The organism is Streptomyces sp. NPDC029122, assembly GCF_055569445.1.
This window is the reverse complement of the sequence record NZ_JBVHWK010000009.1, coordinates 100,569-155,726: the sequence shown is the minus strand read 5'-3', so window position 1 is coordinate 155,726 and position 55,158 is coordinate 100,569. Positions and strand designations below refer to the sequence as shown.

The following is a 55,158-nucleotide window of genomic DNA, read 5'->3' as shown; positions in this document are numbered from 1 at the left end:
CATGAGGAACACATACCGGCCCGTCGCGCCTGACCGCGTCCTGCACCGCTCTGATCACCATGTCGTGCGGGTATCAGCCCCGGGCGCTCGGTGGACGCCATGCCGAGAGGAGCGCGTAGCGCTCTGATGCGCCTGTCGGCTCCTGGCGGGCTTCTCGTCACCGTCTGGTGCGGGGATCAGCCCCCGAGGCCTGCTGTCGCTGAGCCGGGAGGAGCGCGTAGCGATCTGTCGCGCCCCCTGGCTCCGGGTGAGGTGGAGAGGGGCCCGGATGCCCGGTGGGGCGGGGTCCGGTCCCTCGACTGGTCTGTGACGGACCCGTCCCTTCTCCTCTGGACCGTCCCGTTTCTTTGGGGGGTTCCCGGCAGTCCTTGTCTTTCCGGGGCGGGACGGTCGGTCAAGGGTGGAGCGAAGCGACATCGCGTAGCGACGCGAACGAAGTGAGCGCCCTTGAGGGACCGGCACGCACCGGAAGGACGATGGGACTGACGGGAAACCCCCAAACCCTCCCCGACCCGGCCCCACCAGGGCTCCGTCCCCGTGTCCCGCCCCTCATCCGGTCTGCCCGCGCCGCGACGAACGCCGGGGGCAGCGCCCGCCTCCGTCGGGATTCGGCCAGGCTGGTTCCCGCCAACCCCGGTCCGCCCGGCCCTCCGGCCTTGCCCTTCGGTGCGCCCCCAAGGCATGCTCGCCACGGGCGAAGCGGGAGGGATCATGGCGGTGGACAAGCGGTCCGTGGTGACGGCGGTGCTGTGTGCGTTGGCGGCGCTGGGTGCCTCCGCGGCGGTGGCCGAGTTGGCTCCGCCTCCTGAGGGGGCCGCTCCCGTGCGGGCCAAGTCGGCCCTGCCCTCGGCGTCACCGACCGGGCCGTCACGGCCGCAGGTGTCCAAGCCGCAGCTCGCCACGCCGCCGCCGGCCGCCACGTCGCCCGCCGCCGCGAACCCCCGCCCCGGCGGGACCGCCGCGTTCACCGGCGCCCTCTTCACCGGGGGCCTCGACGGTGAGCACTTCTGCACCGCGACCGTGGTGCGCAGCCCCGGCAAGAACCTGATCGTCACCGCCGGCCACTGCCTGCTGGAGGGCAAGCAGACCGGTGGCGCCGGAGCCGTCTTCGCTCCCGGGTACGTGAACGGAACGGCCCCCTACGGCGTGTGGAAGCTCGAGGAGGTCTACGAGGACGAGCGCTGGGCCGAGGGCACCGACGACGACTACGACCTCGCCTTCGCCCGCCTCGCCCCCGACGACAAGGGCCGCGCCATCGAGGACGTCACCGGCGGCGCGCCGCTGGACACCTCCGGCCGCGCGGGCGAGGAGGTCACGGTGACGGGCTACCCCGCCGACCGCAAGGTTCCGCGTACCTGCACGGCGGTCGCCGTCCGCACCGGCGAGCGGGAGCAGCGCTTCGACTGCGCCGATTTCCCCGGCGGCACCAGCGGCAGCGCCTGGATCGGCCGCGACGGGAAGATCATCGGCATCCTGACGGGCGGGGACACGGACGACGTCTCCACGAGCACGGTCCTCGGCGACTACGCGGCCAGGCTCTACGCGCGGGCCACCGCCCAGCGCTGACCCGGTCGGCCCGGTGGGTCACCGGGCCGACCGGGCCGTCGGACATCCGCACATCCGCAGACGAACCGCCGGGCCGGCCGTCGTCCGCTCAGACACCGCCTTCGATGAGGGTCCAGCCCGAGGAGACCTGGGCGAGCGGGCCCACGTTGGCGTAGTTGCCGTTCGAGAGGGTCGAGGTCCAGGCCGTGCCGTCGTTCTTGTAGAAGAACAGGCTGTCGGAGGTCCGGCCCACCTTGTCCCAGATGCCGGAGGTGCCGATCTTGCGGAAGGAGATGCCGCCGCCGTCGGTGGCCTTGGACACCCGGAACTCCAGCTGGCCGCCGGCCCGCGCCCAGGACAGCACCGAGTCCTTCGTCGCGGTCAGCTCCCCGAGGAAGTCGTCCCTCGGGATGCTGCCCTTGTCCGTGTAGACGCCGCCCGAGAGCGTCCCGTAACCGACGTTGCTCCAGGGGAATTCGGTCCCCCCGTGCCGGGCCGCCGCGACCAGCGTGTCGCAGGAGGCGGCCATGGTGCCCCAGTTGGAGCTGAAGTTGTCGTAGACGCGGCCCTCTCGGTACAGGCCGTTCTTGAGGGTGCCTGTGACGCCGTTGCCGTCGCTCTTGTAGAAGATCACGGAGTCGCCGGAGGCCTCGACGAAGGTCCAGCCCGTGGAGAAGTTGTCGTAGGACTCGGTGCGGCTGTACCGCCCGTCCTTGAAGGTGCCGGTTTCCCCGGCGCCGGTGTCCTTGTTGTAGAGCACCAGCGAGTCGCGGCTCGCGGCGGCGTGCGTGTACCCGGCCGCGAGGCGCAGCGTCGACACGGCCTGCCAGCGGCCTCCGGAGAGGGTGCCGGTACCGGCTTCGCCGGTGCTCGCCTTGTAGAACAGGATCGAGTTGTTCGGCGGCGTTTCGTTGCAGTACGCGGATACGGCACCGGCGGGCGTGGCCGGGCCGGCCAGCAGGACGGCCGTCGCGGAAGTGACAGTGGCAAGTGCCGCCGCCAGGGATTTCCTCATGGATGCTCCCCTTTCCTCGCACTCGGACGCGTGCGGCCGGCCCGTCGGGGGGCGCGCGCGTACCGCAGCAGTGCGGTCTGAAGGAGGACGTTCGTACGCACGGCCTGGCCGGCCCCCTCGGCGGCATCGGCCGCCGCCGCTCGAGCGTCCTCGTCCATCCTGCGCCGCCCGTGGCCGCCCCGCATCTCGGTGCGGTTCAGGCGAGCAGCCCCAGGTGCACCGGCTCGGCGGGGGTGCGGGCGAGGAGCTCGGGCAGGCGCGGGGGCCAGAGCGGTTCGCCGAGGCCGGCGAGGCGTTCGGGGGAGAGCCACTGCCAGTGGATGCCGGGGGCTTCGAGCACCGGCTCGCGGCGGGGGCCCGTGGTGACGTAGATGTGCTCGTGCTGGCGGACCCGGACGCCCTGGTGGGTGAAGTCGTGCTCCCAGGTGCACAGCAGCCGCTGCGGCTCCAGGTCGGTCCACCCGGTCTCCTCGCGCAGCTCGCGCCGCACGCATTCCTCCGGGGTCTCTCCCGGGTCCATCCCGCCGCCCGGGGGCAGCCAGTGGATGCCGACTTCGATGTTGTTCTCGCGGAACAGGAACACCGATCCGCTGGGGGAGAGGACGACAATGCGGGCTGCCTGGCGCGGAGTTCTCATCAGATCAGGGTAAGTCGGGCGGTACCGGGGCGGGAGGGGTCGGAGGAGTGCGGGCGTGCCGGAGTGCCGGGCGCGGCCCGCCGCTCCACCGGCCCCCGCGACGCTTCCGCTTCCGCTCCCGGAGCCGACCCCGGGCCCGGGCCGGGCCGGCGCCGCGCCGACGGTGTCCGGCACCGGCCCGCTGACGGAGCCCGGCGGCGTCCCGGGCCCGACGGCGGGCCGGGCGGCGGCGTCCGTTTTCCGGCGCCGCACGGTGCGCGGCGCACCGCCGTTCGCGGGGAACGATGATCACCTGATGTACCTTCGGGTGGATGAGCAAGCACGCCCGAGCCGGCTCCCGCTTCCGGACCGGTGGCCGCACGCCGTCCCGTACGGGCCCCCGCGCGGCCGAACGCCGACGTTCCGCTTCGGCCGCCCGTCCGCCGAAGGCCCTGATCGCCGTGGCCGTCCTCGGCCTGCTGACCTTCGCCGCCGGCTGGGTGCACGCCCTGCACGAGCAGCCCGGCGCGCCCGTCCCGGCGGCCCGTTCGGACGCCCGCCCGCAGGCCGCCCCCGCGCAGGGCGCCCCCGCCCACGCCACCCGCGGCACGCCCCGCGCGGACGCGCTCCACGGCCTCCCGGCCTCCCTCAGTGCGGCGACCCGTGCCCGGATCCCGGCGATCGCCCGCCAGCTGGTGCTGGTCACCGGCAGGGCGAAGGACTCCTCGGACTCCACCGTCACCTTCTTCCAGCGGACCGCCGCGGGCGCCGACTGGACCGCCGCCGGGCACTGGCCGGCCCGCAACGGCGCCAAGGGCTGGTCGACCGAGCGCCAGTACGGGGACCTGACCTCCCCGCAGGGCGTGTTCTCCCTGACCGACGCGGGCGGGCTGCTGCCGGCCCCGCCCGGCACGAAACTCCCGTACGACCAGGACCAGGGTTTCGTCCCCTCGGGCCGGGGCGTGAACGGCGAGTCCCTGGACGGTTCCTTCGACTACGTCGTGGCCATCGACTACAACCGCCGCAAGGGGGTCTCCCCGCTCGACCCGGGCATGCCGGAGGGTGAGGACAAGGGCGGCAACATCTGGCTCCACGTGGACCACGACGGCCCCTCCCAGGGCTGCGTCGGCCTCCCCAGGGAGGCGATGAGGCAGCTGCTGCGGACCCTGGACCCGGCGGCGAAGCCGGTCATCGCCATGGGTCCCGCCGGGTTCTGAGCCCGCCCGCGCCCGAAGCCGCACACCCCTTGCCTGACGGGCCGTCAGCTACGACGATGGCCCGGCACCGCACGACGAATCGGCGGCACACGAAGGCGAGGCGGGCCCGGCATGGCACGCGTGTTTCCGGAAGGCCGGCTGGCGTACGGGATGCAGCTCCCGGTCCAGTCGCAGAGCACCCTCTACGCCGAGCCCTGGGAGGCCTCGGCCGGCGCGGCCGACCTCGCCGAGGTGGCCCGCGCCGCCGACCGGGCGGGCTTCGGGTACGTGGCCACCTGCGACCACGTGGCCGTTCCGCGTCGCCTCGCCGGCCCCATGGGCACCGTCTGGTACGACCCGGTGGCCACCCTCGCCTTCCTCGCGGGGATCACCCGGCGGGTGCGGCTGCTGAGCCACGTCGCGATCGTCGGCCTGCGCCACCCCCTGGTCACCGCCAAGCAGTACGCCACCCTCGACCACCTCTCCGGGGGCCGGCTGGTCCTCGGGGTGGGGGCCGGGCACGTGCAGGAGGAGTTCGAGGTGCTCGGCGTCGGCTTCGAGCGCCGGGGGGCGCTCCTCGACGAGAGCCTGGACGCCCTGCGCGCGGCGCTGGGCCCCGAGGAGTACCCGGAGTTCGAGGGGGAGCGGTTCTCCTTCCGCGACCTCGGGCAGCTGCCCCGGCCCGCACAGGCGCGGATCCCCGTCTGGGTCGGCGGCTCCTCGCCCGCCGCCGTCCGGCGGGCCGCCGTGCGCGGCGACGGCTGGCTCCCGCAGGGGGACCCGCGCGAGCGGATCCCGGGGCAGGTCGCCCGGATCCGCGAGCTGCGGGAGGCGGCCGGGGCCGAGGGGCCCTTCGAGGTCGGCGCGATCACCGAGCCGCTGTACGTGGGCGAGCCGGGCTGGGACACCGGCCGCCGGACCCTGACCGGCAAGGCGGAGGCGCTCGCGGAGTCCCTCCGGGAGTACCGGGCGCTGGGCGCGGACCAGGTCCAGGTCCGCTTCCGCAGCCGTGACCGCGCCGAACTCGTGGACCAGATCGCCGCTTTCGGGGCCCAGGTGGCCCCGCTCCTCAACGACTAGCGACCAGGGGGACCCATGGGCAAGCTGGACGGGCGCGTCGTCGTCATCACCGGTGCGGCGCGCGGCCAGGGGGAGCAGGAGGCCCGTCTCTTCGCCGCCGAGGGCGCGCGGGTGCTGCTGGGCGACGTGCTGGACGAGCGGGGTGCCGCCGTCGCCGAGGAGATCGCCGCGGAGGCGGGCGGCGACCGGGTGCGGTACGTACGGCTGGACGTGAGCCGGGAGGAGGACTGGGCGGCCGCCGTGGCCGTGGCGAAGGACGCCTTCGGCCGGGTGGACGGGCTGGTGAACAACGCGGGCATCCTGCGGTTCAACGAGCTGACCTCGACCCCGCTGGAGGAGTTCCGCCAGGTGGTCGAGGTCAACCAGATCGGGGCCTTCCTCGGCATCAGGGCGCTCGCCCCGGAGATCGCGGCGGCCGGCGGCGGGACCATCGTCAACACCTCCTCCTACACCGGCCTGACGGGCATGGCGTACGTGGGCGCGTACGCGGCGACCAAGGCCGCGGTCCTCGGTCTGACGCGGGTGGCCGCGCTGGAGCTGGCCGCGAAGAACATCCGGGTCAACGCCATGTGCCCGGGCGCGGTGGACACCCCGATGGCGAACCCGGGGCTGCTGGACCCGGCCGGGACGACGGACGAGGCCAGGGAGGCGATGGCCGGGCTGTACGAGCGGGTGGTCCCGCTGGGCCGGGTGGGGCGGCCGGAGGAGATCGCGAAGCTGGCCCTCTTCCTGACCGGCGAGGACTCCTCCTACATCACTGGCCAGCCGTTCGTGGTGGACGGCGGCTGGACGGCCGGGGTGAGCGTCCTCTGAGGTGGTCTGACGGCATGTCAGATCGAAGGTTACGGCTCTCTTGACGGTCGCGCCCCGGCGGTGGAACAGTCGGACCATCAAATCTGACGAGACGTCAGAAACCTAAGGACGGTGACCCCCTTGGAATTCGGGCTCTTCGTGCAGGGATACGTGCCTGAGGCGCGGTCCAAGGTCGACCCCGAGGCGGAGCACAAGGCGCTGCTCGAGGAGACCCAGTACGTCATCCAGGCCGACAAGTCCGGCTTCAAGTACGCCTGGGCCTCGGAACACCACTTCCTGGAGGAGTACTCCCACCTCTCCGCCAACGAGGTCTTCCTCGGCTACCTCGCCGCCGCCACCGAACGCATCCACCTCGGCTCCGGCATCTTCAACCCGCTCGCCCCGGTCAACCACCCGGTGAAGGTGGCCGAGAAGGTCACCATGCTCGACCACCTCTCCAAGGGCCGCTTCGAGTTCGGCACCGGCCGCGGCGCGGGCAGCCACGAGATCCTCGGCTTCCTGCCCGGCATCACGGACATGAACCACACCAAGGAGATCTGGGAGGAGACCATCGCGGAGTTCCCCAAGATGTTCCTCCAGGAGGAGTACGAGGGCTTCCAGGGCAAGCACTGGTCACTGCCGCCGCGCAAGATACTCCCCAAGCCGTACGGCAAGGCCCACCCGGCCATGTGGTACGCCGCCGGCTCCCCCTCCTCGTACGCGATGGCGGCGAAGAAGGGCCTCGGGGTGCTGGGCTTCAGCGTCCAGAAGGTCTCCGACATGGAGTGGGTCCTGGAGCAGTACAAGACGGCGATCCAGGAGGCGAAGGCGATCGGGGCCTTCGTGAACGACAACGTGATGGTCACCTCGACCGCGATCTGCGCCGAAACGCACGACAAGGCGGTGGAGATCGCGGTCAACGCGAACATGAACCGCTTCCAGTCGCTGGTCTTCCGCTACCACGACACCTTCCCGCGGCCGGAAGCGATCCCGCAGTGGCCCGAGACCCTGCCGGCGTACAACGCGGAGATCATCGAGCTGCTCATCGCGGAGGAGCTGCTGATCTGCGGCGACCCGTCGGAGGTGCGGGCCCAGTGCGAGCGCTGGGAGCGGGCGGGCGCGGACCAGCTGTCCTTCGGACTGCCGACGGGGGTCTCGTACGAGGACACGATGACGACGATCAAGCTGATCGGCGAACACGTCATCCCGCACATCGACACCGACCCCGTCCACCGCACGACCCGCTTCCGCGAGTCCGCCCCCCCGATTTCCTGACGGACCCGCCCGGCGGGACAGGGAGCACGTCACACCAGGAGGGGAACCGTCATGCTCGACCACCTCATCCGCGGAGCGACCGTCGTCGACGGCACCGGCGCCCCCGCGTACACCGCGGACGTCGGCATCCAGGGCGGCCGGATCGCCCTCATCGCGGCACCCGGCACCGCGGCGCAGGCCCGTACCACCGAGGACGCCACCGGCCTCGTCCTCACGCCCGGCTTCATCGACCCGCACACCCACTACGACGCCCAGCTCTTCTGGGACCCCTACGCCACCCCCTCCATGAACCACGGCGTCACCACCGTCGCCGGCGGCAACTGCGGTTTCACCCTCGCCCCCCTCAACCCCGCCCGCCCCGAGGACGCCGACTACACCCGCCGCATGATGAGCAAGGTCGAGGGCATGGCCCTCGCGGCCCTCGAGGAGGGCGTCGACTGGACCTGGTCCACCTTCGGCGAATACCTCGACGCCCTCGAAGGCCGCATCGCCGTCAACGTCGGCTTCATGGTCGGCCACTGCGCCCTGCGCCGCCACGTCATGGGCGAGGACGCCGTCGGCGGACAGCCCACCCCCGAGCAGCTGCGGCAGATGACCGACCTCCTCCACGAGGCCATGGCCGCCGGCGCCTGGGGGCTGTCCACCACCCAGTCCTCCACCCACTCCGACGGCGCCGGCGCCCCCGTGGCCTCCCGGCACGCGGAACCCGCGGAGCTCCTCGCACTCTCCCGCGCCGTCGGCGAACACGAGGGCACCCAGCTCGAGGCCATCGTCGCCGGCTGCCTCGACCAGTTCTCCGACGAAGAGATCGACCTCTTCGTCGCCATGAGCGCCGCCGCCGGGCGGCCCCTCAACTGGAACGTCCTCACCATCGACGCCGCCGTCCCCGAACGCGTACCGCGCCAGCTGGTCCCCAGCGAGCGCGCCCGCAGGTCCGGCGGCAGGATCGTCGCGCTGACCATGCCGATCCTCACCCCCATGAACATGTCCCTCGGCACGTTCTGCGCCCTCAACCTCATCCCCGGCTGGGGAGAGGTCCTCGCACGGCCCGTCCCCGAGCGGATCACGGAGCTGCGCGACCCCGCCGTCCGCGCCGCGATGCTGCGCCGCGCCGACAGCAAGGAGGCGGGCGTCTTCCGGCGCCTGGCCGACTTCGGCCGCTACGTCATCGGTGACACGTACAGCAAGGAGAACGCGGGCCTGTCCGGACGGGTCGTCGGCGACATCGCCGCCGAGCGCGGACAGGACCCCTTCCAGTGCCTCGTCGAGATCTGCGCCAACGACGACCTGCGCACCGTCCTGTGGCCCATGCCCACCGACAACGACCCCGCCAGCTGGGCCCTGCGCGCCGAGACCTGGCAGCACGAGGACGTCATGCTCGGCGGCTCGGACGCCGGCGCGCACCTGGACCGCATGTGCGGGGCCCCGTACACGACCCGCTTCCTCGGCGACTGCCTGCGCGGCCGCAGGCTGGTGCCGCTGGAGCAGGCGGTACGGATGCTCACCGACGACCCGGCCCGGCTGTTCGGGCTGCGCGGACGCGGCCGGATCGCCGAGGGCTTCCACGCGGACCTGGTCCTCTTCGACCCCGAGCGGATCGACGCGGGCCCGGCGACCCTCGTCCACGACCTGCCCGGGGACAGCCCGCGGCTGGACGCGCGGGCCGTCGGCGTGGTCTCCGTACGCGTCAACGGCGTGGAGACCATCCGCGACGACCGGGTGACGGGCGCGGTCCCCGGGACCGTGCTCCGGTCCGGCCGCGACACGAGGACGGTGAGCACCCGATGACGCGCCTCTACATCGGCGGCGAGTGGGTCGAGCCCGACGGCGGCCACTACGAGGTGGTCGACCCGGCCGACGAGTCCGTGGTGGGCCTGGCCCCCGAGGCCTCGCGCGCCCAGGTCGAGGAGGCGGCCCGCGCCGCCGCCGGGGCCTTCGGCACGTGGTCCCGTACGCCCCCCGAGGAGCGCGCGGCGGTCCTCGACCGCGCGGCGGACGTCATGCGGCGCGAGTTCGAACCGTGGGCGGCCCTGGCGCGGGCGGAGACGGGCGCCCCGACGGGCATCGCACGCGGGATGCAGGTCGGCGTCGGGGTGTCCCGCTTCCGGCGCTACGCCAAGGGCGCCCTGGAACCGGTGGAGAGGGGACTGCCGCCCCAGGTCACCGAGGCGGGACCGATGGGCGCGGCGAGCGTGCTGGGCGCGCTGGAGGTGCGCCAGCCGGTCGGGGTGGTCACCTGCATCACCTCGTACAACAACCCGTGGGCGAACGCGGCGGGCAAGGTCGCCCCGGCCCTGGCCATGGGCAACACGGTGGTGGTCAAGCCGGCGCCGCAGGACCCGCTGTCGGTTTTCAGGATGGCCGAGGCGCTGCACGAGGCGGGGGCCCCGGCGGGGGTGGTGAACGTGGTCTCGGGGACCTCGGTGGAGGTCGGCGAGGCGGCGGTGGACTCCCCGTACGTGGACATGGTGTCCTTCACCGGCTCCACGGCCGTCGGACAGCGCATCGCCGAGGTCTGCGGGCGGTCCATGAAGCGGCAGCTGATGGAGCTGGGCGGCAAGGGCGCGGCGATCGTCCTCCAGGACGCCGACCTCGACGCGGCGGTGCGGGGGATCGGCACCACCTTCTCCTTCTACAGCGGCCAGATCTGTACCGCGCCCACCCGGGTGATCGTCCACCGCTCGGTGTACGAGCCGCTGGTGGAGAAGCTGCGCGGCTACCTGGCGTTCATGAAGGTCGGTGCCCCCGGCGAGCGGGACACGGTCGTCGGCCCGGTGATCTCGGCGGCGCACCGCGACCGCGTGGAGTCGTACGTGGAACTGGGCCGCAAGGAGGGCGCGCGGATCGCGTACGGCGGGGAACGCCCGGTGGTCGGCGACGGCCGCGGCTTCTACGTTGCGCCGACGCTGCTGGTCGACTGCACCAGCGACATGCGGGTGGTGCGGGAGGAGATCTTCGGGCCGGTCGTGGTGGTCGTCCCGTTCGACGGGGACGATGAGGAGGCGGTCCGGCTGGCGAACGACAGCGACTTCGGTCTGCTGAGCTACGTGTGGTCCGCGGACGTCGCCCGCGCCTTCCGGGTGGCGCGCCGGCTTCGTTCCGGCGGGGTCGGGGTCAACACGGTCGGCCGCAACATGGAGGCCCCGTTCGGCGGGTTCAAACGGTCGGGGGTCGGGCGGGACGTGGGCTCGTACGCGCTGCACGCGTACAGCGAGGTGCAGTCGCTGGTCTGGACGGCCTGAGCCGGCCGGTCCCCGGGCCCCCGCGGCTCCGGGGGCCGGCCGCGCCGGTGAACCCGGGCCGGTGGGTCAGAGCTTGGTGAAGCACATGGTGTAGTCGAACCCGCGGGACTCCGTGTGCTGGATGCCGTAGTCGAACTTCGGCCCGCACTTCATGCCCTGGCCGGGCAGGATCTCGCCGGTCTTGTACTCGGCCTCCGGCGAACCGCAGTCGACGATCGTCGGAACCGGATTGCCCTTCGGGTCCTGCACCTTGACGCAGTCACCTACCTGCGGCTCGTGAGTCTTGTCCTCCTTGTGCCGGGCGGCGGCCTCGGCCTCCTTCTTCGCCTGGCCGCCGTTGGGGTTGGTGTTGTAGTCGTACACCCAGTAGCCGACACCACCGACTATCGCCAGGAAGATGACCATGGTGAGGAGCAGCTGGAACACGTTCCCCTGCCGCGGCCGGTTCGGGCCCCCGGGCGCCGGCTGCTGGGGCTGCCCGTAGGGCTGCTGGTAGGACGGCGGCGTGGACATGGTGACCCCCATGGATCGGATGCGGCAAGGGAAGGGTCGCAGCGGCGACGTTCGCAGGCTACAGTCCGGTGACCTGCGGCCCGACCAGCCGTCTTGGCCCAACTGCGGTGTGCGGACACAGCGGTTGGCCGACGCCCGGTGCGCGGGAAGACGTGGGCGGCGACGTCCGGAGCGGTCCAAGTGCCCGGACGCCGGCGCCGGATGCGTGAGGGCTACTCGCGCCGCGGCCAGGTGTAGCCGAGGGACTCGGCCAGCTCCCGGTCCCCGCCCGTCAGCCGGGCGTACGTCGTGGGGTCCGTGCTCTCCAGCCGCCGCACCGCCGCTTCGGCCCGGGCCGTGGCCGGGCGGCCGTCGTCGGGCAGCCGCCATTCGAAGAACAGGCCGGGGCCGTTCCCCTCTCCCTCTCCCGGTGGGGCCGGGGCGGCCGGGGCGGGCCTGTGGAGGAAGGTCACCTCCACGGTGTCCGGGTCGCGCCATCCGGTGGCGGCCCGCATCCACCGGATGCCCCAGCGGGCCGTCAGCTCGGGCCGTTCCCGCAGGGCCGCCGTGATCCGCCGGGCGGTGCAGCGGGCCGGCCAGGACCAGGAGTGGTCCGCCCGGGCCCGCCGGACCTCCGCTTCGTAGGCGGCGGCGTCGAAGCGCAGCTCGGGCGGGGGCGGTCCGGCCGCCCCGCGCCAGCCGTCCCAGACGACCTCGTCGCCGTCGCGGCGGACCGTCACGTACAGGGCGCCGCAGCACCCCTCGGTGCAGTCCGCCTCGGCGAGCCGCACCTCGCGCGGCTCGGGCCCGGCGCACAGGGCGCCGCTGTCGAGCAGGTACTCGGGCGGGTGGGCCGGGCCCTTGCCGAAGAGGGCCGGTACGAGGGGCCGGCCGTCGACGAGGATCCGCGTCTCGACGGCGGGGGATTCGGCGGGGTCCTCCACCACCACCTCTATGCGGAGGGGTGAGGGGGACGCGGGGGCGCGGAACGGGCGCAGGCGGTTGCGGCGGAGCCAGTCGGCGCGGCGGGGGTCCTCCTCCCCGGAGGGCGGGGCGGCCGCCCGCAGGTGCCGTTCGAGGAGGGCGAGCTGTGCTTCCCGTTCCCCGGCCGGCCAGTCGAGCAGTGCGCCCGGGCCGCTGTGCAGGTCGAGGGCGAGGGACAGCAGGAGGGCCTGGTGGCCGAGGTCCGGGGCGGGCCGGTCCGCCCGGGCGATCACCGCGCGGTACGCCTCCACCGCCGGGCCGTAGTCGAGGACCTCGGCCCGGGCGTCGCGCTGGCCGGCCATGGCGTGCAGCAGCCGCCCGGCGGCCGTGACCAGCCCGGTGTCGTCGGGGCGGGCGCGCAGGAGCTCGTCGAGCCGGGCGGCCTCGGCGATCCGCCGGGCCTGCCAGCGGACCGCCGCGTGCCGCTCCGGGCAGGTGGCGAGGGCGACGAGCTCGTCCCGTACGGATGTGCCGCCGGGCCCGGCCGGTCCGGCGGGTGCGCCCCCGTCGCGGCGGGCTTCGTGGGCCGCGACCGCCTGGATGAACGGGGTGAACCCCTCGTCGCGGCTGCGGCCGGCCAGTGACAGCAGGGCGGCCGCCTGCCGGTCGAGGGGGTCGAGTGCGGCCGCGGCCGGTGACCGCAGACCGGCCAGCAGTCCGAGGGCCTTGAGGCAGGGCACGTCCTCGGGTTCTCCGAGGCGGATCAGCAGTGCCAGGCCGACGCCGACGGCGGCCGGGCTGGTTCCGGTGCGGGTCAGCCGCCGGGCGGTGTGCCGGGCGGCCGTCTCGTCGGTCAGCGGCAGCCGGGTGACGACCGCGCGGACGGTGCGGTCCGGCAGCCGGAGCCGGGCGACCGCGAGGTGGACGGCTTCGGCGGCCCGCACCGGGTCCGGGTCGGCGAGCGGCGCGGCGAGGACGGCGGTGACTTCCTCCCGGGCCTGGTTCCAGCGGAGCCGGGGGCGGGAGGAGGGTGAGGGCGGCGGGCCGTCGGGGCCGTGGGCCGGGACGGGGAGGGCGTAGCCGCGGCGGGGGAAGCCGCCGTCGGGTTCGATGCCCTGGCGGAACAGGGCGTAGTCGTACAGGGAGGGTCCGGGAGGGAGCGGCGTCCGCTCGTCGCGGGCGCTCAACGGGCGGGGTGGGACTCGATTCCGTAGGTCATGCCGACAGCCTGCCAGCCGTGGTCACGGGCCGTCCAACGGATTTCACCGCACGCAGTCGTTCGGGGGTCTGCGGGGTGTTCCGGAGGGGCCGAAAATTGGCACGGGAAAGTTTTGAAACGGACATTACGGGTACTCCTGCGGTTTCCGCATTCTGAAAGTCGCGTCTCGGTGCCTCTTGAATCGCGGATGGGCGTGCGAGGGAGCCTTGTATTGCGAGTTCGTGAACGGGATCGATCTTGTCAATCCAAGGGATTTAGGCCTGTGGATTACCGGACTTAAGTCTTCCGGATGAGGAAACCGCAGCATCTAACGTCCTGACCCATGACACAGCTCGACACGCGGCCTCAGGTCGGAGACACGGTAAGCGGCGTCGCCGAGGGCGGCGCCGGAGTTCGCGGCAAGGGCCTCGGCAAGGGCTCCGTCGGCCTGGTGGGAAGCGCCGTCATCGGCATCTCCACCGTCGCCCCCGTCTACTGCCTGACCTCCACCCTCGGCTCCACCGCCGGCGAGGTCGGCGTCCAGATGCCGGCGGTCTTCCTGGCCGGCTTCCTCCCCATGCTCCTGGTGGCCTTCGCCTACCGCGAACTCAACAAGGCCATGCCGGACTGCGGCACCTCGTTCACCTGGACCGTCAAGGCCTTCGGCCCCCGGATCGGCTGGATGTGCGGATGGGGCCTGGTGATCGCCACGATCATCGTGCTCTCCAACCTCGCGGGCGTCGCCACCTCCTACTTCTGGCTGCTGGCCGGCGAGATCACCGGGAACCCGTCGATCGCCGCCCTGGACGACAACAAGCTCGTCCACATCGCCACCTGCCTGACGCTGATCGCCGTCGCGACCGCCATCAGCTACCGCGGCATGACCGCCACCAAGGGCGTCCAGTACGCCCTGGTCGGCCTCCAGCTCGCCGTACTGGTGATCTTCGTGGCGATGGCCCTCCAGAAGGCCTCCGCCGGCACCTTCGACACCGGCCTGGACTTCTCCTGGCAGTGGATGAACCCCTTCGCGGTCGAGTCCATGGCGGCCTTCACCGCCGGACTCTCCCTCTCGATCTTCATGTACTGGGGCTGGGACGCCTGCCTGGCCACCAACGAGGAGACCACCGGCTCCGCCAGGACCCCCGGCCGCGCCTCCCTCATCGCGATGGTCGTCCTGGTCGGCTCCTACCTGGCCACCGGCATCGCCGCCCAGATGGCCGTCGGCTCCGGCGCCGAGGGACTCGGCCTCGCCAACGAGGAGACCTCCGGCAACGTCTTCGCCGCCCTCGCCGGCCCGGTCATGGGCCCCGCGCTCGGCATCCTGCTCTTCGTCGCGGTGCTCGCCTCCGCCGCCGCCTCGCTGCAGACCACCTTCATCCCGGTGGCGCGCACCGTCCTGGCCATGTCCGCGTACGAAGCCCTGCCGCCCTCGTACGCCAAGGTCCACCCGAAGTTCAAGACCCCGGGCCGCGCCACCGTCATGGCGGGCATCGCGACCGGCGCCTTCTACACGGTGATGACCCTGGTCAGCGAGAACGTCCTCACCGACACGATCTTCGCGCTCGGCCTGATGATCTGCTTCTACTACTCCCTGACCGCCTTCGCCTGCGCCTGGTACTTCCGCGGCGACCTGCGCCGCTCCGCGCGGGACCTGTTCTTCAAGGGCGTCTTCCCGGTCCTGGGCGGCCTGCTCCTCGCCGCGGTCTTCTGCAAGACCCTGGTGGACGCGTGGGACCCCGCGTACGGCTCCGGGTCCGACGTGCTCGGTGTCGGCAGCGTCTTCGTCATCGGCGTCGGCCTGCTGGCCCTCGGCCTGGTCATCATGCTCATCACCGGGCGCCGCAGCCCGGCCTTCTTCCGCGGCGAGGTGCTGACGAAGTCCACGCCGGCCCTGGTGGTGCCGGACTGACCTCCGGCTCTCCTTCCCCGCTGTGTCATCGCCGTCGGCCCCGGATCGATCCCCCGATCCGGGGCCGACGGCGTACCCGGGGCCGGGTCATCCGATGCGCGGAACGGGCGGGGCCGGCGGTGACCCGGGGTGCCGGGTGTCGTTGGGCGGGGCATGAAGGCAATGAAGCGCACCCTTTCCGTCCTGGCCCTCACCGGCGGGGCCGCACTCGCACTCACCCCCCTCACCGCGCACGCCGCCGACGGGGCCGACGGGGCCACCCTCGGAGGACAGCCGCCCCTCAAGCGCGTCGTCGACATCGTCGACCACCCCGGCCAGGCCGTGACGGACGCCAAGACCGCCATCGCCGTGACCGGCGCCGCCGCCGACAGCGCGACGAAGTCCACCAACAGCTCCCTCGCGGGAGCCGGCGACGCCCTGGACGCGGGTGTTCCGGACGCGCCGAAGGTGAAGGGGTAGCCGGGCGGCTCCCTCAGCCGGCGGGGGTGACCAGCACCAGCGGGATCTCCCGCGTCGTGGCGTCGCGGTAGGCCGCGTACGAGGGCATCGCGGCCACCACCGACGGCCACAGCCGCTCCGCCTCCGCCGGGCTCGCGCGACGGGCGAACGCCGGGAAGGTGTCGGCGCCTACCTGGAGGGTGACGGCCGGGTCGGCCGACAGGTTCAGATACCAGGCGGGGTGGCGGTCGCCGCCCGCGTTCGACGCCGTCAGGACGTACGCGTCCCCGTCGCGCACGTACACCAGCGCCGTCCGCCGCAGCAGGCCCGAGCGGCGCCCCCGTGTGGTCAGCAGCAGGTCCGGGATCCCGGGACGGGGGCGGCCGGCGGTCTCCTCGAAGCGCCGGATGTGCTCGGCCACCCAGGGGTTCGGGCTGTCGGTCACCCCGGCGGCCGCGCTTCCCGTCTGCGACTCCCGGCTCATGCCGCCGCCCGCGCGACACCCGCGTGGACCGCCCGCAGGGTCGGGGCCGTCGCCTCGTCCAGGACCGCTGCTGCGAAGTCCGCCGGTGTGATCCGGCTGTCCGCCTCAGCGGGGGCGTACGCGTAGCCGCCCCGCGGGGTGCCGTCGTGGTCGAAGTCCCCGGCCGGGGACAGCACGGCCCAGTCCAGGGCCTCCGGCGCGGCGGCCCGCAGCGCCTCGGTGCCGGCACCGTGGCCGACGTAGAACTCCCGCCACTCCTGCGGGTACCCGGGGGTGTCCATCAGCGGGGTCCCGTCCGCCGTCGGCAGTACGGAGGCCAGCCCGACGGACACCAGGCGCCGCACCCCCGCCTGCGCGAGGCCCTCCGCCATCGCCCGCGCCACGGCCGGGAAGAAGTCCCCGGGCGCCGCCTGGGCGTCGTACACCGATACCACCGCCGCGTCGTGCCCCGCGGCGAGCCGCGCCACGTCCGCCGCCGAGGTCACCTCCCCGTCGGCCCGTCCCACGGCCGTCACCTCGACCCCGCGCGCCCGCGCCACGGCGACCACGGCCCGGCCGACGCGCCCCGCTGCGCCGAACACGATAAGGCGGGTGGGGGTGGGGGTGGGGGCGGAGCCGAGGGTGGAGTCGGGGGTGAAGGGCTCGTTGCTGTGCCGGTGCTCGTTCGTCATGCCGGTGAGCGTACGGACGGGGGTGGTTACCGATCGGATACCGGCCTACGGTGGTGATCATGACGCAGCCGCCCCTGAACCCCGAGATGTTCGACCCCGTCTGCCCCTCGACGCTGGTGCCGATCCGCGTCGGCGACAAGTGGGCCGCGCTGATCCTGCGCTGCCTGGAGGGCGGTCCACGCCGCTTCTCGGAGCTCAAGGTGCCCCTGCGGGGGATCACCGCCAAGTCCCTGACGCAGTCCCTGCGCGGGCTGGAGCGCGACGGCTTCGTCGTACGGGAGGAGCCCGGCGGCTACGCCCTCACCCCGCTCGGCCGTGGCCTGCTGGGACCGCTGGACGCGGCGTGCGAGTGGACGCGGGAGCACTGGGACGAACTCATCGACGCCCGGGAGACCGGCCTGGCGTCCCAGGCGTCCCGGGCGTCCCGGGCGTCCCGGGCGGCGCGGGCGGCGCGGACCTAGGGGGCGGGGGGGCGGGGTTTCGGCGGGGCGGTGTCAGGGCTGGTTTGGGGGTTTCCCGTCAGTCCCATCGTCCTTCCGGTTCGTGCCGGCCCGTCAAGGGCGCTCCTTCGTCGCGTCACTGCGTGATCGCCTTCGGCGACCCTTGACAGCCCGTCCCGCCCCGGAAAGACAAGGACTGCCGGGAACCCCCCAAAAGAACGGCCACGGGGCAGGAATGGAGGGGCGGGTCCCTCAGCGATGAGACGGGGGACCGGGCCACGCCCTGCCGGGCATCCGGGCCCCGGAGACCCTGAACGGTCCACCCCCGCGCACCAGATCGCCACGCGCTCCTCTCGGCTTAGCGTCTGCTGGCCGTCCGGGGCTGATGCCCGCACCACATGACGATCAGAGCCCGTCCGGCACGGGTGGGCGCGTCAGATCGCTACGCGCTTCCGCCCGGGAGGCGTCTGCGGCCCGCTTGTGGTCATGTGGTCCGTCGGTGAGGTTCGCCATCCCTTCTGCCCATATTTGGTAGGCGTGGGGGAGGCCTGAACGGCCCCTGTCGGAGTCTGCCGTTGAAGAAGGCACCCTCAGACTCCGACAGACGGCCGATAGGACTGCGAGAGGCCCGCGAGATCTCCGGACGGCCCGTTTCACCCCCTCGAAGCACCCCCCAAGCTCCCGCCCCGACACCTCTCAGCCCCAGACGGCCATCAGCCGCCGAGAAACGAGGAGCACGTAGCGACCTGACGCGCCCACCGCTCCCGAACGCGGCTCTGATCGTCATGTGGTCGGGTATCAGCCCCAGACGGCCATCAGCCGCCGAGAAACGAGGAGCACGTAGCGATCTGCCGCGCCCACCCGTCCCGGATGGGGCTCTGATCGTCATTTCGTGCGGGTATCAGCCCCGGACGGCTGGCAGACGCTAAGCCGGGAGGAGTGCGTAGCGATCTGATGCGGGGGTGGACCGCTGGGGGGCTCTGGGGCCCGGATGCCCGGCGGACCGACGCCCGGCCGCTCGTCTCGTCCCTGAGACGCCCGTCCCTCGGGCTTCTGCCCCGTGACCGTTCTTTTGGGGGGTTCCCGGCAGTCCTTGTCTTTCCGGGGCGGGACGGTCGGTCAAGGGTCGCCGAAGGCGATCACGCAGTGACGCGACGACGGAGCGCCCTTGACGGGCCGGCACGAACCGGAAGGACGATGGGACTGACGGGAAACCCCCAAACCGGCTGTGAGACGGCCCAGCAGCACCCCCGTCCCCAGCACACCGCCCCGCCCGGCACCCAGACCCCGCATACTCGGTCCGTGATCATCCCCGAGACCCTCCGCACCGCCCGGCTGGACCTGCTGCCGCTGCGGGTCGAGCACGCCGGCGAGATGGCCCGTGTGCTCTTCGATCCCGCCCTGCACACCTTCATCGGCGGCGCGCCGGAGCCCGTCGGGGCGCTGCGGGCGCGTTACGAACGCTGGTCCGAGGGTTCGCCGGATCCGGCCGTCTCCTGGTGCAACTGGGTGGTGCGGCTCCGTGAGGAGGGCTGCCTGACCGGTACGGTCCAGGCGACGGTCGGGGGCGGCACCGCCGAGGTCTCCTGGGTGGTGGGAACCCCCTGGCAGGGGCGCGGTATCGCCACCGAGGCGGCCCGGGGGCTCGTGGCGTGGCTCCGGGAACGGGAGGCGGGTACGGTCATCGCCCACGTCCACCCCGGCCACCGGGCCTCCGCCGCCGTCGCCGCCGCGGCCGGCCTCGCGCCCACCGGCCAGCGGCAGGACGGCGAGGCCAGGTGGCAGCTGCCCTAGCCGCGTTCGGTCAGCCCCGTTCGGCGGCGCTGCGTTCCACGCAGAACTCGTTGCCCTCCGGGTCCGCCATGGTCACCCAGCCCGCCCCGTCGGGCTTGCGGTGGTCGCCGACCACGGTGGCGCCCAGGTCCGCCAGCCGTTCCACCTCCTCGTCCCGTGAGCGGTCCTGCGGCTGGAGGTCCAGGTGCACGCGGTTCTTCACCGTCTTGCCCTCGGGCACCCGGATGAACAGCAGCCCCGCACCGGCGCTTTCGACCAGTACCTCGGGGTCGCCGGGGAAGTCGGCGTCGCCGAGCTTGCCGTCGAGCGCGGCGATCCAGAACTGCGCCAGGGCGTAGGGGTCGGAACAGTCGATGGTGACATGTCGTACGAGAGAGGCCATGGCGGCACTATCCGGCCCCCTCCGGCTCCCTGTCCACCGCAAATGTCACCTGCGCCAGAACAGGTGGTGCGTCACCCCGCTCGGGCTGGGGACGACCTCCAGGTGGAAGCGGTCGAGCAGTTCGTCGGGGGACTTCCACAGCCGTGAACCGGATCCCAGCTCCACCGGGGAGACCGCCACGTGCAGGGTGTCGACCAGGTCGACGTCGAGGAACTCGCGGATGGTGGTGGCCCCACCGCCCAGCCGTACGTCCTTGCCCCGCGCCGCCTCCTTCGCCCGTGCGAGGACGGTGGCGGGGTCGGCGTCCACGAAGTGGAACGTCGTGTCGGAGAGCGTGAACGAGGGCCGCGTGTGGTGGGTCATGACGAACACCGGGGTGTGGAAGGGCGGTTCGTCGCCCCACCAGCCCCGCCAGTCGTGGTTCTCCCAGGGCCCCCGCTGCGGGCCGAACTTGTTGCGGCCCATGATCTCGGCGCCGATGTTGTGGGAGAAGTCGCGGGTGAAGTAGTCGTCGAGGCCGCGGCTGCCCCCGGGGTCGGTGCGGTTCGGCCAGCTGGCCGTGGCGCCGGCCCAGGCGAACATGGCCCCCGGGTCGGCGTCGCCGAAGGGCCGTTCGAGGCTCTGGTGCTCACCGGCACCGAATCCGTCCCGCGAGACGTTGAAGTTCTGCACTCTCAGCAGCTGCACCACGGTTCCTCCTCCGTTGTCGACCGTCGACCGTCGACCGTCGACCGTCGACTGTTGACGACGATGGAGACTGCCCCTGTCGGCGGAACTCATCGCCCGCCCGCCGGTCATTCCCTCCACCAGCCCAGGGTCGGCCCGGCCGTCAGGGCGTCGTGCCGGGCTTCGTGTGGAGGACCTCGCGGGCCTGGTCCGCCGCGCGGACGATGCTCTCGGAGACGAAGTCCACGAAGCGGCCGATGTTCTCCAGGCGGGTCGCGGCCGGGGTGTCGCGGCCGAGGACGCCGACGCCCTTGCGCGCGGTCTCGGCGAGGAGGGCCGTGGAGCGGGCGCTGGCCATCATCGACTCGTACCAGACGTCGTCGTCGACGACGTAGCGCTCGCGGCGGCGTTCGTCGCGTTCCCGGCGGATGAGGCCCTGTCCCTCCAGCAGTGCGACCGCCTTCGAGACGGACCCCGGGCTGACCTGGAGCCGCTGGACGAGTTCGGACGCCGTGAGGGTGCCGCTGTCGGCGGTGTACAGGGAGACCAGGACGCGGGCCGTCATCTTGGGCAGGCCCGACTGCATCAGGACGGTCGTGAACATCTCCTCGTACGCGCGGACCGCCTCCGGGTCGCGTCCGTGGGGCAGTGCGGGGGCTTGCGAGTCCCGGGGCACGGCCTGCTTGCGGCGGTGGGTGCGGTGTTCGGTGGCGCGCTGGGCGAGGTCGGCGCGGTAGCCGGTGGGGCCGCCGTTGCGCATCACCTCGCGGGTGACGGTCGAGGTGGGGCGGTCGAGACGTCTGGCGATCTCGGCGTAGGCGAGGCCGTCGGCCACCCCCAGCGCGATCTGCTGGCGTTCCTGCGGGGTGAGCCTGCCTCCCGGCATCGCGGTCTCCTTCGTCGTTCCCGTTGCTCCTGACGGCCCCAGCGTAGCGTTCAGTTCTGGTCTGTTGCAACGAAGGCGGGGCCTTCGTTGCATTGAATTCAGGAGCGATGCAACGATATTGCGGCTCTGACCTGCATTGATGATGATCTTACGCAACGAATCTGTTGCCTGGATGGTGAACGACCCGTAGCGTTCAGGTCATCGGAAACAACGAACCGAACCGAAGGAAAAAGACCATGCAGAAGTTCCAGACCCCCGCCGCGATCGCCACCGTCCTCGACGTCCCGGCCGGGAACATCCGCTTCATCGCCGCCGACCGCGCCGACACCACGGTCGAGGTCCGGCCCGCGGACGCCTCCAAGGGCCGCGACGTGAAGGCCGCCGAGGAGACCGCCGTCGAGTTCCGGGACGGCGTCCTGCGGATCAGCGCGCCGCGGAAGAACCAGGTGTTCGGTGCCTCCGGCTCCGTCGAGGTCACCGTCCAGCTCCCGGCCGGGTCCAGTGTCGAGGCGAAGACGGCCAGCGCCGAGTTCCGCGGCGTCGGCCGCCTTGGTGATGTGTCGCTGGAGAGCGCGCACGGCACCGTCAAGCTCGACGAGACCGCCGAGGTCCACCTCACCCTCGCCGCCGGTGACGTCGCCATCGGCCGACTGGGCGGCTCCGCCGACATCCGCACCCAGAAGGGCGACCTGACCATCGCCGAGGCCACCGGCGGCACCGTCACCCTGCGCACCGAGCACGGTGACATCAGCGTCGGCGCCGCCCGCGGCGTCTCCGCCTCCCTCGACGCCGGCACCTCCTACGGCCGCATCAGCAACGCCCTCAACAACACCGAAGGCGTCCGCGCCGCCCTCACCATCCGGGCCACCACCTCCTACGGCGACATCACCGCCCTCAGCGCCTGAACACCCCCGCCCCGCCCCGCCGCCACCCATACCGAGGAGCACACCGCCATGTCCGTCACGTCGAACGAACGTCCGGAACTCCAGAAGGCCATCGAGGAGATCGCCGCGTCCGGCAGCTGGGCCGGGGTGCAGGTCCGCGTGAACGACCCGCGCGGCGAATGGACCGGCGCCGCCGGGATACGCGAGCTCGGCAAGACCGACGCGCCGCGGACCGACGGCCACTTCCGGATCGGCAGCAACACCAAGACCTTCACCGCGGTCCTCGTCCTCCAGCTGGTCGCCGACGGCCGGATCGCCCTGGACGCCCCCGCCGACGACCACCTCCCCGGGTACGGGCTGGACCGGCGGATCACCGTCCGGATGCTGCTCCAGCACACCAGCGGCCTCTTCAACTTCACCGGTGAGTACTACGAGGACGGCACCACCGCTCCCGGCATCGCCTGGGAGGGCCAGGAATGGGTGGACAACCTCCTCCACACCCACCGGCCCGAGGACCTCGTCCGCTTCGCCCTCTCGAAGCCCGCCCGCTTCGAGCCCGGAACGGACTGGAGCTACTCCAACACCAACTACGTCCTCCTCCGGCTCCTGGTCGAGAAGGTCGCCGGCCGCCCCTTCGCCGAGGAGATGCGGGCGCGGATCCTGACCCCGCTCGGCCTGACGGGCACCGTCGTCCCCGACGCCTCCCCGGAGATCCCCGAGCCGCACGCCCACGGCTACTACACCTACCAGGACGGCGGCGACTGGAAGACCGTTGACGTCACCCGCGCCAATCCCTCCTGGATCTCCGCCGCCGGCGACATGATCTCCACGACCCGGGACCTGCACACCTTCTTCTCCGCCCTGATGGGCGGCGAGCTCCTGCCCGCCCCGCTGCTCGCCGAGATGCGCAGCCCGCACACCAAGTTCGCCTACGGCCTCGGCCTGATCGTCCAGGAGACCGACCACGGCACGATCTACACGCACAACGGCGGCTTCTGGGGCTGGGGCGCCCTGATGTACAGCTCGCCCGACGGCCGCACGACCCTCACCGCCTCGCTCACCACCGGCGACGCCCGGCTCGACCTCGCGAAGACGGCGGAGGCCTTCGGCAAGGTCCAGCAGGCCCTGCTCGACGCGGTCTTCGGCGCCTGAGCACCGGTAAAAGCAGGTGCGGCCGCCCGTGGGCGCCGCCTAGCTTGAGCCGGGTGAGCAGCGACTATCCCTTCGCCGACGGGTACAACCTCGTCTGGGATCTGACCGGATTCGGCACGGACGAAGAGATAGTCGAGTCCGTGACCCTCTCCCGGGACCAGTTCCTGAAGATCAGGCACCTCTTCGCGCTGGGCGACGACCCCTGGATGGTGGCCGGCGAGTACCGTGTGGCGCCGAGCGTCTGGGCGCACGTACGCGACGCCGTGCCGGGTGTCCGGTTCCAGCGCGACTGCGACTACTTCCTCGGCGCCCGTCAGGCCCTGCCTGACGGGCGCTTCTGGCGTCCGGCCCCGGGCGTGGCGGCGCCGGGACCGATCCCGCCGCCCTAGGCGGTGACCCCGCCGAGGAACGCGGTCCAGGTGGCGGGGCTGACCGCCAGCTCCGGGCTCGCGGCGAGCTTCGAGTCCCGGACGTGGACGGTGTCGGCGCAGGCGGCGACCTCGACGCAGTTGTCACCGTCGCCGCTGCTGTGCGTCGACTTGTGCCAGGAGAGAGCGACTTCGACGCAGCTGTCGCCCTGGCTACCGCTGTAGCTGCTCTTGAACCACCGGAGCTGGGAGCTGTTCACAGGGATCCTCGCAATCGCATCAACAGGCCCGCACTGTCCGTGGGATTGAGAGCCTGGATGCGAAGTTTTGCATACCGCTGGTGGAGGAGGCTGATGTCTTTCGGGTCGGAAATGACCCGACCGGTTTGCTGTCCCTCGCTGTAGCCCCACCACTCGTTCTCCTGAGATTCGAGGAGTTGGAAGGGGCCGTCGGTCCCCGAGTGTTTCGGGGCGACCGTCGGCATGAGCTGGACGTCGACATTGGGCAGTTGGGCGCACTCGAGTATGCGGTCGATCAGCTCCCGTGTAACTGCTGGCCCTCCTGTCTGCCGCTCGATCACCGTCTGCTCGATGATGAAGCTGAGGGAGGTGTACGGGGTACGCGTGAGCAGCTTCTGGCGCTCCAGGCGCCGAGCTATCCGGTCCTCCGCCTCCTGGGCTGTGGGCATGGGCGGCACGTCCTGGATCAGAGTTCGCGCGTAGGCCTCCGTTTGGAGCAGCCCCGGCACCACCCTGCACTCGTACGTATTGAGCGCGACCGCCGTCTCCTCCAGTTCGGCCCACCGCCTGAACCACGAGGCCAGCCCGCGCCTCCGTGCCAACTGCTTCGCCGCGATCTGGATGACCCCGAAGGCGTCCAGCACCTCATCCGCCTTGTTGACGAACTTCGTGGACGGATGTCGGCGGCCTTGGTCGACGGACGCCACGTACTGCACCGAGTAGCCGACCAGCGGCGCGAACTGCTCCTGAGTCAGGTCGGCGCGCTTGCGGAACGCCTTGAGCGTTTCGCCGAAGTTCCGTAGATCGGCATCTGGTTCCACCTGGTTGTCACCGTCGCCGCCCTCGCCAGCTGTCATCACGGTCACCTCCCGACTCATCATGCTCACGGTCGGTGACTGTCTCTGTCCAGAGCGTGGACTGCTACAGCTGAAGAGTAGTAGTCGCCTTGCTTGGAACTCCCCTGCCCACACGGGACGTTCTCCCCATGACCGCACTCTCCGGCCACCCCCAGGCCGTCGTACGCATGTTCACTCAGCGTTTCAGCTGCACCCCTCGAGGCGCACGCCTCGCCCGGCAGCTCGCCCTCGTCTCGCTGCACGACTGGGGCGTCCCCGAAGGGACGGCGCTCTCCGCCGACGCCGGGCTCCTCGTCGCGGAGCTCGCCTCCAACGCCGTCACCCACGGCCGCGTCATCGGGCGGGACTTCGAGCTGCGCATGACCCTCCTGGAGGGCGTCCTGCGCCTGGAGGTGTCCGACCCCCGGCGGGAGCGGCGCCCCGCCGTGCGGCCGCAGGCGTGCCAGGCGGAGTCGGGGTACGGGCTGCGCATCGTGGACGCCCTCGCGACCGACTGGGGGGTGATGGACCGGATCATCGGCAAGACCGTCTGGGCGGAGCTGGCCCGCCGCCCGGCCCGGTAGGGCCGTTGTCACCGGCGGCGGCTACTTTGCAGCTCGGCAGAGAGCCGAGGCGCATGGACGAGGAGCTGCGATGGTGGTCGAGGTGGGGTACGCGCGGGCGTGGGACCCGGAGGCCCGTGCGCCCTGGTGGCCGATGTCCGCAGGGGAGGCCCGGGAGCGGGATGCCGCCGGGCTCCCGTACGTGGTGGTGTACCGGGAGCCGGGCCGGGAGGCTCCGCTGGAGGTCCGGCTCGTCTCCTGGCGGGACCACTACGCCGGGCTGTGGGTGTACGACACCCAGGGCCGCCGCACCCACGACCTGGACCTGCGGCTGCTGGACGACCCGGCGCGGCTGCTGCGCCGGTACTCCGTCGCCTGGAATTACACCGGCCCCGAGATGCCGGAGTTCGACCGGGAGTGCCCGCGCATCACCGTCGACCTCCTCCCCGACGGGCGGGGGCGGCGGACGGAGGAGCCCCGGGGGGAGGGAGGGGGCTCGTACAGCACCACGCCCCGGCTCCGCGAGGACGAGCGCTGGACGGACCGGCCCGCCTTCGGGGAGTGGCCGCTGCTCTCGGCCGAGGTCCACGGGCTCACGGAACCGCCGGTCTTCCGGGCCGCCGAGGTGCCCGGGGTGCCCGGGGTGTCCGAGGGCGGTGACGGTGACGTGCCCGCCACCTGCTGGCGTCCGCCGCGTCCCGCGCGGCCGGGGCCGATCGGCGAGCTGTTCCGGCCCGGGGTGCGCGTGACCGACGGGTACCACCCCGAGCAGACCGTCGTGGAGCCGTGCCGGGTGGGCACCCTGCGCGTGCCCAGCGGGCTGCTGGCCGTGTCCGGGCCGGACAACTGCGACGAGGGTCCCGCGATCACCGTTCCCGTGCCGCCCGGGGAGTACGTGATCGAGGAGGCGCGGGTCCGCTACGACTATCACTGCGAGTGGCGCAACCAAGAGGTGACGACCACGGACGCCACGGCCGTGCGCGTGCTCGTCGGCGAGAGCCCCGCCGCGTCCTGGGAGATGGCCCTCGGGGCGGACGACGACCTCCGGCTCTTCATCGAGGGGCAGATAGCCGGCTTCGACACCGACGGCGCCACGGGCTGCTTCGCCGACGCCGGGGCCTTCGGGCCGCTCGTCGCGCTCTACGAGCGGGGGCTGATCAAGGGGGAGCCGGACCTCGACGGGTACGAGGACCTCGACGACGGCTCCATGTTCATGCAGCGCACGTGGGACACGGCCACCGGCGGCGAGCTCATGGCCTTCGCGACGAGCGGTGACGGCACCTACCCCGTGTGGGTCGGGCGTTGCGCGGCCGGTGACGTGGTGGCGGTCGTGGTGCTGACCGAGAGGATGCCGGAGATCCTCCCGGAGCGGGACGGGGACGCTCCCCGGGGCCCCGCGGTCTGAACGGGCCGGTCCGCCCCCCGCTGGGGGAGGCGGACCGGCTCGTGCGTACCGCCGGCTACGACTTCGGCAGGGCGGGGAGCGAGGGGAGCTTGCCCGGCTCGCTCTTCTGGAAGGTGTCCTGGCCCGCGCCCTCCCAGGTGACCTTCAGGGTGGTGGCGTCGACCGAGTCGACCTTGCCCTTCGAGCGGGTGGCGCCCGCCGGGCACTTCAGGTCCAGGGTCGAGCCGTTGGTGGTGCCCTCGCAGGTCAGGCCGGTGGCGGCCTCGACCACGAACGCCCTCTGGCCCTTGACGGTGAGCACCACGCCCTTGCCCGGGGTCGCCATGGCGATCCAGCCGCCGTCCAGGGTGCCCGCGGCCGCGCCGCCGCCCGCCGAGGGCGTGGCGGCCGGGGCGCCCGGGGTCGGGGCGGAGGCGGCGGCGCCCGGCTTCTTGTCCTCGGCGGGCTTGCTGTCGCTGCCGCAGGCGGTCAGGGTGAGCAGGGCCGCGACTCCGGCTGCGGCGGCGACGGAGATACGCAGGTTGCTGTGCACGGATGGTCCCCCAGGGGCGAGTCGATCGAAAGACGGGCCAAGTTACCAGCCGTCCGGGCAGGCGGCGGTACCTACGGACACGCCGGGGCGGGGTGGTCCGGTTCCGCGCGGCGCCGGTCAGAGGTACTGGGCGAACTCGTCCAGGGCGCGAAGGACTTCCGCCTCCCGTGCCGAGGGGAGCTGGAGGACGACCTCCTCGATGCCCAGGTCGGCGTAGTGCCCGAGCTTGCCCGGCGTCGGCTGGACGGCGTACGGGACCACCTGGAGCGTCTTGGGGTCGCGTCCGGCGTCCTCCCAGACCCGCCGCAGCGCCGGCACCGACTCGGTCAGGCCGCGTCCGCCGATGGGCAGCCAGCCGTCGGCGTGGTCGGCGATCGCGGCGAAGAGCTTCGGGCCGGCCGCTCCGCCGATCAGGGTGCGCGGCCCGTACAGCGGCTGTCCGGGGGCGAGTTCGCGGGGCGCCTGGACCGGCTTGGGGTACGCGGAGCTGGCGCGGACGGAGGCGTACGGGCCCTCGTGCGCGGTCGGCTCCGGCGACCACAGGGCGCGCATCAGCGCCATGTGGTCCCGGACGCGTTCGCGCCGGGTGCGCCAGTCGACGCCGTGGTCGGAGGCCTCCTCGACGTTCCAGCCGTATCCGATGCCGAGGGTGAGGCGGCCGCCGCTGAGGTGGTCCACGGTCGCGGCCTGCTTGGCGAGGCCGATGGGGTCGTGCTGGGCGACGAGGGTGATGCCGGTGCCGAGGTGGAGGCGTTCGGTGACGGCGGCGGCCTGGCCGAGGGCGACGAAGGGGTCGAGGGTGCGCCCGTAGTGCTCGGGGAGTTCTCCGCCCATGGGGGCGTCGGTGTCCCGGCTGACGGGGATGTGGGTGTGCTCGGGGAGGTAGAGGCCGGAGAAGCCGCGCTGCTCCAGGGAGCGGGCGAGGCGGGTGGGGGAGACGGTGCGGTCGGTGAGGAAGATGGTCGTGGCGATCCGCATGGGCGTGGGCACCTCCGAGACGTCGGGAAGGCCAAGTTACGGGCTTCCCCGCGCCGGGGGCAGGGCGCGGGGCGGGCCCGCGCGCGGCGTGTGATGAGGTGTGCGCCATGGACTCGATGGAGACGATCACGGTTCCGGAGGCGTTGCACGGCTACCCCGGAGTGGCCTTCGGCGGATACGTGGCCGGGCTGCTGGCGGAGCGCGTCGCCGGGCGGCTGCCGGCGGACGCCGGGGCGGTACGGGTGGACTTCCGGCGGCCCGTACCGACCGGGGCGGCGGTCCGGCTGGACCCGGACGCCGAGGACGGCGGAGCCGCCCTGCTCGACGCCGACGGGGTGCTGCTCGCCGCCGCGTCGGCGGTGGCCGCGCCGGACGGGGAGGTGCCCGCGGCCCCGTCCTGGGCGGAGGCCTCGAAGGCCGCGGACGCCTACCGGGCGGATCCGCCGGACGGGCAGGTCGACTGCTTCGGCTGCGGGCTGGACCGGACGCCGGCGACGGGGCTGCGGCTGCACTGCGGACGGGTGCCCGGGCGGGACCTCGTGGCCACGGCCTGGACCCCGGACGCCGGACTCCTCGACGATGACGGGCTGTTGCCGCCCGAGCTGGCCTGGGCCGCGCTGGACTGCCCCGGCAACGCGGCGGGCCGGCTGCTGGGCGCGGGCGGGGGCCCGGCCGGGGCGGTGACGGCGTCACTGACGGGGCGGCTGCTGCGCCCGGTGCCGGCGGCCGGGGGGCTGGTCTCGTACGCGTGGCCGCTGGGCGGGGAGGGCCGCAAGTACACGGTGGGCACGGCGCTGGCCACCGCCGGGGGCGAACTGTGCGCCGTCGGCCGGGCGCTGTGGGTGCACCCGAGGCGGCCGCACGCCTGACCGGCGGCCGCGCCGGTGGTCAGCCCGGGGCCGGTCCCGGGTCAGCCTCGGGGGTAGCGGGCCAGCCAGCCCGGGGCGGAGCCCGAGGGGCCGTGCAGGGCGGCGCCCTGGGTCATCTCCAGGGCGAAGTCGTCGGCCAGCTCCAGCAGCGCCGCCCGGCCCTCCAGTTCGGCCAGCCAGGCCGCCGGGAGGGCCGTCTCGCCGTGCAGGGCGCCGAGCAGGGCCCCGCACAGGGCGCCGGTGGCGGCGGAATCGCCGCCGTGGTTGACGGACAGGCGCAGCCCGTGCGGGACGTCCTCGGCGACCAGGGCGCAGTAGACGGCGGCGGCGAGGGCGTCCTCGGCGGCGCGGCCGTCTCCGTCGGCCGGGAAGAGGGACTCGACGGTATCGGGGCCGGGCGCGCCCCGGGTGACGGCCGCGAGGGCGCGCCGGAGGGCTTCGGTGACGGGCTCGTGGCCGGGGCGGGCGGCGAGCAGGCCGAGGGCGCGCCGGACGGCGGCGTCCAGGGGCTCGCCCCGGGTGAGGCCGTGGACGGTCACGGCGAAGGCTCCCGCCGACAGGTACGCGGCGGGGTGGCCGTGGCTCTGGACGGCGCACTCGACGGCGAGCTGGAGCACGAGGGCGGGCTCCCAGCCGACCAGCAGCCCGAAGGGGGCCGAGCGGACGGCGGCGGCGGCGTCCCGGGCGGCCGGGTTCTTCGGCCTGTCCAGGGTGGCGAGGGTGTCGTCGGCGAAGCCGGTCAGGCAGGCGCGCTCGGGGGCGCGCCGGGCGTAGAGCCACTCCTCGTTGGCGAGCCAGCCGTTGTCCTCGCGCCGCTCGTCGGGGCCCCAGTCGTGCTGGGTCGCGGCCCAGCGGCGGTAGGCGCGGTGCACGTCGGTCGGCGGGTGCCAGCCGCCGGAGTCGCGGCGCACGTGGGCCCGTATCAGGCCGTCGACGGTGAACATGGTCAGCTGCGTGGCGGCGGTGACGGCGCCGCGGCGGCCCGGGGCCGGTGCGGCCGGGGTGGCCGGTGCGGACAGCCCGGCCGGGCCGTGGGCCCGGCGGATGGCGTCGAGGGAGAGGCCGGCGACGGGTGCGCCGAGGGCGTCCGCGACGGCGGAGCCGAGGAGGGTTCCGCGCACCCGGCTGCGGAAGTCCTGCTGTTCGGCGCGGCCCCACAGGGCGGTCGCGGCGGCCCCGGTGGGGACCGTCCCCGGCAGGGCCGTGCCCGTCGCCGTGCCCGTCGTGCTCCCCGCCGGGTCCGCCGCCGTGCCGTTCACCGCGTCGTCCACCGTGCTCATCGTCGTGTCCATGCCGTCCCCCCAGGCTCAGGACGCGCACTGTAGTGGACAGCTTCGGTCACGTTCGGAAGCACTCTGTCGCGTCGCCCGTAACTGACCGGAGAACGGCCGGAATGCGAACGGATCCGGCCACGCGGCTGCCCGATTACACGCTTCGCCATCCGTCCGGCCACCCCCGTGCTCCCGCCCGCTCAGTCCAGTACCGGCAGCAGCTCCGGCAGGTGGCCGTCCGAGGCGCGGGCCGCGTCCTGGCGTTCCGCCGGGACCTCCCCGTACAGGGTCGTACGGGCCTTCGCGGGGCGGCCCGCCGCCTCCGCGACCGCGACCAGGTCCCGTACGGACTTGTACGAGCCGTAGCTCGACCCCGCCATCCGGGAGATGGTCTCCTCCATCAGGGTCCCGCCCAGGTCGTTGGCGCCGGAGCGGAGCATCTCGGCCGCGCCCTCCGTGCCCAGCTTCACCCAGCTCGTCTGGATGTTGGGGATGTGCGGGTGCAGCAGCAGCCGCGCCATCGCCGTGACCGCCCGGTTGTCGCGGACCGTCGGCCCGGGCCGGGCGATGCCCGCCAGGTAGACGGGGGCGTTGGTGTGGATGAAGGGGAGCGTCACGAACTCCGTGAACCCGCCGGTCCGCTGCTGGATGCGGGACAGGGTGCGGAAGTGGCCGAGCCAGTGCCGGGGCTGGTCCACGTGCCCGTACATCATGGTGGAGGAGGAGCGGATGCCCAGCTCGTGCGCGGTCGTGATGACGTCGATCCAGTCGGCCGTCGGCAGCTTGCCCTTGGTGAGCACCCAGCGGACCTCGTCGTCCAGGATCTCCGCCGCCGTGCCCGGGATGGAGTCCAGCCCGGCCTCCTTGGCGGCCGTCAGCCAGTCCCGTACGGACATCCCCGTCCGGGTGGCGCCGTTGACGACCTCCATCGGGGAGAAGGCGTGCACGTGCATCCCCGGGACCCGCCGCTTCACGGCCCGCGCGATGTCGAAGTACGCCGTCCCCGGCAGGTCCGGGTGGATCCCGCCCTGCATGCACACCTCGACCGCGCCGACGTCCCAGGCCTGGGCCGCCCGGTCGGCGACCTGCTCCAGGGACAGGGTGTAGGCGTCGGCGTCCGTACGGCGCTGCGCGAAGGCGCAGAAGCGGCAGCCGGTGTAGCAGACGTTGGTGAAGTTGATGTTCCGCGTGACGATGTACGTGACGTCCTCGCCCACCACCGACCGGCGCAGGTCGTCCGCGATCCGGCACAGCGCGTCCAGCGCCGGGCCGTCCGCGTGCAGCAGGGCCAGGGCCTGGTCGTCGGTGAGCCGCTCCGGGTCGTCGGCGGCCCGCGCGAGGGCGGCCCGTACGTCGGTGTCGATGCGCTCGGGCACCATGCCGGGCGCCGCGGCCTCGCGCAGGGCCTCCCAGTCTCCGTAGACCTCGTCGAAGTCCTCGCGGCGGTCTCCGGTGCGGCCCTCGGTGTCGACGGCGGTGTGCAGGTCGGTGCGTCCGTAGGCGGCGAAGGAGTCGTCGGGCTCCTGCCACGGGTGCCCCTCGACGACCGCGTCCGGATCGGCGAGCCCGGTCTCCGGGTCCGCGAGGGCCCGTACGTGGGGCAGCAGGCGGGGGTCCAGCCACGGCTCGCCGCGGCGCACGAACTCCGGGTAGGCGCAGAGCCGTTCGCGCAGCTCGAAGCCGGCCTCCGCCGACCGCCGGGCCAGCAGGTCGATCTGGGGCCACGGCCGCTCCGGGTTGACGTGGTCCGGCGTCAGCGGGGAGACCCCGCCCCAGTCGTCGATGCCGGCGCCGATCAGCCGCGCGTACTCCCCGTCGACCAGGTTGGGCGGGGCCTGGAGGCAGGCCGAGGGACCCATGATGTGCCGGGCCACGGCGATCGTGGCGACGAGGTCGTCCAGTTCGGCGTCCGGCATGCCGCGCATGGCCGTGTCCGGCTTGGCGCGGAAGTTCTGGATGATCAGCTCCTGGATCCCGTGGTAGGCCCGGGAGATCCGGCGCAGCGCGAAGAGCGAGTCGGCGCGCTCCTCGTACGTCTCCCCGATGCCGATCAGCAGCCCGGAGGTGAAGGGGACGGAGGAACGTCCGGCGTCCTCCAGGACGCGCAGCCGGACCGCCGGCTCCTTGTCGGGGGAGCCGTGGTGCGGGCCGCCGGGCTCGGACCACAGACGGGTGGCGGTGGTCTCCAGCATCATCCCCATGGAGGGGGCGACGGGCTTGAGGCGCTGGAAGTCCGACCACGACATCACGCCCGGGTTGAGGTGGGGCAGCAGCCCGGTCTCCTCCAGGATGCGGATGGAGACGGCCCGCACGTAGGAGATCGTGTCGTCGTAGCCGTGCGCCTCCAGCCACTCGCGCGCCTCGGGCCAGCGGTCCTCGGGCTTGTCGCCGAGGGTGATGAGCGCTTCCTTGCAGCCGAGCGCGGCGCCGCGGCGGGCGATGTCGAGGACCTCGTCCGGGGACATGAACATCCCGTGGCCCGCGCGGCGCAGCTTGCCGGGGACGGTGGCGAAGGTGCAGTAGTGGCACTTGTCGCGGCACAGGCGGGTGAGGGGGATGAACACGCTCTTCGAGTACGTGATCACGCCCGGCCGGCCGGCGGCCGCCAGGCCCGCGTCGCGGACCCGGGCGGCGGAGGCGGCCAGGTCCTCCAGGGCCGGGCCGCGTGCCTGGAGGAGCACGGCCGCCTCGGTCGCGTCGAGGGCGACGCCGGCGCGGGCCCGCCGCAGCGCACGGCGCATCGCGTTGTCGGTCGGAGCGTCACTCGGAGTGGTCATGGGGCGAGCATACGATCCGCCCGGACACCGGTGGAGGGCGTCATCGCATCAGCTCACCGGCGTTGACCAGCAGGGACTGGCCGGTTATCGCCCGCGCCCGGTCGGAGGCGAGGAAGACGGCGGCGTCGGCGACGTCGCCGTCGGTGGCGAGGTCGGGCAGGGCCGTCCGGCCGGTCAGGCGCCGGTGCACCTCGGCCTCGGGGACGCCCTCGGCGTGGGCGGCGAAGGTGACGAAGGCCTGCACGGGCGGTCCCCACATCCAGCCGGGGAGCACGGTGTTGACGCGGATCCGGTGCGGGCCGAGCTCGCGGGCCAGGGAGTACATGGCGGAGGTCAGTGCGCCCTTGGAGGCGGCGTAGGCGGCCTGGCGGACCTCGCTGGGCGCGGTGACGGCGGACTGGGTGCCGATGAAGACCACGGAGCCGCCGCCCGCCTTGAGGGCGGGCAGGCAGGCCCGGGTCATGCGCAGGGTGCCCAGGAGGTTCACGTCGAGGATCTGCTGCCAGGTCCCGAAGTCGGCGTCCTCCAGGCCGCCGAAGTACGAGTCCCAGGCGGCGACGTGCACGACGGCGTCGATCCCGCCGAAGCGCTCGCGGGCGAGCGCGGCGAGGGCCTCGCACTGCCGCTCGTCGCAGATGTCGGTGGGCAGGTGCGCGGTGTGGGTGCCTTCGGGGTCGATCTCGGCGGCGGACTTGGCCAGATTGGCCTCGGTGCGCGCCCCGAGGACGGCGTTGCCGCCGTCGCGCACCACGGCGGCGGCCACCTGGTGGCCGAGCCCGGCCCCCACACCGGAGACGACGACGGTCTTCCCTCGCAGCAGCATCACGCGCTCCCCGGCGGCTCGGATCCATGGATCTGACGGACCGTCAGGGTAGGGGTGCGGGGCCCCGGTGTGAAGGGGCGCGGGGCCGGGGACGCCCCGGCGGGCTCAGCGGCGGCCGGTGACGTCCAGGAAGATGTTCACGGCGACCCAGGTGGCCCAGAGCAGCGGGATGATCGCCACGTAGGCGAGCGGCCGCGCGTGCACCGGCGGGCCCTCCTCCAGCGGCTGCCGGCCCGGCGCGGGGGTCGGCTGCGGGAGCTTGGCGTACTTCATCGAGGCGAACAGGTTCCACAGCAGGGTGAACGGCGTGAAGACCACCAGCGAGAAGGGGCTCCACCAGCCCTGGCACAGGGTCTTGGTGGTCATGGTGCGGATCAGCGACCGGGCGCACCGACGGCAGAAGGGCCCGTTGAGGGTGTGGAAGCGCATCAGGATCAGTACGCCGACGTGGGCGCGCACCGCGAAGTTCGCCGTCTCCGGGGCCCCGCAGTTGCGGCAGCCGGGCGCCTGGGCGTGCGGGTACGGGGCCGCGTACTGCGGATGGCCGGGGGCGGGGTGGTCCTGACCGGGGGCGGGGTGGCCGGCCGCGTCGGGCTGTCCGTACGGGTTCTGGCCGTACGGGGTCTGCCCGTACGGATTCTGGCCGTAGGAGTTCGGGGCCGCCGGCGGCTGGCCGTACGGGTTCGGGCCCGCCGGGGGCTGCCCGTACGGGTTCTGTCCGGCCGGGGCGCCGGGGTGCGGGTTCGGCGGAACGGGGGCTCCGGAGTAGGGGTTCGGCGGCGGAGTGCTCATGGGCGGGCCTTCGGTATCGGCGACGGCGGGGAGCGGCGACGGGCGGGACCCCCGGGCCGGTCCCGAATCCGGTTCCGATTCCGTTTCCGCTTCCGGGCGTTCTCACGGAAGGGCTCGCGGAAGAGGGGTGCCGAACACCAGTGCGCTCGATCGGCCCTGAACGTATCAGGCCCCGACGACAACCCCCGTTCCGCTCGGGGCCCACGGCTCTCCGCGACCGGCCGGGCGAAGGACTCGCGGGCGACCGGCCGCCCCCCGGCCGCTCGCCGTGACATCCGGCGACCGGCCGCCCCCCGGCCGCTCGCCGTGACATCCGGGACAAAGGGCGGGGATCCGTAACGGCACGGGCCTTCGGGGTGTTACGGACAAGGGCACCGGCCCCCTCCCGGGCCGGACCGGAGGGCCGCCGGAGCGGGGCTGGACGTCCTGGGCCACAGCCGGGTGAAGCCGAGACGAATGGTGCGTCATATCTGCGGGGGCGCCGGTGAGTCGTATCGGAATACCTGATAGACAGAAGAATCGCGGCCCGACCGGCCGCCCGCCTTTGACGGCCGCCTTGGGGGGATCGCCGCACCGTGAAGCCGCTTCACCGTCACGTAGTCAACACCTCGCGCAAGGTCTTGTGCACCGCCGCGCTCGCGGCCAGCCTCACCACCGCCGCCGTCGTGACCAACACCCCGGTCGCCGGCGCCGGAGAGGCCGAGCCCACGCCCGACAGCCCGCAGGCCGCCGACCGCGGCGACGCCCGCCTCGACCTGCCCGGGCAGCTCGCGGACCCGGTGGTCCCGCCCGCCGCCGGTACGGGCGGCACCGTCGCCGCCGAGGGCGCCTCCGGCATACCCGCGACCGCCCTCGACGCCTACAAGCGTGCCGAGGTGGCCGTGGCCGCCGCCCTCCCCAAGTGCAACCTGTCCTGGGCGCTGGTCGCCGGCATAGGCCGCGTGGAGTCGGTGCACGCGTCCGGCTACGGCCTCAAGGCCGACGGCACCACCGAGAAGCCCATCCGCGGCCCGCGCCTGGACGGCAACGGCTACGCGAGGATCCTGGACACCGACAAGGGCGAGTTCGACGCCGACACGGAGTTCGACCGCGCCTTCGGCCCGCTCCAGTTCATCCCCTCCACCTGGGCCACCTGGAAGGCCGACGGCAACGGCGACGGCAAGCGCGACGCGAACAACATCTACGACGCGGCGCTCGGCGCGGGGCTCTACCTCTGCTCCGGCGGCAAGGACCTCTCGCTCCCGGCCGACCTCGACAAGGCCATCCTCAGCTACAACCAGTCGCGCGAGTACGTGAACTCCGTGCTCGGCTACATGCGCCAGTACCAGCAGGACGGCACGGCCGGCATCCCGAACCCGCCCGTCGGCAACTACCCGACGCCGCCCACGCCGACCCTTCCCACCCCGCACGTCCCCGCGCCGCGGCCGCCCGCCACGAAGCCGGCCGACCCGGGCGGCCAGACTCCGAAGCCGAAGCCCACCCCGACGCCGGACCCGACGAAGCCGACGCCGACGCCGGAGCCGTCCAAGCCGACCCCGGCGCCCGCCACCCTGGCCAAGCTGGAGCGGGTCGGCGACGCGAAGCTGGAGGCCGAGGCCGGCAGCCTCTTCGCGGACGGCACCCGCTTCAAGGCGGTGCTCAGCGACGGCAAGCCGGCCGTCGGCCAGGCCGTCGTCGTCGCCGTCGAGCAGGACACCACCGGCGGCACCGGCTTCGTCTTCGGCGACGAGGCGAGCGTGGTCGTCCGTACGGACGCCGAGGGCATCGCCACCGCCCCGCGGCTCAAGGCCGGCCCGAAGGCGGGCACCTTCACCCTGCGGGCCACCGCCTACGACGCCAAGAGCCAGTTCACCGTGGCCCTGGAGGGCAGGACCACCGCGAAGCCGGCCGAGGAGCCGGTCGAGCTCACCCGCACCGGGTCCGCCACCCCGGTGCGGGTCCAGGCGGGCACCGCGGTCAAGGGGCTGGAGTTCCTGGCCGCCCGCGGTGACAAGCCGGTGGCCGGCGCCCGGATCATCGCCGCGCTCGTCGAGAAGGCCGGCGGCGTCTGGGCCCCCGTGGACCCCCGGACCGCCAAGGGCCCCTACTTCAAGGGCGACACGGCCGAGGAGAAGCTGTTCACGGTGGCGCTGCCCGCGACCGGTGCCGACGGCAGGGCCGTCCTGCCCGAGCTGCTCACCCAGGGCGTTCCCGCGGGCACGTACCACCTGCGGCTGCTCACGGCGGACAAGGCCGAGCTGATCGTCACCATCGAGATCACCGCCGCCCCCAAGGCCTGACCGGGCTCCGCGCACGACACGGCCGGCCGCCTCCGGGCGGCCGGCCGTGTCGTGTCCTGCGGCGCGTCGGGCGCGCTATACCGGCGTGGCCTGGAGGGGCTGGAAGCCGACCCCGCAGGTGCCCGCCAGGTTCGTCGGGCTGAAGGGGGTCGAGCTGGTGGTGCAGCGGGCCTCGTAGATCACGCCGCTCTTGCTGAGCAGGCTGAGGGTGAGCCGGCCGTTGCTGGCCTCCTCGACGGAGACGGCGACGTCGACGACGCACTTCGGCGCGTGCGGGACGGCCCTCAGGTCGATCCACACGCCCTGGTTGCGGCTGTCGTTGAGGAAGGCGTGCCCGTCCCGGTCGGTGGCCAGGCGGAACACCGTGCCGAGGGCGAAGGCGAAGTCGGGGGCGGCGGAGGCCACGTGGCGCGCCACCGGACCGCACTTCTTGTTGGCGTGGGGGTCCGGCTCCGGCCCAGGACCGCCGGTGGCAGCCGCGGACGGGGCCATCAGGGCCCCGAGGAGCAGTGCCCCCGTAGCGGCGGAGATGCCTCGTGCGGTCCAAGCGATCTTCCTCATGTGCTGTGCGTCCTTTCGGTGGCGGCTGGTACCAGGGCCCAGCCTCCCCGGAGCCGGAGAAATGAACACATGAAGTGATGAATGCTCACCCTGCGGAACCAGCGGCGCCCCCCGAACGGCGTCGGCCGCCCGCTGCCGCCCGGGCACCGCGCACGGAAAAAGGCAGGAGCCCTGCCTCCTCCGCTCGCACGGAGGAGGCAGGGCTCCTTGGGTACTGCTACTTCGACCGCGATCCGGTCGGCCTGGCGACTAGGCCGGGGTGACGTTCTCCGCCTGCGGACCCTTCGGGCCCTGCGTGACGTCGAAGTTGACCTGCTGGTTCTCCTCGAGGGAGCGGAAGCCAGAGGCGTTGATCGCGGAGTAGTGGACGAAGACATCCGGGCCGCCGCCGTCCTGGGCGATGAAGCCGAAGCCCTTTTCAGCGTTGAACCACTTCACGGTTCCGGTAGCCATGAGCCCTCCTATGGGCCAAAGGGTCGCCCTGCTCCAGAACCTGCTAAGAAGTCTGAAAACTACAAAAGCCCGCGGGTTACATGCTCCGCAGGCCTCGTACTGCAAGGGAAACCAAACTGCAACTTGCGTCGAGCCTAGCACGCACCCTCGGGCCGAGACCAGAGGGAAAGATCACGTCACCCGGACGTTTGAGACCCGCTCGATCGCTGACGGAGAACCGCCGCTAGTCTCGCGATGTGGACGTCTATCGCAGCCGGCCCCGCGTCGGCCACATCCAGTTCCTGAACTGCCTGCCCCTCTACTGGGGGCTGGCCCGAACCGGCACGCTGCTGGACATGGAGCTGACCAAGGACACCCCGGAGAAGCTGAGCGAGCGGCTCGTCCAGGGCGAGCTGGACATCGCCCCCATCACCCTCGTCGAGTACCTCCGCAACGCCGACCGGCTCGTGGCCTTCCCCGACCTGGCGGTCGGCTGCGACGGCCCGGTCATGTCCTGTGTGATCGTCTCGCAGGTCCCGCTGGAGCAGCTGGACGGCGCCCGCGTCGCCCTCGGCTCGACCTCCCGCACGTCCGTGCGACTGGCCCAGCTGCTGCTCGCCGAGCAGTACGGAGTCCGGCCCGACTACTACACCTGCCCCCCTGACCTGGGGGTGATGATGCAGGAGGCCGACGCGGCGGTGCTGATCGGCGACGCCGCGCTGCGCGCCTCGCTGCACGACGCGCCCCGGCTCGGGCTGACCGTGCACGACCTGGGCCACATGTGGAAGGAGTGGACGGGGCTGCCCTTCGTCTTCGCCGTCTGGGCCGCCCGCAAGGACTACCTGGAGCGCGAGCCCCTGGTCGTGCGGGAGGTCCACCAGGCGTTCCTCGCCTCCCGGGACGTCTCCCTGGAGGAGGTCGTCAAGGTCGCCGAGCAGGCGGCCCGCTGGGAGGCCTTCGACGCCGAGCTGCTCCAGCGCTACTTCACCACCCTCGACTTCCGCTTCGGCCCCGACCAGCTGGCCGGCGTACGCGAATTCGCGCGCCGGACCGGAGGCGACACCGGGTACGACGAGGACGTCGTCGTGGAGCTGCTGAAGCCCGCCGCGCCGGATCACTGATCGCGATATCGGCGCAGGCCTTCCGCTTCTCCCAGAGGAATGTTCCGTTTGCCGGGAATTCGTTCCCCTTTCGTATTCACGTCGCTCGAAGGTGAATGCGAACGGGAGCGGGGGAAGCGGAAGGTATTCGGCGGGAACGCGCCCCCGCCACCCCCTAAGGTTCTGTCTGTTCGCACCACACGGATCTCGGGGGACGGGGGACGCGATGCAGCCGCTGGAAGCCGGCGAGCCGCGCGCCATCGGCGCTTACCGGCTGCTCGGCCGGCTCGGCGCGGGCGGCATGGGGCGGGTCTATCTGGGGCGCAGCGCCGGCGGCCGGACCGTCGCCGTCAAGATCGTGCACCCGCACTTCGCCTCCGACAGGGAGTTCCGCGCCCGCTTCCGCCGCGAGGTGGAGGCCGCCCGGCTGGTGGGCGGTGAGTGGACCGCGCCCGTGCTGGACGCCGACCCGGAGGCGGCCGTGCCGTGGGTCGCGACCGGGTACGTGGCGGGACCCTCCCTCGACCGGGCCGTGGCCGGGCACGGGCCGCTGCCCGAGGCCTCGGTGCGCGCGGTCGGCGCGGGGCTGGCCCGCGCGCTGGTGGCGGTGCACGGACTGGGCCTCGTCCACCGCGACGTGAAGCCCTCCAACGTGATGCTCACCCTCGACGGGCCGCGGCTGATCGACTTCGGGATCGCCCGGGCCACGGACGGGACCGCCTCGCTGACCTCCACCGGGGTCTCCGTCGGCTCGCCCGGTTACATGTCCCCGGAACAGATCCTCGGCAAGGGCGTCACCGGTGCGTCGGACGTGTTCTCCCTGGGCGCGGTCCTGGCCTTCGCGGCGACGGGCCGGCCGCCCTTCAGCGGGGACAACTCCGCGACCCTCCTCTACAAGGTGGTCCACGAGCCGCCGGAGCTCGACGGGGTCCCCGCCGGGCAGCTGCGCGAGCTGATCGGCGCGTGCCTGGCCAAGACGGCCGCCGAGCGGCCGGCGCCCGAGGTCCTCGCGGGGGCCCTGGGCGGGGCGCTGGGCGCGCCGGGGTGGCTTCCGGCGCCGCTGGTGGAGGAGGCGAGCCGGGCGGCGGTGGCCCTGCTGGACCTGGACGCCGACGCCTCCGGCGGGGACGCGGGCGCGCCGGGCGGCTCCGGTTCCGGCACCCCGGCCGGGTACGCCGCCGGGTACGCGTCCCCGCCCGCCACCGAGACCGGCTCCGGGTACGCCGCCGGGTACGCGTCCGGGCCGGTGCCGTTCACGGGCGGGTCCTCCTCCGGCGGGCCCGCGGGCGTCGGCTTCGGGACGCCCGACCCGTCGTACGGGACCCCGGGCGGCCACTCCGGCGGCGGGGTGTACGGCGCCCCGACCGAGACGGCCGGCGGTGGCGCGGGCGGCGGGGTGCCGCAGCAGCGCACCGCGGCCGACGCCGGCGGCCGCGGGGTCACCCTCAGCGCGGCCGGCCGCCGCTTCAGCTGCACCCTGGTGCTCGGCGCGGCCGCCGTACTCGCGGCCGTGTCCGGCGGGCTGTACGGGATGGGCCTGCTGCCGGGGGGCCGGGAGGAAGGCCGGGACGCGGCCCACGGCAATCCCCCGAAGACGCCGGCCCCGAACCCGGCGGGCTCCGCACCGGACTCCGCCCAGCCGTCGGGGTCCGCCTCGGCGGCCCCGCCCAAGGGGACCCGTAACGACGTCCCCAAGGAACTCGTCGGCACCTGGAAGGGCACGGTCGTCACCGCCCGCATGGGCGTCCCCAGCAAGTTCGAGATCACCATCAGGGCCGGGAAGGTCGGCGAGGTCGTCGCCCGGGACAAGTCGGTCATCGACCTGCTCGGCACCGACTGCAGCGGCGACTGGAAGCTCGCCTCCGCCACCGACCGCTCCCTCGTCCTCGACACGGCCGGCGGCCCCAACCCCGCACCGGGCATCTGCTCGAACGGTTCCTCCGACGAGCGCTTCACCCTCAACGCGAACGGAACCCTGCACTACAAGTCGGGGGACGTGCCCGCCGGGAACCCCGAGGGGGACCTCACCCGCAGCCCGTGACCCCCGCCCTGAAAGCGGCGCACGGCCCCTGGCGTAGGCTGGATCGGTCCGGACCCTGACACACCGCCGAAAGGTGATCCACCGGTGACCGACCCGGCCGCACTCCAGTCCGTCCTCGACCGCGCCGCCGCAGGGGGCCGGATCACCAGGGAAGAGGCCCTCGACCTCTACCGGCACGCCCCGCTGCACGCGCTCGGCCAGGCCGCCGACGCGGTGCGCCGCCGCCGCTACGCCGGTACGGAGCACATCGCGACGTACATCATCGAGCGCAACATCAACTACACGAACGTGTGCGTCACGGCGTGCAAGTTCTGTGCCTTCTACGCGGCCCCCAAGGACACGAAGAAGGGCTGGTCCCGCGACCTCGACGACATCCTGCGCCGCTGCGCGGAGACCGTGGAGCTGGGCGGCACCCAGATCATGTTCCAGGGCGGGCACCACCCGGACTACGGCGTCGAGTACTACGAGCACCACTTCTCGGCGATCAAGAAGGACTTCCCGCAGCTGGTCATCCACTCCCTCGGCGCGTCCGAGGTCGAGCACATGGCCCGCATCTCGGGCGTCTCCGCCGAGGAGGCCATCGAGCGCATCCACGCCGCCGGCCTCGACTCCTTCGCCGGCGCCGGCGCCGAACTCCTCCCCGAGCGCCCGCGCAAGGCGATCGCCCCGCTGAAGGAGTCCGGCGAGCGCTGGCTTGAGATCATGGAGATCGCCCACCGGCTGGGCGTGGAGTCCACCTCCACCATGCTGATGGGCACCGGCGAGACCAACGCCGAGCGCATCGAGCACATCGCGATGATCCGGGACACCCAGGACCGCACGGGCGGCTTCCGCGCCTTCATCCCGTACACGTACCAGCCCGAGAACAACCACCTCAAGGGCCGGACCCAGGCGACCGTCTTCGAGTACCTGCGCATGATCGCCATCGCGCGGCTCTTCCTCGACAACATCGCCCACATCCAGGGTTCCTGGCTCACCGTCGGCAAGGAGGCGGGCCAGCTCGCCCTGCACTACGGCGCCGACGACCTCGGCTCGATCATGCTGGAGGAGAACGTGGTCTCCTCGGCCGGTGCCAAGCACCGCTCGAACCGCCAGGAGATCATCGACCTGATCCGCAAGGCGGGCCGGGTCCCCGCGCAGCGCGCCACCACGTACGAGCACATCGTGGTCCACGACGACCCGGCGGACGACCCCGTCGACGACCGCGTGGTCTCGCACATTTCCTCGACCGCCATCGAGGGCGGCACCGCGCACCCCGAGCTGAAGCTCATCTCCACGAACTGACGCCCGATGCTGACGCTGCACACCGCCGGCCTCCTCGTTACCGGACCGGGCGCCGTACCGCTGGAGGACGGCGCGGTCCTGGTCGAGGGCGACCGGATCGTCCGCGTGGGCCCGTACGGGGAACTCGGCGCGGCGGCACCGCACGCCCGGGTCCGCCGCTGGCCCGGCGTGCTGACCCCGGGGCTGTTCGCACGCGGCGCCGACGAGCTGCTGGAGCGCACGTACTACCCGGACGACCCGTACGAGGTCACCGAGCTCGGCGCCGGCCCGATCACCGGGGCCGACGCCCTCGACGCGCTGAAGATCACCGAGTCCCGCTGGGGCAACAGCGCCCGCCGGGGCACGCAGAAGCTGCTCGCGCGCGGGGTGGTGGCGGTGGCGGGGCGTTTCACGACCGCCTCCGTCCGCACGGCGGTGACCCGCTCGGGCCTGGCCGTGGTACCGCCCGCCCCGTACGAGGGCACGCCCGCCCTGGACCCGCTCGCCGGGCGGGAGTCGGCCGGGCAGGCCTTCCACGGGGTGCTGGAGGCGGGCGCCGCGGCCCGGTTCGCGGTCTTCGCGGTCGCGGACGAGGCCGAGCTGCTGGAGCGCGGCGCGACCACCTGCGTGGCCACGGTCATCTCCGGCCGGCTGCTGCACCGGCGGCGCTGAGCGGCGGCGCCGGAGTTCCGCCCGGCCGGCCGTGCGCTCACTGACCGGCCTGTCGGCATCCGAAGACCCTTTGTTCGGAATGTCCGGCCCAGTCTGCCCGGTTCCGGTCCGGATCCGCCGGGATTCCGGCCGGGCCGGGGCAGCGGTCCGCCGGGGCCGGCGGCCTGAGAGGATGACGGTGTACCCGTCCACGCAGACACACCGAGCACCGAGGGGCCAACGCCAGTGACAAGGGCTTCCCTGGACAAGCAGCCGCACGAAGTCGCCTCCATGTTCGACGGGGTGGCCGCGAACTACGACCTCACCAACGACGTCCTGTCCCTCGGCCAGGCGCGCCTGTGGCGCAAGGAGGCCGCCCGGGCGGTCGCCGCCCGCCCCGGCCAGATGGTGCTCGACCTGGCCGCGGGCACCGCGACCTCGTCCCTCCCGTACGCCGCGACCGGCGCGTACGTCGTCCCCTGCGACTTCTCCCTCGGCATGCTCCGCGAGGGAAAGAAGCGCAACCCGTGGCTGCCGCTGACGGCGGGCGACGCGACGCGGCTCCCCTTCAAGGACGACGTCTTCGACACCGTGACGATCTCCTTCGGGCTGCGCAACGTCCAGGACACGGACGGCGCGCTGCGCGAGATGTACCGGGTGACCAAGCCCGGCGGCCAGGTCGTGATCAGCGAGTTCTCGCAGCCCACCTGGGCCCCCTTCCGGACCGTCTACACCGAGTACCTGATGCGGGCCCTGCCGCCCGTCGCCCGGGCGGTGTCCTCCAACCCGGACGCGTACGTCTACCTCGCCGAGTCCATCCGCGAATGGCCCGACCAGCCGGCGCTGGCGGCCCTCCTGCAGAAGGCCGGCTGGTCGAAGGTGGCCTGGCGGAACCTGAGCGGCGGCATCGTGGCGCTGCACCGCGGGGTCAAGGCGTAACCCTCCATGGACTACCAAGGGCTGCTGGAGCGGATCGCGGCCGACGTCTCCCCCCTGGTGGGCAGCGGCACGCCCGCCGAGTACATACCGGCGCTGGCCAAGGTCGACCCGCGCCAGTTCGGCATGGCCGTCGCCGACCTCGACGGCAACGTCTTCGGGGTCGGCGACTGGCGCACCCCCTTCTCCGCCCAGTCCGTCACGAAGGTCTTCGCCCTCGCCCTCGCCCTCGCGGAGGGCGGGGACAGCCTGTGGGAGCGCGTGGGCCGGGAGCCGTCGGGCAACCCCTTCAACTCCCTGGTGCAGCTGGAGTACGAGAACGGCATCCCGCGCAATCCGTTCATCAACGCGGGCGCGCTGGTCGTCACCGACCGGCTCCAGACCCTGACGGGCGACGCGAGCAGCGAACTCCTGGACTTCCTCCGGCAGGAGAGCGGCAACCCGGACCTCGGCTTCGACGCCGACGTCGCGGCGTCCGAACAGGAACACGGCGACCGCAACGCGGCGGTGGCCCACTTCATGTCCTCGTACGGCAACATCGACAATCCGGTGCCGGCGCTGCTGGAGCACTACTTCTGGCAGTGCTCCATCGAGATGAGCTGCGCCGACCTGGCCCTGGCCGGCCGCTTCCTGGCCAGCCACGGCCTCCGCGCGGACGGCTCGCGCCTCCTCACGCGCAGCGAGGCGAAGCAGGTCAACGCGGTGATGCTGACCTGCGGTACGTACGACGCGGCGGGCGAGTTCGCGTACCGCGTGGGCCTGCCGGGCAAGAGCGGCGTGGGCGGCGGCATCATCGCCGTGGTCCCCGGCCGCTGCACCCTCGCGGTCTGGAGCCCGGGCCTGGACTCCCGGGGCAACTCGGTGGCCGGCGTGGCGGCACTGGACCGCTTCACCACCCTGACGGGCCTGAGCATCTTCTGAGCCCCTTCCGCGGCCGGGGCGTGTCCGCGGGCCGGGCCGGGGACGGTCCCGCGCAGCGGTGACGCCCTCGGCCGGGCCGGTACCGCGCCGCTGCATAGACTGCGTCATGTTCCTGTGCCGCCGGGCACTTTCCACCGAGCCTCCAGGAGACCCCGCAGTGACCGAGCCCCTCACCGAACACTCCGCGGACGTGATCGTCGTCGGGGCCGGGCCCGCCGGTTCCACGACCGCCTACTACCTCGCCAAGGCCGGGCTGGACGTCCTGCTCCTGGAGAAGACGGCGTTCCCGCGCGAGAAGGTCTGCGGCGACGGTCTGACCCCCCGGGCCACCAAGCAGCTGGTCGCCATGGGCATCGACATCTCCGAAGAGGCGGGCTGGCTCCGCAACAAGGGCCTGCGCATCATCGGCGGCGGGCAGCGGCTCCAGCTGGACTGGCCGGAACTCGCCTCCTTCCCGGACTACGGACTCGTCCGCAAGCGGGACGACTTCGACGAGACCCTGGCCCGCCAGGCGCAGAAGGCGGGCGCCCGGCTGTACGAGCGCTGCAACGTCGGCGAGCCGGTGCGCGACCCCCGCACCGGGCACATCACGGGCGTGCAGGCCAAGCTCGGCGAGGAGAAGACCCCGGTCACCTTCCACGCCCCGCTCGTGGTCGCCGCGGACGGCAACTCCTCGCGGCTGTCCCTCGCGATGGGCCTGCACCGGCGCGAGGACCGCCCGATGGGCGTCGCGGTGCGCACGTACTTCACCTCGCCCCGGCACGACGACGACTACCTGGAGTCCTGGCTGGAGCTGTGGGACCGGCGCGGGCCGCAGGACCGGCTGCTGCCGGGCTACGGCTGGATCTTCGGCATGGGCGACGGCACGTCCAACGTCGGCCTCGGCATCCTCAACTCCTCCTCCGCGTTCAAGGAGCTGGACTGGCGCGAGGTCCTGAAGGCCTGGTGCGCGTCCATGCCGGAGGACTGGGGCTACACCCCGGAGAACATGACGCAGCCGATCCGCGGCGCGGCGCTGCCGATGGCCTTCAACCGCCAGCCGCACTACACCAAGGGCCTGCTGCTGGTCGGTGACGCGGGCGGGCTCGTCAACCCGTTCAACGGCGAGGGCATCGCCTACGCGATGGAGTCCGGGCAGATCGCGGCCGAGGTGATCGTGCAGGCGCACGCCCGGGCCACTCCGGCGCAGCGCGAGCTGGCCCTGCACAGCTACCCGAAGGTGCTGAAGGAGACCTACGGCGGCTACTACTCGCTGGGGCGCGCCTTCGTGAAGCTGATCGGCAACCCGAAGGTCATGAAGATCGCCGCGCAGCGCGGCCTGACGCACCCGGTGCTGATGCGCTTCACGCTGAAGATGCTGGCGAACCTGACCGACCCCACGGGCGGCGACGCGATGGACCGCATCATCAACGGCCTCTCGAAGGTGGCCCCGAAGGCCTGAGGGGGCCGCCAGCCGCTCGGTGGCGCCTTGAGAGCCGCTCCCGTGGCCGGGGGCGGCTCTCAGGCGTCTCCGGGGCCCTGCGGGGGCCGTGGCGGGCAGTCGGGCGTGTGGTGGCCGTTCTCGCCGCCGTGGGCGCCGTGGACGGTGCGGACGCAGCGGGCCGGCAGGACGAGCCCGGACAGCGGCAGCGCGCCGGAGACGGTCCAGCCGAGGCCCAGGGCCAGGGGGCTGCCCGGTCTCGGCATGCCGAAGGTCCGGTACTCCGCCCCCGAGCGGGGGAGTACCGGACCTCGCGGACGGTCGTGCGGTCAGAGGACGCGGACGGCGCCCGTCGGCATGTCGTAGCTCATGTTGCGCTCGACGATGCCGGTGCTGGGGTTCTGCGCACCGATGAACTTGCCGTTGCCCGAGTAGATGGCGACGTGGTACGCGCTGCCCTTGGCACCCCAGTACAGGATGTCGCCGGGCTGCAGGTTGCTCAGCGAGACCGAGCGGCCGGCCATGGACTGGTCCTGGGAGACGCGGTCCAGCTTGATGCCGGCCTGGCGGTACGCGGCCTGGACGAGCCCGGAGCAGTCGTACGCGGTGGGGCCGGTGGAGCCCAGCACGTACGCCTTGCCGATCTGGGCGCGGGCGAAGCTCACGATGGCGGCCGCCGAGCCGGTGGCCGGCTTCGAGGCGGTGGAGCCGGTGGAGGCGGAGGAACCGCCGTTGTCGGCGGCGGAGGCGGTGGTCAGGGAGGTGCGGTCGGTGCTGCGGCCCGCGCGCTCGGCCTCGGCCTTGCGGTCGGCCTCCTGCTTCGCCTTGAGCTCGGCGGCCTTGGTGGCGTCTTCCTTCGCCTTCTTCGCCTCGGCGGCGGCTCCCGTACGGGCGCTCTCCTCCAGGGCGTTCAGCTCGCCGGTGACGGCGGCCTCTACGGCGGCGACGCGGGTGTTCTCGGCGGCCGTGTTGACGGCGTTGGAGACTTCGGTGCCGAGGTCCAGGTCGAGGACCGGCATCTCGAGCGTCGTCTCGGCCACGGGCTCGGACGGCGACGCGCTCGCGGTCCCGGCCATGGCCAGGGTGCTGAGGACGCCACCGGCAACTCCGGCGCGGACCGCGAGCTTCGAGGCGCTGCGGCGGGGCTTCCGGTGGCTGGGTATGTGAGCGGTGTGGGACATGGGACAACCGCTATCAGGGGTGCCGGGTTTCCTTCAAGAAACGTGGTCTGCGCCACAGTTGCCCGCCGAGGCCGCTAACCGGGCGCGTCGCGCCTCTTATTGACGCCGTAACGGACGTAACGGACACGCTTTCACAAGCCTGTGATCATGGGCTTTCAGTAATAAGTCCGAATTGATCCACGGCCTACCATCGACCCGCACAGTTGGCCAAGCCCCCTTTCGGCGGCCCCCGCTCCGCGTGACGCAGGTCACAGTCGCCTGCCGCCGTGAGGGCGTCGTGGCCGCTTCGTGATCCGGCCGTGAGCGCACCGTGCGGTTCGTGAACGGATGCACAGGATCTCCCCCCGCTCCCCTCCGGCGGCGACTTCCGGCCACCGTGTCCACTCCCGTACGCGGGACGTCCCCCGGGTGAGGGACGCGTGCTCCTTTATCACTTGAGCGGCCTAGCCGCCAATTTGCCTGCACAGCCCATCGTTTGATAGAGCAACAGGCCTTTCACCTGCGCCTACGGGCCCGGATGTCACCTTTGGTGATCATGTGGATGCCTTGCGTACGAAGATCACCACTCATCGGGGTTCATGATCGTTCGCCGGGTGGTGGAGATCACAAACCCGGTGTTGGCACCCGTGTCGCAGATCACAGACCGGCGGGCATAAGATGCGCACCAGTCCGGCTTGTGAACTGCCTCACATGCGATCGGCCCCCGCTTCCGGGGACTGCCTTCGAGGGGGCGGGGCACTCGGCGCCGGCGCAGCGGCCCAACGGTCAAGGACGACTGGAAGGAGCGAGGAGCGTGAATGCGTACGCACCCATCCTCGTGCTCGGCGCCATCGGCGCAGGGTTTGCGATCTTCTCCGTGGTCATGGCCACGCTGATCGGCCCAAAACGGTACAACCGGGCGAAGCTCGAAGCCTACGAGTGCGGCATCGAGCCCACCCCGATGCCCGCCGGCGGCGGTCGCTTCCCCATCAAGTACTACCTGACGGCGATGCTCTTCATCGTCTTCGACATCGAGATCGTCTTCCTCTACCCCTGGGCCGTCACCTTCGACGCCCTGGGGATCTTCGGGCTCGTCGAGATGCTGCTCTTCGTGCTCACCGTCTTCGTCGCCTACGCCTACGTGTGGCGGCGCGGCGGCCTGGAATGGGACTGAGGGGCTGAATTCCCATGGGACTGGAAGAGAAGCTGCCGAGCGGCTTCCTGCTCACCACCGTCGAACAGGCCGCGGGCTGGGTGCGCAAGTCATCCGTCTTCCCGGCCACCTTCGGCCTCGCGTGCTGTGCCATCGAGATGATGACCACCGGCGCCGGCCGCTACGACCTGGCCCGCTTCGGCATGGAGGTCTTCCGCGGCTCCCCGCGCCAGGCCGACCTGATGATCGTGGCGGGACGCGTCAGCCAGAAGATGGCGCCGGTACTGCGCCAGGTCTACGACCAGATGCCCGCCCCCAAGTGGGTCATCTCGATGGGCGTGTGCGCCTCTTCGGGCGGAATGTTCAACAACTACGCGATCGTCCAGGGCGTCGACCACATCGTCCCGGTGGACATCTACCTGCCCGGCTGCCCGCCCCGCCCGGAGATGCTGATGGACGCGATCCTCAAGCTCCACCAGAAGATCCAGGGCTCGAAGCTCGGCGTGAACCGGGAAGAGGCGGCGCGCGAGGCGGAGGAGGCCGCCCTCAAGGCCCTCCCCACCATCGAGATGAAGGGGCTCCTTCGGTGAGCGACGACCCGGCCGTCGAGAACGGCAACAACGTCCCCGCTCCCCGGGCCGTCACCGGACCCGAGGTGATCGGCGTCCGCAAGGGCATGTTCGGCACCAGGAACGGCGGCGACACCAGCGGCTACGGCGGCCTCGTGCGCACCGTGGCCCTGCCCGGGGCGAGCACCCGCCCGTACGGGTCGTACTTCGACGAGGTCGTCGACGAGCTGGAAGGCGCCCTGGAGGAGCAGGGCCTGCTCCCGGACAACGCCATCGAGAAGACCGTCGTCGACCGGGGGGAGCTGACCCTCCACATCGCCCGCGAGCACCTCGTACGCGTCGCCTCCACCCTGCGCGACGACCCGGCCCTGCGCTTCGAGCTCTGCACCGGCGTCTCGGGGGTGCACTTCCCCGGCGACAAGGGCCGCGAGCTGCACGCCGTCTACCACCTGCGCTCGCTCACGCACGGCCGGATCCTGCGGCTGGAGGTGTCCGTCCCGGACGCCGACCCGCACCTGCCCTCGCTGGTCACCGTCTACCCGACCAACGACTGGCACGAGCGCGAGGCCTACGACTTCTTCGGCCTGGTCTTCGACGGCCACCCGGCCCTCACCCGGATCATGATGCCGGACGACTGGCAGGGCTTCCCCCAGCGCAAGGACTACCCGCTCGGCGGGATCCCCGTCGAGTACAAGGGCGCCCAGATCCCGGCTCCCGACCAGCGGAGGTCGTACAGCTGATGTCCCCCACGTCGAACCACGCAGAGAACCCCGCGGCCTCCCGCGACACGACCGAGGGCACCGTCTACACCGTCACCGGCGGGGACTGGGACGAGATCGTCCGGTCGGCGGCCCGCGCCGACGACGAGCGGATCGTCGTCAACATGGGCCCGCAGCACCCCTCCACCCACGGAGTGCTCCGCCTGATCCTGGAGATCGACGGCGAGACGGTCACCGAGGCCCGCTGCGGCATCGGCTACCTGCACACCGGCATCGAGAAGAACCTCGAATTCCGGAACTGGACGCAGGGCACCACCTTCGTGACGCGCATGGACTACCTGACGCCGTTCTTCAACGAGACGGCGTACTGCCTCGGCGTCGAGAAGCTGCTCGGCATCACCGACCAGATCCCCGACCGCGCCACCGTCATCCGCGTCCTGCTGATGGAGCTGAACCGGCTCTCCTCGCACCTGGTGTGCATCGCCACCGGCGGCATGGAGCTGGGCGCGACCACGATCATGATCTACGGGTTCCGGGACCGCGAGCTGATCCTCGACGTCTTCGAGCTGATCACCGGCCTGCGCATGAACCACGCCTTCGTCCGCCCCGGCGGCCTCGCCCAGGACCTGCCCCCCGGCGCGGTCGACCAGCTGCGCGAGTTCGTCAGGACGATGAAGAAGAACCTGCCGGAGTACGACAAGCTCGCCACCGGCAACCCGATCTTCAAGGCCCGCATGCAGGACGTCGGCTACCTCGACCTCGCCGGCTGCATGGCGCTCGGCGCCACCGGCCCCATCCTGCGCTCGGCCGGCCTGCCGCACGACCTGCGCAAGGCGGAGCCGTACTGCGGCTACGAGGACTACGAGTTCGACGTCCCCACCACCGAGAGCTGCGACTCCTACGGACGCTTCCTGATCCGCCTGGAGGAGATGCGGCAGTCGCTGCGGATCGTCGAGCAGTGCCTGGACCGGCTGGAGCCGGGACCGGTGATGGTCGCCGACAAGAAGATCGCCTGGCCGGCGCAGCTCGCCCTGGGCCCCGACGGCCTCGGCAACTCCCTCGACCACATCAAGAACATCATGGGCACCTCCATGGAGGCCCTCATCCACCACTTCAAGCTGGTGACCGAGGGCTTCCGGGTGCCGGCCGGGCAGGCGTACGCGGCCGTCGAGTCACCCAAGGGCGAGCTCGGCGTCCACGTCGTCTCCGACGGCGGCACCCGCCCCTACCGGGTCCACTTCCGCGACCCGTCCTTCACCAACCTGCAGGCCATGGCCGCGATGTGCGAGGGCGGCCAGGTCGCCGACGTCATCGTGGCCGTCGCCTCCATCGACCCCGTGATGGGAGGCGTCGACCGATGACCGCCGCGCCTACTGGAGGGGGTACCCCCCAGACCGCCCCCCTCGGTCTGGGGATGCCCCAGCTGCCCGCCCCCGACTACCCGGCCGAGGTGCGCGAACGACTGGCGGCCGACGCCGCCGAGATCATCGCCCGCTACCCCGACAGCCGCTCCGCGCTGCTGCCGCTGCTGCACCTGACCCAGTCCGAGGAGGGCTACGTCTCGCGCACCGGCATCCGCTTCTGCGCCGAGACGCTGGGCCTGACCACGGCCGAGGTCACCGCCGTCGCCACCTTCTACACGATGTACCGGCGCAAGCCCTCCGGGGACTACCAGGTCGGCGTCTGTACGAACACCCTGTGCGCGGTGATGGGCGGCGACGCCATCTTCGACGAGCTCAAGCGGCACCTGGGGGTCGGCAACAACGAGACCACCCCCGACGGCAAGGTGACGCTGGAGCACATCGAGTGCAACGCGGCCTGCGACTACGCGCCCGTGGTGATGGTCAACTGGGAGTTCTTCGACAACCAGACCCCCGAGTCCGCCAAGGACCTGGTCGACGACCTGCTGGCCGGCCGCCCCGTCGAGCCGACCCGGGGCGCGCCGCTGTGCACGTACAAGGAGACCGCCCGGATCCTGGCGGGCTTCCCCGACGAGCGCCCGGGAGCGGTCGAGGCGAGCGGCGGCGCGGGCCCCGCCTCCCTGATCGGCCTGCGCATCGCGCGCGGCGAGTCCCCACGCACCCCGATCGTGCACCCGCGCGGCGAGGCCCGCGGGGAGACCGGTACCGAGGGAGGGGAGTGATGAGCGTGTCCGCCAAGGAAAGCCACGGGGGCACCTCCCGGCCGGAGACCGGCGGAGGGACGAGCCCCGAGAAGCTGCTCTCACCGGTGCTGTCGGCCTTCTGGGACGAGCCCGAGTCCTGGACGCTGGAGACCTACCGGCGCCACGAGGGCTACGAGGGCCTGCGCAAGGCCCTCGCCATGACCCCCGACGAGGTGATCGCGTACGTCAAGGACTCCGGTCTGCGCGGACGCGGCGGCGCCGGCTTCCCCACCGGAATGAAGTGGCAGTTCATCCCGCAGGGCGACGGAAAGCCGCACTACCTCGTCGTGAACGCGGACGAGTCGGAGCCGGGAACCTGCAAGGACATCCCCCTCCTCTTCGCCAATCCGCACTCCCTCATCGAGGGAATGATCATCGCCTGCTACGCGATCCGCTCGGAGCACGCCTTCATCTACCTGCGCGGCGAGACGGTCCCCGTACTGCGGCGCCTGCACGAGGCCGTGCGGGAGGCCTACGCCGCCGGATACCTCGGCAAGGACCTCGGGGGCACCGGCCGCAACCTCGACATCACCGTGCACGCGGGAGCGGGCGCGTACATCTGCGGCGAGGAGACGGCACTGCTCGACTCCCTCGAGGGCCGGCGCGGCCAGCCCCGGCTGCGTCCCCCCTTCCCCGCCGTCGAGGGGCTCTACGCGTGCCCCACTGTCGTCAACAACGTCGAGTCCATCGCCTCGGTTCCCGCGATCCTCAACAGGGGCAAGGACTGGTTCAAGGCGATGGGGACGGAGAAGTCCCCCGGCTTCACCCTCTACTCGCTGTCCGGGCACGTCGCCGGCCCCGGCCAGTACGAGGCCCCCCTCGGCATCACCCTGCGCCAGCTCCTCGACATGAGCGGCGGGATGCGCCCCGGGCACCGGCTGAAGTTCTGGACCCCGGGCGGCTCCTCCACGCCCATGTTCACCGACGAGCACCTCGACGTCCCCCTCGACTACGAGGGCGTCGGCGCCGCCGGCTCGATGCTCGGCACCAAGGCGCTCCAGTGCTTCGACGAGACCACCTGCGTGGTGCGCGCCGTCACCCGCTGGACCGAGTTCTACGCCCACGAGTCCTGCGGCAAGTGCACCCCCTGCCGCGAGGGCACGTACTGGCTGGTCCAGCTGCTGCGCGACATCGAGGCGGGCAAGGGCGTCATGTCCGACCTCGACAAGCTGAACGACATCGCCGACAACATCAACGGCAAGTCCTTCTGTGCGCTCGGCGACGGCGCGGCCAGCCCGATCTTCTCCTCGCTGAAGTACTTCCGCGACGAGTACGAGCAGCACATCACCGGCAAGGGCTGCCCCTTCGACCCGGGGAAGTCGACCCTCTGGGCGGACGGTCCCCTCAAGAACACCGAGGTGAACGCATGACCGTCACCACGAACGCCCCGGCGGGCGGCGGCGAGACGGGGAAGCGTCCGCAGGACGCGGACAACACGGTCTCCCTGACCATCGACGGCATCGAGCTGTCCGTCCCCAAGGGAACCCTGGTCATCCGGGCCGCCGAACAGCTCGGCATCGAGATCCCCCGGTTCTGCGACCACCCCCTCCTCTCCCCGGCCGGTGCCTGCCGCCAGTGCATCGTCGAGGTCGAGGGCCAGCGCAAGCCCATGGCCTCCTGCACCATCACCTGCACCGACGGCATGGTCGTCAAGACGCAGCTGACCTCTCCGGCCGCCGACAAGGCCCAGCGCGGGGTGATGGAGCTGCTGCTCATCAACCACCCGCTGGACTGCCCCGTCTGCGACAAGGGCGGCGAATGCCCGCTCCAGAACCAGGCCATGTCGCACGGCAACGCGGAATCCCGGTTCGAGGGCCGCAAGCGGACGTACGAGAAGCCCGTCCCGATCTCCACCCAGGTGCTGCTGGACCGCGAGCGGTGCGTGCTGTGCGCCCGCTGCACCCGCTTCTCCAACGAGATCGCGGGCGACCCGATGATCGAGCTGCTGGAACGCGGCGCGCTCCAGCAGGTCGGCACCGGTGAGGGCGACCCCTTCGAGTCGTACTTCTCCGGCAACACCATCCAGATCTGCCCCGTCGGCGCCCTCACCTCGGCCGCCTACCGGTTCCGCTCCCGCCCCTTCGACCTCGTCTCCTCCCCGAGCGTGTGCGAGCACTGCGCGGGCGGCTGCGCGACCCGTACCGACCACCGGCGCGGCAAGGTGCTGCGCCGCCTCGCCGCCGAGGACCCCGAGGTCAACGAGGAGTGGATCTGCGACAAGGGCCGCTTCGCGTTCCGTTACGCGCAGCGCCCCGACCGGCTGACCACCCCGCTGGTGCGCGGTACGGACGGCGTGCTCGCCCCGGCGAGCTGGCCCGAGGCGCTGGAGGCCGCCGCGAAGGGGCTCACCGCCGCGCGCGGGCGGGCGGGCGTCCTGACCGGCGGCCGGCTCACCGTCGAGGACGCCTACGCCTACTCCAAGTTCGCCCGGGTGGTGCTCGACACCAACGACATCGACTTCCGGGCCCGGGTGCACAGCGCAGAGGAGACCGACTTCCTGGCCGCCGAGGTGGCGGGCAGCGGCAATGACCTTGGGGGCATGGGCGTCACGTACGCCTCCCTGGAGGCGGCCCCCGCCGTGCTCCTCGTCGGCATCGAGGCCGAGGAGGAGGCACCCGGGGTGTTCCTGCGCCTGCGCAAGGCGCACCGCAAGCACAAGCAGCGGACCTTCGCCCTCGCCCCCTTCGCCACCCCGGGCCTGCGGAAGGCGGGCGGCACCCTGCTGGCCGCCGCCCCCGGCACCGAGCCCGAGTGGCTCGCGGCCCTCGCCACCCGCACCGGCCTGGAGGCCGGCGGCGCCGAGGCCGCGGAGGCGCTGCGCCGGCCCGGCGCGGTCATCGTCGCCGGCGAACGCCTCGCCGGCGTGCCCGGCGCGCTGACCGCCGCCGTACGCACGGCCACCGCCACCGGGGCCCGGCTGGTGTGGATCCCGCGCCGGGCCGGGGAGCGGGCCGCCGTCGAGGCGGGCGCGCTGCCGTCCCTGCTGCCCGGCGGCCGCCCCGCCACCGACCCGCGGGCCCGCCAGGAGGTCGCCGCCGCCTGGGGGCTGGACGAACTCCCGCACCGCTACGGCCGCGACACCGGGCAGATCATCGAGGCCGCCGCCACCCGCGAGCTCTCGGCCCTGCTGGTCGCGGGCGTCGAGGTCGCCGACCTGCCCGACCCGGACCGCGCCCGCACCGCGCTGAAGGAGGCCTTCGTGGTCTCCCTGGAGCTGCGGCCCGGTGAGGTCACCGACCACGCGGACGTGGTCCT

The 55,158-nt window shown here is 72.6% G+C and carries 53 protein-coding genes (1 of these 53 cut by a window edge); 32 read left to right on the top strand and 21 right to left on the bottom strand.

The window, feature by feature from the left end; all coding sequences use genetic code 11:
- Positions 1–711 precede the first annotated feature (711 nt).
- Positions 712–1,566 (top strand): trypsin-like serine peptidase, encoded by an 855-nt coding sequence (locus tag ACZ4WZ_RS13930; RefSeq protein WP_467889407.1) that lies wholly within the window; start codon positions 712–714, stop codon positions 1,564–1,566.
- 88 nt (positions 1,567–1,654) lie between these two features.
- Here ACZ4WZ_RS13930 and ACZ4WZ_RS13925 read toward each other — a convergent pair whose 3' ends face one another.
- Both ACZ4WZ_RS13925 and ACZ4WZ_RS13920 read right to left on the bottom strand, forming a co-directional pair.
- Positions 1,655–2,560, bottom strand: coding sequence for a hypothetical protein (locus tag ACZ4WZ_RS13925; protein WP_467889404.1), 906 nt, complete (start codon positions 2,558–2,560; stop codon positions 1,655–1,657).
- A 196-nt stretch (positions 2,561–2,756) separates the two neighbouring features.
- Positions 2,757–3,197 carry an NUDIX hydrolase gene (locus tag ACZ4WZ_RS13920; protein WP_467889401.1) on the bottom strand — a complete coding sequence of 147 codons (441 nt, stop codon included), beginning with the start codon at positions 3,195–3,197 and terminating at the stop codon, positions 2,757–2,759.
- Positions 3,198–3,508: 311 nt separating this feature from the next.
- Between ACZ4WZ_RS13920 and ACZ4WZ_RS13915 the strand changes: the two genes are divergently transcribed.
- The 6 genes from ACZ4WZ_RS13915 to ACZ4WZ_RS13890 all read left to right on the top strand — a co-directional run bounded on the left by ACZ4WZ_RS13915 (position 3,509) and on the right by ACZ4WZ_RS13890 (position 10,761).
- Positions 3,509–4,393, top strand: a complete 885-nt coding sequence (locus ACZ4WZ_RS13915; RefSeq protein ID WP_467889398.1) for a L,D-transpeptidase family protein — start codon at positions 3,509–3,511, stop codon at positions 4,391–4,393.
- A 111-nt stretch (positions 4,394–4,504) separates the two neighbouring features.
- A complete protein-coding gene (locus ACZ4WZ_RS13910) occupies positions 4,505–5,452 on the top strand; it encodes an LLM class F420-dependent oxidoreductase (RefSeq protein ID WP_467889397.1) in 948 nt (315 codons plus the stop codon).
- A gap of 15 nt (positions 5,453–5,467) precedes the next feature.
- On the top strand, positions 5,468–6,265 hold the full coding sequence (locus ACZ4WZ_RS13905; protein ID WP_467889394.1) for an SDR family NAD(P)-dependent oxidoreductase: 798 nt from the start codon (positions 5,468–5,470) through the stop codon (positions 6,263–6,265).
- Between the two features lie 120 nt (positions 6,266–6,385).
- Positions 6,386–7,519, top strand: coding sequence for an LLM class flavin-dependent oxidoreductase (locus ACZ4WZ_RS13900; protein ID WP_467889594.1), 1,134 nt, complete (start codon positions 6,386–6,388; stop codon positions 7,517–7,519).
- Between the two features lie 51 nt (positions 7,520–7,570).
- On the top strand, positions 7,571–9,307 hold the full coding sequence (locus tag ACZ4WZ_RS13895) for an N-acyl-D-amino-acid deacylase family protein (protein ID WP_467889392.1): 1,737 nt from the start codon (positions 7,571–7,573) through the stop codon (positions 9,305–9,307).
- Positions 9,304–10,761 carry an aldehyde dehydrogenase family protein gene (locus ACZ4WZ_RS13890; RefSeq protein ID WP_467889389.1) on the top strand — a complete coding sequence of 486 codons (1,458 nt, stop codon included), beginning with the start codon at positions 9,304–9,306 and terminating at the stop codon, positions 10,759–10,761. The genes ACZ4WZ_RS13895 and ACZ4WZ_RS13890 overlap by 4 nt, the downstream gene beginning before the upstream one ends.
- 66 nt (positions 10,762–10,827) lie before the next feature.
- Here the strand turns inward: ACZ4WZ_RS13890 and ACZ4WZ_RS13885 are convergent, their stop codons facing one another.
- Both ACZ4WZ_RS13885 and ACZ4WZ_RS13880 read right to left on the bottom strand, forming a co-directional pair.
- Positions 10,828–11,274: an LppU/SCO3897 family protein gene (locus ACZ4WZ_RS13885; RefSeq protein WP_467889386.1), complete on the bottom strand. Its 447-nt coding sequence runs from the start codon at positions 11,272–11,274 to the stop codon at positions 10,828–10,830.
- A gap of 212 nt (positions 11,275–11,486) precedes the next feature.
- Entirely contained in the window at positions 11,487–13,364 is a 1,878-nt protein-coding gene (locus ACZ4WZ_RS13880) for a hypothetical protein (protein WP_467889383.1), read from the bottom strand.
- A gap of 354 nt (positions 13,365–13,718) precedes the next feature.
- On the opposite strand from ACZ4WZ_RS13880, the gene ACZ4WZ_RS13875 reads away from it, so the two are divergent.
- Entirely contained in the window at positions 13,719–15,284 is a 1,566-nt protein-coding gene (locus ACZ4WZ_RS13875) for an APC family permease (RefSeq protein ID WP_467889381.1), read from the top strand.
- Between the two features lie 162 nt (positions 15,285–15,446).
- On the top strand, positions 15,447–15,743 hold the full coding sequence (locus ACZ4WZ_RS13870) for a hypothetical protein (protein WP_467889379.1): 297 nt from the start codon (positions 15,447–15,449) through the stop codon (positions 15,741–15,743).
- 13 nt (positions 15,744–15,756) lie between these two features.
- Here the strand turns inward: ACZ4WZ_RS13870 and ACZ4WZ_RS13865 are convergent, their stop codons facing one another.
- Positions 15,757–16,206, bottom strand: coding sequence for a nitroreductase/quinone reductase family protein (locus tag ACZ4WZ_RS13865; protein ID WP_467889377.1), 450 nt, complete (start codon positions 16,204–16,206; stop codon positions 15,757–15,759).
- On the bottom strand, positions 16,203–16,877 hold the full coding sequence (locus ACZ4WZ_RS13860; protein WP_467889375.1) for an NAD(P)-dependent oxidoreductase: 675 nt from the start codon (positions 16,875–16,877) through the stop codon (positions 16,203–16,205). The genes ACZ4WZ_RS13865 and ACZ4WZ_RS13860 overlap by 4 nt, the downstream gene beginning before the upstream one ends.
- Before the next feature lie 59 nt (positions 16,878–16,936).
- Here ACZ4WZ_RS13860 and ACZ4WZ_RS13855 point away from each other — a divergent pair, with 59 nt between their 5' ends.
- Complete coding sequence (locus ACZ4WZ_RS13855) at positions 16,937–17,338, top strand: winged helix-turn-helix transcriptional regulator (RefSeq protein ID WP_467889372.1); 402 nt, start codon at positions 16,937–16,939, stop codon at positions 17,336–17,338.
- A gap of 1,281 nt (positions 17,339–18,619) precedes the next feature.
- On the top strand, positions 18,620–19,111 hold the full coding sequence (locus ACZ4WZ_RS13850; RefSeq protein WP_467889369.1) for a GNAT family N-acetyltransferase: 492 nt from the start codon (positions 18,620–18,622) through the stop codon (positions 19,109–19,111).
- 10 nt (positions 19,112–19,121) lie between these two features.
- Here ACZ4WZ_RS13850 and ACZ4WZ_RS13845 read toward each other — a convergent pair whose 3' ends face one another.
- The 3 genes from ACZ4WZ_RS13845 to ACZ4WZ_RS13835 form a co-directional block, all read right to left on the bottom strand.
- Positions 19,122–19,493, bottom strand: a complete 372-nt coding sequence (locus ACZ4WZ_RS13845) for a VOC family protein (protein ID WP_467889366.1) — start codon at positions 19,491–19,493, stop codon at positions 19,122–19,124.
- Between the two features lie 45 nt (positions 19,494–19,538).
- Positions 19,539–20,183, bottom strand: coding sequence for a dihydrofolate reductase family protein (locus ACZ4WZ_RS13840; RefSeq protein ID WP_467889363.1), 645 nt, complete (start codon positions 20,181–20,183; stop codon positions 19,539–19,541).
- 139 nt (positions 20,184–20,322) lie between these two features.
- Positions 20,323–21,045, bottom strand: coding sequence for a MarR family transcriptional regulator (locus tag ACZ4WZ_RS13835; RefSeq protein ID WP_467889360.1), 723 nt, complete (start codon positions 21,043–21,045; stop codon positions 20,323–20,325).
- 236 nt (positions 21,046–21,281) lie between these two features.
- Between ACZ4WZ_RS13835 and ACZ4WZ_RS13830 the strand changes: the two genes are divergently transcribed.
- From ACZ4WZ_RS13830 to ACZ4WZ_RS13820, 3 genes are read left to right on the top strand one after another with little or no spacing between them, the layout of a single operon-like run.
- Complete coding sequence (locus ACZ4WZ_RS13830; protein ID WP_467889359.1) at positions 21,282–21,950, top strand: DUF4097 family beta strand repeat-containing protein; 669 nt, start codon at positions 21,282–21,284, stop codon at positions 21,948–21,950.
- A 48-nt stretch (positions 21,951–21,998) separates the two neighbouring features.
- Complete coding sequence (locus ACZ4WZ_RS13825) at positions 21,999–23,081, top strand: serine hydrolase domain-containing protein (RefSeq protein ID WP_467889357.1); 1,083 nt, start codon at positions 21,999–22,001, stop codon at positions 23,079–23,081.
- 53 nt (positions 23,082–23,134) lie between these two features.
- Positions 23,135–23,470, top strand: a complete 336-nt coding sequence (locus ACZ4WZ_RS13820; RefSeq protein ID WP_467889355.1) for a hypothetical protein — start codon at positions 23,135–23,137, stop codon at positions 23,468–23,470.
- On the opposite strand, the gene ACZ4WZ_RS13815 is transcribed toward ACZ4WZ_RS13820, so the two are convergent.
- Both ACZ4WZ_RS13815 and ACZ4WZ_RS13810 read right to left on the bottom strand, forming a co-directional pair.
- Entirely contained in the window at positions 23,467–23,709 is a 243-nt protein-coding gene (locus ACZ4WZ_RS13815; protein ID WP_467889354.1) for a DUF397 domain-containing protein, read from the bottom strand. The two genes, ACZ4WZ_RS13820 and ACZ4WZ_RS13815, sit on opposite strands and share 4 nt — an antisense overlap.
- Complete coding sequence (locus ACZ4WZ_RS13810; protein WP_467889592.1) at positions 23,706–24,569, bottom strand: helix-turn-helix domain-containing protein; 864 nt, start codon at positions 24,567–24,569, stop codon at positions 23,706–23,708. Before ACZ4WZ_RS13810 ends, ACZ4WZ_RS13815 begins: the two co-directional genes overlap by 4 nt.
- Before the next feature lie 104 nt (positions 24,570–24,673).
- Here ACZ4WZ_RS13810 and ACZ4WZ_RS13805 point away from each other — a divergent pair, with 104 nt between their 5' ends.
- Both ACZ4WZ_RS13805 and ACZ4WZ_RS13800 read left to right on the top strand, forming a co-directional pair.
- Complete coding sequence (locus ACZ4WZ_RS13805) at positions 24,674–25,108, top strand: ATP-binding protein (protein WP_467889352.1); 435 nt, start codon at positions 24,674–24,676, stop codon at positions 25,106–25,108.
- 70 nt (positions 25,109–25,178) lie between these two features.
- On the top strand, positions 25,179–26,492 hold the full coding sequence (locus ACZ4WZ_RS13800; RefSeq protein ID WP_467889349.1) for a DUF4241 domain-containing protein: 1,314 nt from the start codon (positions 25,179–25,181) through the stop codon (positions 26,490–26,492).
- 55 nt (positions 26,493–26,547) lie between these two features.
- Here the strand turns inward: ACZ4WZ_RS13800 and ACZ4WZ_RS13795 are convergent, their stop codons facing one another.
- Together ACZ4WZ_RS13795 and ACZ4WZ_RS13790 are read right to left on the bottom strand one after the other, a co-directional pair.
- Positions 26,548–27,024, bottom strand: a complete 477-nt coding sequence (locus ACZ4WZ_RS13795; protein WP_467889346.1) for a hypothetical protein — start codon at positions 27,022–27,024, stop codon at positions 26,548–26,550.
- 117 nt (positions 27,025–27,141) lie between these two features.
- The gene (locus ACZ4WZ_RS13790; RefSeq protein ID WP_467889343.1) at positions 27,142–28,002 is read right to left on the bottom strand and encodes a TIGR03619 family F420-dependent LLM class oxidoreductase; all 861 of its coding nucleotides are present in this window, start codon (positions 28,000–28,002) and stop codon (positions 27,142–27,144) included.
- A 107-nt stretch (positions 28,003–28,109) separates the two neighbouring features.
- Here ACZ4WZ_RS13790 and ACZ4WZ_RS13785 point away from each other — a divergent pair, with 107 nt between their 5' ends.
- The gene (locus ACZ4WZ_RS13785; protein WP_467889340.1) at positions 28,110–28,871 is read left to right on the top strand and encodes a hypothetical protein; all 762 of its coding nucleotides are present in this window, start codon (positions 28,110–28,112) and stop codon (positions 28,869–28,871) included.
- A 41-nt stretch (positions 28,872–28,912) separates the two neighbouring features.
- On the opposite strand, the gene ACZ4WZ_RS13780 is transcribed toward ACZ4WZ_RS13785, so the two are convergent.
- The 4 genes from ACZ4WZ_RS13780 to ACZ4WZ_RS13765 all read right to left on the bottom strand — a co-directional run bounded on the left by ACZ4WZ_RS13780 (position 28,913) and on the right by ACZ4WZ_RS13765 (position 34,534).
- The gene (locus ACZ4WZ_RS13780; protein WP_467889590.1) at positions 28,913–30,031 is read right to left on the bottom strand and encodes an ADP-ribosylglycohydrolase family protein; all 1,119 of its coding nucleotides are present in this window, start codon (positions 30,029–30,031) and stop codon (positions 28,913–28,915) included.
- A 311-nt stretch (positions 30,032–30,342) separates the two neighbouring features.
- The gene (locus tag ACZ4WZ_RS13775; RefSeq protein ID WP_467889338.1) at positions 30,343–32,919 is read right to left on the bottom strand and encodes a bifunctional FO biosynthesis protein CofGH; all 2,577 of its coding nucleotides are present in this window, start codon (positions 32,917–32,919) and stop codon (positions 30,343–30,345) included.
- Positions 32,920–32,959: 40 nt separating this feature from the next.
- Complete coding sequence (locus ACZ4WZ_RS13770; protein ID WP_467889336.1) at positions 32,960–33,742, bottom strand: SDR family oxidoreductase; 783 nt, start codon at positions 33,740–33,742, stop codon at positions 32,960–32,962.
- 105 nt (positions 33,743–33,847) lie between these two features.
- A complete protein-coding gene (locus ACZ4WZ_RS13765; protein ID WP_467889334.1) occupies positions 33,848–34,534 on the bottom strand; it encodes an LppU/SCO3897 family protein in 687 nt (228 codons plus the stop codon).
- Between the two features lie 575 nt (positions 34,535–35,109).
- Here ACZ4WZ_RS13765 and ACZ4WZ_RS13760 point away from each other — a divergent pair.
- Complete coding sequence (locus ACZ4WZ_RS13760) at positions 35,110–36,813, top strand: lytic transglycosylase domain-containing protein (RefSeq protein WP_467889331.1); 1,704 nt, start codon at positions 35,110–35,112, stop codon at positions 36,811–36,813.
- A 75-nt stretch (positions 36,814–36,888) separates the two neighbouring features.
- Here ACZ4WZ_RS13760 and ACZ4WZ_RS13755 read toward each other — a convergent pair whose 3' ends face one another.
- Together ACZ4WZ_RS13755 and ACZ4WZ_RS13750 are read right to left on the bottom strand one after the other, a co-directional pair.
- Entirely contained in the window at positions 36,889–37,374 is a 486-nt protein-coding gene (locus ACZ4WZ_RS13755; protein ID WP_467889329.1) for a hypothetical protein, read from the bottom strand.
- A gap of 249 nt (positions 37,375–37,623) precedes the next feature.
- On the bottom strand, positions 37,624–37,827 hold the full coding sequence (locus ACZ4WZ_RS13750; RefSeq protein ID WP_007265804.1) for a cold-shock protein: 204 nt from the start codon (positions 37,825–37,827) through the stop codon (positions 37,624–37,626).
- Between the two features lie 236 nt (positions 37,828–38,063).
- Between ACZ4WZ_RS13750 and ACZ4WZ_RS13745 the strand changes: the two genes are divergently transcribed.
- From ACZ4WZ_RS13745 to ACZ4WZ_RS13715, 7 genes are all read left to right on the top strand, one after another.
- Positions 38,064–38,927 (top strand): menaquinone biosynthetic enzyme MqnA/MqnD family protein, encoded by an 864-nt coding sequence (locus ACZ4WZ_RS13745; RefSeq protein ID WP_467889326.1) that lies wholly within the window; start codon positions 38,064–38,066, stop codon positions 38,925–38,927.
- A 205-nt stretch (positions 38,928–39,132) separates the two neighbouring features.
- Positions 39,133–40,947: a serine/threonine-protein kinase gene (locus ACZ4WZ_RS13740; RefSeq protein WP_467889324.1), complete on the top strand. Its 1,815-nt coding sequence runs from the start codon at positions 39,133–39,135 to the stop codon at positions 40,945–40,947.
- Positions 40,948–41,031: 84 nt separating this feature from the next.
- The gene (mqnC, locus tag ACZ4WZ_RS13735) at positions 41,032–42,231 is read left to right on the top strand and encodes a cyclic dehypoxanthinyl futalosine synthase (RefSeq protein ID WP_467889321.1); all 1,200 of its coding nucleotides are present in this window, start codon (positions 41,032–41,034) and stop codon (positions 42,229–42,231) included.
- A 6-nt stretch (positions 42,232–42,237) separates the two neighbouring features.
- Positions 42,238–42,882 carry an imidazolonepropionase-like domain-containing protein gene (locus ACZ4WZ_RS13730; RefSeq protein WP_467889318.1) on the top strand — a complete coding sequence of 215 codons (645 nt, stop codon included), beginning with the start codon at positions 42,238–42,240 and terminating at the stop codon, positions 42,880–42,882.
- Positions 42,883–43,107: 225 nt separating this feature from the next.
- Entirely contained in the window at positions 43,108–43,800 is a 693-nt protein-coding gene (locus ACZ4WZ_RS13725) for a demethylmenaquinone methyltransferase (protein WP_467889315.1), read from the top strand.
- 6 nt (positions 43,801–43,806) lie between these two features.
- The gene (locus ACZ4WZ_RS13720; RefSeq protein ID WP_467889312.1) at positions 43,807–44,718 is read left to right on the top strand and encodes a glutaminase; all 912 of its coding nucleotides are present in this window, start codon (positions 43,807–43,809) and stop codon (positions 44,716–44,718) included.
- 157 nt (positions 44,719–44,875) lie between these two features.
- Complete coding sequence (locus ACZ4WZ_RS13715) at positions 44,876–46,159, top strand: geranylgeranyl reductase family protein (protein WP_467889309.1); 1,284 nt, start codon at positions 44,876–44,878, stop codon at positions 46,157–46,159.
- 59 nt (positions 46,160–46,218) lie between these two features.
- Here the strand turns inward: ACZ4WZ_RS13715 and ACZ4WZ_RS13710 are convergent, their stop codons facing one another.
- Together ACZ4WZ_RS13710 and ACZ4WZ_RS13705 are read right to left on the bottom strand one after the other, a co-directional pair.
- Positions 46,219–46,404 (bottom strand): hypothetical protein, encoded by a 186-nt coding sequence (locus ACZ4WZ_RS13710; protein ID WP_467889306.1) that lies wholly within the window; start codon positions 46,402–46,404, stop codon positions 46,219–46,221.
- Between the two features lie 63 nt (positions 46,405–46,467).
- Positions 46,468–47,319: a C40 family peptidase gene (locus ACZ4WZ_RS13705; RefSeq protein ID WP_467889305.1), complete on the bottom strand. Its 852-nt coding sequence runs from the start codon at positions 47,317–47,319 to the stop codon at positions 46,468–46,470.
- Positions 47,320–48,112: 793 nt separating this feature from the next.
- On the opposite strand from ACZ4WZ_RS13705, the gene ACZ4WZ_RS13700 reads away from it, so the two are divergent.
- The 7 genes in view from ACZ4WZ_RS13700 to ACZ4WZ_RS13670 are tightly spaced (at most 53 nt apart) and all read left to right on the top strand, a layout consistent with a single transcriptional unit that may run on beyond the window.
- Positions 48,113–48,472, top strand: coding sequence for an NADH-quinone oxidoreductase subunit A (locus ACZ4WZ_RS13700; protein WP_249767272.1), 360 nt, complete (start codon positions 48,113–48,115; stop codon positions 48,470–48,472).
- A 14-nt stretch (positions 48,473–48,486) separates the two neighbouring features.
- Entirely contained in the window at positions 48,487–49,041 is a 555-nt protein-coding gene (locus tag ACZ4WZ_RS13695) for a NuoB/complex I 20 kDa subunit family protein (RefSeq protein WP_007265818.1), read from the top strand.
- On the top strand, positions 49,038–49,760 hold the full coding sequence (locus tag ACZ4WZ_RS13690; RefSeq protein ID WP_467889302.1) for an NADH-quinone oxidoreductase subunit C: 723 nt from the start codon (positions 49,038–49,040) through the stop codon (positions 49,758–49,760). The genes ACZ4WZ_RS13695 and ACZ4WZ_RS13690 overlap by 4 nt, the downstream gene beginning before the upstream one ends.
- Positions 49,760–51,100, top strand: coding sequence for an NADH-quinone oxidoreductase subunit D (locus ACZ4WZ_RS13685; RefSeq protein WP_467889299.1), 1,341 nt, complete (start codon positions 49,760–49,762; stop codon positions 51,098–51,100). The genes ACZ4WZ_RS13690 and ACZ4WZ_RS13685 overlap by 1 nt, the downstream gene beginning before the upstream one ends.
- A gap of 53 nt (positions 51,101–51,153) precedes the next feature.
- Complete coding sequence (gene nuoE, locus ACZ4WZ_RS13680) at positions 51,154–51,882, top strand: NADH-quinone oxidoreductase subunit NuoE (RefSeq protein WP_467889296.1); 729 nt, start codon at positions 51,154–51,156, stop codon at positions 51,880–51,882.
- On the top strand, positions 51,882–53,273 hold the full coding sequence (gene nuoF / locus ACZ4WZ_RS13675; RefSeq protein WP_467889294.1) for an NADH-quinone oxidoreductase subunit NuoF: 1,392 nt from the start codon (positions 51,882–51,884) through the stop codon (positions 53,271–53,273). Before nuoE ends, nuoF begins: the two co-directional genes overlap by 1 nt.
- On the top strand, positions 53,270–55,158 hold the 5' portion of the coding sequence (locus ACZ4WZ_RS13670) for an NADH-quinone oxidoreductase subunit G (RefSeq protein WP_467889292.1). It continues 622 nt past the right edge of the window; only the first 1,889 of its 2,511 coding nucleotides appear in the window; the start codon lies at positions 53,270–53,272; the stop codon falls past the right edge of the window. Before nuoF ends, ACZ4WZ_RS13670 begins: the two co-directional genes overlap by 4 nt.

Excerpts from the sequence above, each read along its gene's own strand:
- ACZ4WZ_RS13930 (WP_467889407.1), top strand. The coding sequence starts at position 712 with ATGGCGGTGGACAAGCGGTCCGTGGTGACGGCGGTGCTGTGTGCGTTG.
- ACZ4WZ_RS13925 (WP_467889404.1), bottom strand. The coding sequence starts at position 2,560 with ATGAGGAAATCCCTGGCGGCGGCACTTGCCACTGTCACTTCCGCGACG.
- ACZ4WZ_RS13920 (WP_467889401.1), bottom strand. The coding sequence starts at position 3,197 with ATGAGAACTCCGCGCCAGGCAGCCCGCATTGTCGTCCTCTCCCCCAGC.
- ACZ4WZ_RS13915 (WP_467889398.1), top strand. The coding sequence starts at position 3,509 with ATGAGCAAGCACGCCCGAGCCGGCTCCCGCTTCCGGACCGGTGGCCGC.
- ACZ4WZ_RS13910 (WP_467889397.1), top strand. The coding sequence starts at position 4,505 with ATGGCACGCGTGTTTCCGGAAGGCCGGCTGGCGTACGGGATGCAGCTC.
- ACZ4WZ_RS13905 (WP_467889394.1), top strand. The coding sequence starts at position 5,468 with ATGGGCAAGCTGGACGGGCGCGTCGTCGTCATCACCGGTGCGGCGCGC.
- ACZ4WZ_RS13895 (WP_467889392.1), top strand. The coding sequence starts at position 7,571 with ATGCTCGACCACCTCATCCGCGGAGCGACCGTCGTCGACGGCACCGGC.
- ACZ4WZ_RS13890 (WP_467889389.1), top strand. The coding sequence starts at position 9,304 with ATGACGCGCCTCTACATCGGCGGCGAGTGGGTCGAGCCCGACGGCGGC.
- ACZ4WZ_RS13885 (WP_467889386.1), bottom strand. The coding sequence starts at position 11,274 with ATGTCCACGCCGCCGTCCTACCAGCAGCCCTACGGGCAGCCCCAGCAG.
- ACZ4WZ_RS13875 (WP_467889381.1), top strand. The coding sequence starts at position 13,719 with ATGACACAGCTCGACACGCGGCCTCAGGTCGGAGACACGGTAAGCGGC.
- ACZ4WZ_RS13870 (WP_467889379.1), top strand. The coding sequence starts at position 15,447 with ATGAAGCGCACCCTTTCCGTCCTGGCCCTCACCGGCGGGGCCGCACTC.
- ACZ4WZ_RS13865 (WP_467889377.1), bottom strand. The coding sequence starts at position 16,206 with ATGAGCCGGGAGTCGCAGACGGGAAGCGCGGCCGCCGGGGTGACCGAC.
- ACZ4WZ_RS13860 (WP_467889375.1), bottom strand. The coding sequence starts at position 16,877 with ATGACGAACGAGCACCGGCACAGCAACGAGCCCTTCACCCCCGACTCC.
- ACZ4WZ_RS13855 (WP_467889372.1), top strand. The coding sequence starts at position 16,937 with ATGACGCAGCCGCCCCTGAACCCCGAGATGTTCGACCCCGTCTGCCCC.
- ACZ4WZ_RS13845 (WP_467889366.1), bottom strand. The coding sequence starts at position 19,493 with ATGGCCTCTCTCGTACGACATGTCACCATCGACTGTTCCGACCCCTAC.
- ACZ4WZ_RS13835 (WP_467889360.1), bottom strand. The coding sequence starts at position 21,045 with ATGCCGGGAGGCAGGCTCACCCCGCAGGAACGCCAGCAGATCGCGCTG.
- ACZ4WZ_RS13830 (WP_467889359.1), top strand. The coding sequence starts at position 21,282 with ATGCAGAAGTTCCAGACCCCCGCCGCGATCGCCACCGTCCTCGACGTC.
- ACZ4WZ_RS13825 (WP_467889357.1), top strand. The coding sequence starts at position 21,999 with ATGTCCGTCACGTCGAACGAACGTCCGGAACTCCAGAAGGCCATCGAG.
- ACZ4WZ_RS13810 (WP_467889592.1), bottom strand. The coding sequence starts at position 24,569 with ATGATGAGTCGGGAGGTGACCGTGATGACAGCTGGCGAGGGCGGCGAC.
- ACZ4WZ_RS13805 (WP_467889352.1), top strand. The coding sequence starts at position 24,674 with ATGACCGCACTCTCCGGCCACCCCCAGGCCGTCGTACGCATGTTCACT.
- ACZ4WZ_RS13800 (WP_467889349.1), top strand. The coding sequence starts at position 25,179 with ATGGTGGTCGAGGTGGGGTACGCGCGGGCGTGGGACCCGGAGGCCCGT.
- ACZ4WZ_RS13790 (WP_467889343.1), bottom strand. The coding sequence starts at position 28,002 with ATGCGGATCGCCACGACCATCTTCCTCACCGACCGCACCGTCTCCCCC.
- ACZ4WZ_RS13785 (WP_467889340.1), top strand. The coding sequence starts at position 28,110 with ATGGACTCGATGGAGACGATCACGGTTCCGGAGGCGTTGCACGGCTAC.
- ACZ4WZ_RS13775 (WP_467889338.1), bottom strand. The coding sequence starts at position 32,919 with ATGACCACTCCGAGTGACGCTCCGACCGACAACGCGATGCGCCGTGCG.
- ACZ4WZ_RS13770 (WP_467889336.1), bottom strand. The coding sequence starts at position 33,742 with ATGCTGCTGCGAGGGAAGACCGTCGTCGTCTCCGGTGTGGGGGCCGGG.
- ACZ4WZ_RS13765 (WP_467889334.1), bottom strand. The coding sequence starts at position 34,534 with ATGAGCACTCCGCCGCCGAACCCCTACTCCGGAGCCCCCGTTCCGCCG.
- ACZ4WZ_RS13755 (WP_467889329.1), bottom strand. The coding sequence starts at position 37,374 with ATGAGGAAGATCGCTTGGACCGCACGAGGCATCTCCGCCGCTACGGGG.
- ACZ4WZ_RS13750 (WP_007265804.1), bottom strand. The coding sequence starts at position 37,827 with ATGGCTACCGGAACCGTGAAGTGGTTCAACGCTGAAAAGGGCTTCGGC.
- ACZ4WZ_RS13740 (WP_467889324.1), top strand. The coding sequence starts at position 39,133 with ATGCAGCCGCTGGAAGCCGGCGAGCCGCGCGCCATCGGCGCTTACCGG.
- ACZ4WZ_RS13730 (WP_467889318.1), top strand. The coding sequence starts at position 42,238 with ATGCTGACGCTGCACACCGCCGGCCTCCTCGTTACCGGACCGGGCGCC.
- ACZ4WZ_RS13720 (WP_467889312.1), top strand. The coding sequence starts at position 43,807 with ATGGACTACCAAGGGCTGCTGGAGCGGATCGCGGCCGACGTCTCCCCC.
- ACZ4WZ_RS13710 (WP_467889306.1), bottom strand. The coding sequence starts at position 46,404 with ATGCCGAGACCGGGCAGCCCCCTGGCCCTGGGCCTCGGCTGGACCGTC.
- ACZ4WZ_RS13705 (WP_467889305.1), bottom strand. The coding sequence starts at position 47,319 with ATGTCCCACACCGCTCACATACCCAGCCACCGGAAGCCCCGCCGCAGC.
- ACZ4WZ_RS13695 (WP_007265818.1), top strand. The coding sequence starts at position 48,487 with ATGGGACTGGAAGAGAAGCTGCCGAGCGGCTTCCTGCTCACCACCGTC.
- ACZ4WZ_RS13685 (WP_467889299.1), top strand. The coding sequence starts at position 49,760 with ATGTCCCCCACGTCGAACCACGCAGAGAACCCCGCGGCCTCCCGCGAC.
- nuoE (WP_467889296.1), top strand. The coding sequence starts at position 51,154 with ATGCCCCAGCTGCCCGCCCCCGACTACCCGGCCGAGGTGCGCGAACGA.
- nuoF (WP_467889294.1), top strand. The coding sequence starts at position 51,882 with ATGAGCGTGTCCGCCAAGGAAAGCCACGGGGGCACCTCCCGGCCGGAG.